55 protein-coding genes and 2 rRNA genes (1 of these 57 running past the window's edge) are annotated in these 57,671 nt (G+C 41.4%); 21 read left to right on the top strand and 36 right to left on the bottom strand.

Annotated elements, in window-relative coordinates:
* Positions 1–758: the beginning of a bifunctional isocitrate dehydrogenase kinase/phosphatase gene (gene aceK / locus NFU46_RS00285; RefSeq protein WP_251598670.1), read on the bottom strand. Its footprint begins 1,072 nt before the window's first position; 758 of the gene's 1,830 nt are visible here — the first part of the coding sequence; the start codon lies at positions 756–758; the stop codon falls past the left edge of the window.
* 105 nt (positions 759–863) lie between these two features.
* On the opposite strand from aceK, the gene NFU46_RS00280 reads away from it, so the two are divergent.
* The gene (locus NFU46_RS00280; RefSeq protein WP_251598668.1) at positions 864–1,811 is read left to right on the top strand and encodes a LysR family transcriptional regulator; all 948 of its coding nucleotides are present in this window, start codon (positions 864–866) and stop codon (positions 1,809–1,811) included.
* Positions 1,812–1,922: 111 nt separating this feature from the next.
* Positions 1,923–2,366 (top strand): hypothetical protein, encoded by a 444-nt coding sequence (locus tag NFU46_RS00275; protein ID WP_251598666.1) that lies wholly within the window; start codon positions 1,923–1,925, stop codon positions 2,364–2,366.
* Positions 2,367–2,371: 5 nt separating this feature from the next.
* On the opposite strand, the gene icd is transcribed toward NFU46_RS00275, so the two are convergent.
* From icd to NFU46_RS00245, 6 genes are all read right to left on the bottom strand, one after another.
* Complete coding sequence (gene icd / locus NFU46_RS00270) at positions 2,372–3,637, bottom strand: NADP-dependent isocitrate dehydrogenase (RefSeq protein WP_251598664.1); 1,266 nt, start codon at positions 3,635–3,637, stop codon at positions 2,372–2,374.
* 92 nt (positions 3,638–3,729) lie between these two features.
* On the bottom strand, positions 3,730–6,411 hold the full coding sequence (locus NFU46_RS00265) for a 7TM diverse intracellular signaling domain-containing protein (RefSeq protein WP_251598662.1): 2,682 nt from the start codon (positions 6,409–6,411) through the stop codon (positions 3,730–3,732).
* 37 nt (positions 6,412–6,448) lie between these two features.
* Positions 6,449–8,713 carry a TonB-dependent receptor gene (locus NFU46_RS00260; RefSeq protein WP_251598647.1) on the bottom strand — a complete coding sequence of 755 codons (2,265 nt, stop codon included), beginning with the start codon at positions 8,711–8,713 and terminating at the stop codon, positions 6,449–6,451.
* Between the two features lie 142 nt (positions 8,714–8,855).
* Complete coding sequence (locus tag NFU46_RS00255; RefSeq protein WP_251598645.1) at positions 8,856–11,087, bottom strand: NAD(P)-binding protein; 2,232 nt, start codon at positions 11,085–11,087, stop codon at positions 8,856–8,858.
* Positions 11,088–11,089: 2 nt separating this feature from the next.
* Positions 11,090–12,037, bottom strand: a complete 948-nt coding sequence (locus NFU46_RS00250; RefSeq protein WP_251598643.1) for an acetoacetate decarboxylase — start codon at positions 12,035–12,037, stop codon at positions 11,090–11,092.
* A 45-nt stretch (positions 12,038–12,082) separates the two neighbouring features.
* On the bottom strand, positions 12,083–12,658 hold the full coding sequence (locus NFU46_RS00245) for a hypothetical protein (protein ID WP_251598641.1): 576 nt from the start codon (positions 12,656–12,658) through the stop codon (positions 12,083–12,085).
* 362 nt (positions 12,659–13,020) lie between these two features.
* On the opposite strand from NFU46_RS00245, the gene NFU46_RS00240 reads away from it, so the two are divergent.
* Together NFU46_RS00240 and NFU46_RS00235 are read left to right on the top strand one after the other, a co-directional pair.
* Positions 13,021–13,188 (top strand): hypothetical protein, encoded by a 168-nt coding sequence (locus NFU46_RS00240; RefSeq protein ID WP_165381452.1) that lies wholly within the window; start codon positions 13,021–13,023, stop codon positions 13,186–13,188.
* A 113-nt stretch (positions 13,189–13,301) separates the two neighbouring features.
* Positions 13,302–14,162, top strand: coding sequence for a TIGR02285 family protein (locus NFU46_RS00235; protein WP_251598639.1), 861 nt, complete (start codon positions 13,302–13,304; stop codon positions 14,160–14,162).
* A 62-nt stretch (positions 14,163–14,224) separates the two neighbouring features.
* Here NFU46_RS00235 and NFU46_RS00230 read toward each other — a convergent pair whose 3' ends face one another.
* The 9 genes from NFU46_RS00230 to NFU46_RS00190 all read right to left on the bottom strand — a co-directional run bounded on the left by NFU46_RS00230 (position 14,225) and on the right by NFU46_RS00190 (position 20,640).
* Positions 14,225–14,803, bottom strand: coding sequence for a YceI family protein (locus NFU46_RS00230; RefSeq protein ID WP_054561236.1), 579 nt, complete (start codon positions 14,801–14,803; stop codon positions 14,225–14,227).
* Position 14,804: 1 nt separating this feature from the next.
* Positions 14,805–15,359: a cytochrome b gene (locus NFU46_RS00225; protein ID WP_054552924.1), complete on the bottom strand. Its 555-nt coding sequence runs from the start codon at positions 15,357–15,359 to the stop codon at positions 14,805–14,807.
* 384 nt (positions 15,360–15,743) lie between these two features.
* Complete coding sequence (locus NFU46_RS00220) at positions 15,744–16,595, bottom strand: GNAT family N-acetyltransferase (RefSeq protein ID WP_251598637.1); 852 nt, start codon at positions 16,593–16,595, stop codon at positions 15,744–15,746.
* 94 nt (positions 16,596–16,689) lie between these two features.
* Positions 16,690–17,190, bottom strand: coding sequence for a hypothetical protein (locus NFU46_RS00215; RefSeq protein ID WP_251598635.1), 501 nt, complete (start codon positions 17,188–17,190; stop codon positions 16,690–16,692).
* Positions 17,191–17,364: 174 nt separating this feature from the next.
* A complete protein-coding gene (locus NFU46_RS00210) occupies positions 17,365–17,727 on the bottom strand; it encodes a hypothetical protein (protein WP_251598633.1) in 363 nt (120 codons plus the stop codon).
* 135 nt (positions 17,728–17,862) lie between these two features.
* The gene (locus NFU46_RS00205) at positions 17,863–18,156 is read right to left on the bottom strand and encodes a putative quinol monooxygenase (RefSeq protein ID WP_251598631.1); all 294 of its coding nucleotides are present in this window, start codon (positions 18,154–18,156) and stop codon (positions 17,863–17,865) included.
* 169 nt (positions 18,157–18,325) lie between these two features.
* Positions 18,326–19,162: a ScpA family protein gene (locus NFU46_RS00200; protein ID WP_181447698.1), complete on the bottom strand. Its 837-nt coding sequence runs from the start codon at positions 19,160–19,162 to the stop codon at positions 18,326–18,328.
* Between the two features lie 8 nt (positions 19,163–19,170).
* Positions 19,171–19,791, bottom strand: a complete 621-nt coding sequence (locus NFU46_RS00195; protein ID WP_055021149.1) for an L-threonylcarbamoyladenylate synthase — start codon at positions 19,789–19,791, stop codon at positions 19,171–19,173.
* 9 nt (positions 19,792–19,800) lie between these two features.
* Positions 19,801–20,640, bottom strand: a complete 840-nt coding sequence (locus NFU46_RS00190; RefSeq protein ID WP_251598629.1) for an RNase RNM — start codon at positions 20,638–20,640, stop codon at positions 19,801–19,803.
* 521 nt (positions 20,641–21,161) lie between these two features.
* Between NFU46_RS00190 and NFU46_RS00185 the strand changes: the two genes are divergently transcribed.
* The 6 genes from NFU46_RS00185 to trpA are packed head-to-tail and all read left to right on the top strand — an operon-like array spanning position 21,162 to position 27,722.
* The gene (locus NFU46_RS00185; protein WP_251598627.1) at positions 21,162–22,730 is read left to right on the top strand and encodes an anthranilate synthase component 1; all 1,569 of its coding nucleotides are present in this window, start codon (positions 21,162–21,164) and stop codon (positions 22,728–22,730) included.
* Positions 22,730–23,335, top strand: coding sequence for an aminodeoxychorismate/anthranilate synthase component II (locus NFU46_RS00180; protein ID WP_175081744.1), 606 nt, complete (start codon positions 22,730–22,732; stop codon positions 23,333–23,335). Before NFU46_RS00185 ends, NFU46_RS00180 begins: the two co-directional genes overlap by 1 nt.
* Before the next feature lie 9 nt (positions 23,336–23,344).
* Positions 23,345–24,364 (top strand): anthranilate phosphoribosyltransferase, encoded by a 1,020-nt coding sequence (gene trpD, locus NFU46_RS00175; RefSeq protein WP_251598624.1) that lies wholly within the window; start codon positions 23,345–23,347, stop codon positions 24,362–24,364.
* Positions 24,357–25,721, top strand: a complete 1,365-nt coding sequence (trpCF, locus tag NFU46_RS00170) for a bifunctional indole-3-glycerol-phosphate synthase TrpC/phosphoribosylanthranilate isomerase TrpF (RefSeq protein ID WP_063529744.1) — start codon at positions 24,357–24,359, stop codon at positions 25,719–25,721. The genes trpD and trpCF overlap by 8 nt, the downstream gene beginning before the upstream one ends.
* 7 nt (positions 25,722–25,728) lie before the next feature.
* Positions 25,729–26,913, top strand: a complete 1,185-nt coding sequence (gene trpB / locus NFU46_RS00165; protein ID WP_138619900.1) for a tryptophan synthase subunit beta — start codon at positions 25,729–25,731, stop codon at positions 26,911–26,913.
* Complete coding sequence (trpA, locus tag NFU46_RS00160) at positions 26,910–27,722, top strand: tryptophan synthase subunit alpha (RefSeq protein WP_055021153.1); 813 nt, start codon at positions 26,910–26,912, stop codon at positions 27,720–27,722. Before trpB ends, trpA begins: the two co-directional genes overlap by 4 nt.
* Before the next feature lie 54 nt (positions 27,723–27,776).
* Here trpA and NFU46_RS00155 read toward each other — a convergent pair whose 3' ends face one another.
* Together NFU46_RS00155 and NFU46_RS00150 are read right to left on the bottom strand one after the other, a co-directional pair.
* A complete protein-coding gene (locus NFU46_RS00155; RefSeq protein ID WP_054561226.1) occupies positions 27,777–28,349 on the bottom strand; it encodes a type 1 glutamine amidotransferase domain-containing protein in 573 nt (190 codons plus the stop codon).
* 137 nt (positions 28,350–28,486) lie between these two features.
* Positions 28,487–28,756 (bottom strand): HU family DNA-binding protein, encoded by a 270-nt coding sequence (locus NFU46_RS00150; RefSeq protein WP_054561225.1) that lies wholly within the window; start codon positions 28,754–28,756, stop codon positions 28,487–28,489.
* 194 nt (positions 28,757–28,950) lie between these two features.
* Between NFU46_RS00150 and NFU46_RS00145 the strand changes: the two genes are divergently transcribed.
* Positions 28,951–29,538, top strand: a complete 588-nt coding sequence (locus NFU46_RS00145) for an inner membrane-spanning protein YciB (RefSeq protein WP_175080751.1) — start codon at positions 28,951–28,953, stop codon at positions 29,536–29,538.
* Between the two features lie 58 nt (positions 29,539–29,596).
* On the top strand, positions 29,597–30,235 hold the full coding sequence (locus tag NFU46_RS00140; RefSeq protein ID WP_054552911.1) for a type II CAAX prenyl endopeptidase Rce1 family protein: 639 nt from the start codon (positions 29,597–29,599) through the stop codon (positions 30,233–30,235).
* A 55-nt stretch (positions 30,236–30,290) separates the two neighbouring features.
* On the opposite strand, the gene NFU46_RS00135 is transcribed toward NFU46_RS00140, so the two are convergent.
* Positions 30,291–31,715, bottom strand: coding sequence for a sodium-dependent transporter (locus NFU46_RS00135; protein WP_175080752.1), 1,425 nt, complete (start codon positions 31,713–31,715; stop codon positions 30,291–30,293).
* 176 nt (positions 31,716–31,891) lie between these two features.
* Here NFU46_RS00135 and NFU46_RS00130 point away from each other — a divergent pair, with 176 nt between their 5' ends.
* The 5 genes from NFU46_RS00130 to NFU46_RS00110 all read left to right on the top strand — a co-directional run bounded on the left by NFU46_RS00130 (position 31,892) and on the right by NFU46_RS00110 (position 35,005).
* Entirely contained in the window at positions 31,892–32,191 is a 300-nt protein-coding gene (locus NFU46_RS00130) for a YciI family protein (RefSeq protein ID WP_063704552.1), read from the top strand.
* Positions 32,192–32,342: 151 nt separating this feature from the next.
* Entirely contained in the window at positions 32,343–32,594 is a 252-nt protein-coding gene (locus NFU46_RS00125) for a PepSY domain-containing protein (RefSeq protein WP_054552908.1), read from the top strand.
* Positions 32,595–32,596: 2 nt separating this feature from the next.
* On the top strand, positions 32,597–33,271 hold the full coding sequence (locus NFU46_RS00120; RefSeq protein WP_054552907.1) for a response regulator transcription factor: 675 nt from the start codon (positions 32,597–32,599) through the stop codon (positions 33,269–33,271).
* Positions 33,265–34,602 carry an ATP-binding protein gene (locus NFU46_RS00115; protein ID WP_058584761.1) on the top strand — a complete coding sequence of 446 codons (1,338 nt, stop codon included), beginning with the start codon at positions 33,265–33,267 and terminating at the stop codon, positions 34,600–34,602. Before NFU46_RS00120 ends, NFU46_RS00115 begins: the two co-directional genes overlap by 7 nt.
* Positions 34,589–35,005 carry a hypothetical protein gene (locus NFU46_RS00110; protein ID WP_062565116.1) on the top strand — a complete coding sequence of 139 codons (417 nt, stop codon included), beginning with the start codon at positions 34,589–34,591 and terminating at the stop codon, positions 35,003–35,005. Before NFU46_RS00115 ends, NFU46_RS00110 begins: the two co-directional genes overlap by 14 nt.
* 210 nt (positions 35,006–35,215) lie before the next feature.
* Here NFU46_RS00110 and NFU46_RS00105 read toward each other — a convergent pair whose 3' ends face one another.
* Entirely contained in the window at positions 35,216–36,253 is a 1,038-nt protein-coding gene (locus tag NFU46_RS00105; RefSeq protein ID WP_251598621.1) for an AI-2E family transporter, read from the bottom strand.
* Positions 36,254–36,405: 152 nt separating this feature from the next.
* Between NFU46_RS00105 and NFU46_RS00100 the strand changes: the two genes are divergently transcribed.
* From NFU46_RS00100 to NFU46_RS00090, 3 genes are all read left to right on the top strand, one after another.
* A complete protein-coding gene (locus NFU46_RS00100; RefSeq protein ID WP_175081737.1) occupies positions 36,406–36,996 on the top strand; it encodes a hypothetical protein in 591 nt (196 codons plus the stop codon).
* A 63-nt stretch (positions 36,997–37,059) separates the two neighbouring features.
* Entirely contained in the window at positions 37,060–37,965 is a 906-nt protein-coding gene (locus tag NFU46_RS00095; RefSeq protein ID WP_251598619.1) for a M14 family metallocarboxypeptidase, read from the top strand.
* 185 nt (positions 37,966–38,150) lie between these two features.
* Positions 38,151–38,567, top strand: a complete 417-nt coding sequence (locus NFU46_RS00090) for a hypothetical protein (protein ID WP_175080755.1) — start codon at positions 38,151–38,153, stop codon at positions 38,565–38,567.
* Positions 38,568–38,603: 36 nt separating this feature from the next.
* Here NFU46_RS00090 and ccoG read toward each other — a convergent pair whose 3' ends face one another.
* From ccoG to NFU46_RS00045, 9 genes are all read right to left on the bottom strand, one after another.
* Positions 38,604–39,986, bottom strand: a complete 1,383-nt coding sequence (gene ccoG / locus NFU46_RS00085) for a cytochrome c oxidase accessory protein CcoG (protein WP_251598616.1) — start codon at positions 39,984–39,986, stop codon at positions 38,604–38,606.
* A gap of 151 nt (positions 39,987–40,137) precedes the next feature.
* A complete protein-coding gene (locus NFU46_RS00080) occupies positions 40,138–41,544 on the bottom strand; it encodes a sigma-54-dependent Fis family transcriptional regulator (protein ID WP_062565112.1) in 1,407 nt (468 codons plus the stop codon).
* A gap of 111 nt (positions 41,545–41,655) precedes the next feature.
* The gene (locus tag NFU46_RS00075) at positions 41,656–42,213 is read right to left on the bottom strand and encodes a DUF1439 domain-containing protein (RefSeq protein WP_054561215.1); all 558 of its coding nucleotides are present in this window, start codon (positions 42,211–42,213) and stop codon (positions 41,656–41,658) included.
* Between the two features lie 54 nt (positions 42,214–42,267).
* The gene (locus NFU46_RS00070) at positions 42,268–44,949 is read right to left on the bottom strand and encodes a DUF349 domain-containing protein (RefSeq protein WP_251598614.1); all 2,682 of its coding nucleotides are present in this window, start codon (positions 44,947–44,949) and stop codon (positions 42,268–42,270) included.
* The gene (locus tag NFU46_RS00065) at positions 44,939–45,220 is read right to left on the bottom strand and encodes a YeaC family protein (protein ID WP_251598612.1); all 282 of its coding nucleotides are present in this window, start codon (positions 45,218–45,220) and stop codon (positions 44,939–44,941) included. The genes NFU46_RS00070 and NFU46_RS00065 overlap by 11 nt, the downstream gene beginning before the upstream one ends.
* A gap of 1 nt (position 45,221) precedes the next feature.
* Complete coding sequence (locus NFU46_RS00060) at positions 45,222–45,548, bottom strand: hypothetical protein (protein WP_054553080.1); 327 nt, start codon at positions 45,546–45,548, stop codon at positions 45,222–45,224.
* Between the two features lie 151 nt (positions 45,549–45,699).
* A complete protein-coding gene (locus tag NFU46_RS00055) occupies positions 45,700–47,202 on the bottom strand; it encodes a sodium:alanine symporter family protein (RefSeq protein WP_251598610.1) in 1,503 nt (500 codons plus the stop codon).
* Positions 47,203–47,488: 286 nt separating this feature from the next.
* A complete protein-coding gene (locus NFU46_RS00050; RefSeq protein WP_175080759.1) occupies positions 47,489–48,616 on the bottom strand; it encodes a carboxypeptidase family protein in 1,128 nt (375 codons plus the stop codon).
* Between the two features lie 202 nt (positions 48,617–48,818).
* Positions 48,819–50,261, bottom strand: coding sequence for a glyceraldehyde-3-phosphate dehydrogenase (locus NFU46_RS00045; protein WP_054561210.1), 1,443 nt, complete (start codon positions 50,259–50,261; stop codon positions 48,819–48,821).
* A gap of 174 nt (positions 50,262–50,435) precedes the next feature.
* Here NFU46_RS00045 and NFU46_RS00040 point away from each other — a divergent pair, with 174 nt between their 5' ends.
* The gene (locus NFU46_RS00040; RefSeq protein ID WP_055021158.1) at positions 50,436–51,242 is read left to right on the top strand and encodes a DUF2989 domain-containing protein; all 807 of its coding nucleotides are present in this window, start codon (positions 50,436–50,438) and stop codon (positions 51,240–51,242) included.
* A gap of 63 nt (positions 51,243–51,305) precedes the next feature.
* On the opposite strand, the gene ihfA is transcribed toward NFU46_RS00040, so the two are convergent.
* The 7 genes from ihfA to NFU46_RS00005 all read right to left on the bottom strand — a co-directional run.
* Positions 51,306–51,605 carry an integration host factor subunit alpha gene (gene ihfA / locus NFU46_RS00035; protein ID WP_002960690.1) on the bottom strand — a complete coding sequence of 100 codons (300 nt, stop codon included), beginning with the start codon at positions 51,603–51,605 and terminating at the stop codon, positions 51,306–51,308.
* Between the two features lie 2 nt (positions 51,606–51,607).
* The gene (gene pheT, locus NFU46_RS00030) at positions 51,608–53,995 is read right to left on the bottom strand and encodes a phenylalanine--tRNA ligase subunit beta (protein WP_251598608.1); all 2,388 of its coding nucleotides are present in this window, start codon (positions 53,993–53,995) and stop codon (positions 51,608–51,610) included.
* A gap of 15 nt (positions 53,996–54,010) precedes the next feature.
* Positions 54,011–54,991, bottom strand: a complete 981-nt coding sequence (gene pheS, locus NFU46_RS00025; protein ID WP_054552893.1) for a phenylalanine--tRNA ligase subunit alpha — start codon at positions 54,989–54,991, stop codon at positions 54,011–54,013.
* Between the two features lie 77 nt (positions 54,992–55,068).
* Complete coding sequence (hda, locus tag NFU46_RS00020; protein ID WP_171037157.1) at positions 55,069–55,779, bottom strand: DnaA regulatory inactivator Hda; 711 nt, start codon at positions 55,777–55,779, stop codon at positions 55,069–55,071.
* Positions 55,779–56,834, bottom strand: coding sequence for a DUF2066 domain-containing protein (locus NFU46_RS00015; RefSeq protein WP_062565108.1), 1,056 nt, complete (start codon positions 56,832–56,834; stop codon positions 55,779–55,781). Before NFU46_RS00015 ends, hda begins: the two co-directional genes overlap by 1 nt.
* Before the next feature lie 466 nt (positions 56,835–57,300).
* Positions 57,301–57,415, bottom strand: a 5S ribosomal RNA gene (gene rrf / locus NFU46_RS00010).
* 124 nt (positions 57,416–57,539) lie between these two features.
* A 23S ribosomal RNA gene (locus NFU46_RS00005) occupies positions 57,540–57,671 on the bottom strand; the annotation flags it as partial.

Below are 57,671 nucleotides of genomic sequence, written 5' to 3'. Positions count from 1 at the left end.
CTGTTTAATAGCGCAATCGCAAATGGCATGTTATCGCCATTTTTAGCAATACAGCGGCCTATGATGTAGCAGGCTTTATTTCTGAAAAACAATGAATTAGCGTATTCAATATAGCCATCGTTGAGAGCAAGCAGCTCATAAACTTGTGGGCATTGTTGTTTCGCTCCAGCAATCAAGGTACGCTGTAACATGGCAACATCATCAGTAAAATCAGCGTATTGTGACCGAAATACATGGCGCTTGATCAAGCTACTAATCGCACTTTCAAAGCCATTTTGCAGGGAAATGCGGCTAACCAATGAATCAAAGGGTCTTGGCCCCAGTTGATATCGTGCTTTTAGTACAAACAAGTGCACATTGCGGATTTTTCGTGAGTCCCAAATTGCACCGAAGGTTGAGTTAAAAAAGGTATGAGCAATAGGCTGGTTTTCATGGCTTTGCACCATTTCTGCGTATATTTGTTTGGCTAATAACCAAAGCGCTGGGTCGTCTACTTCGCTATAAGCAATAATTTTTACCGCTTGGCTTACCTTTTTTACTTGCCCTTCGTAAACTTGCAATCGCGATTTCATTGCCCCTTGAACTTGATGCCACTGGCGCTGTTCAAAACGACTTTGTGCGCCGAGAGTTATATTTAAAAACTCTGCAAACATAGCCTCAAAGCCAGCATACACCGCACGGGCAAGCTTAGTCGCTACGACCTGATTTAATTGTTCGCGGTGTGATTTAACAACCAAATGTGAACTCTGCTGTGGCATTATTTTTATCGCTTATGCTGATTATTTTAGTCGCCTTGTTTACACACAATAGCAAGCGCGCTTTAATTTAGGTAATTAATAAAGATAATAAATAAGATTGATCAAATGAATATTAGGCACGTCGACCTCAACCTATTGGTGTATTTAAATGTCCTCATTGACGAACAAAGTGTGTCTAAAGCCGCCAATAAACTAGCTTTGACTCAACCTGCAATGAGTAACGCCCTTAAGCGTTTACGTGATTTATTTGATGATCCATTATTAGTGAGAGCCTCTGGCACAATGACGCCAACCGCAAAAGCGCTCAGCCTTAAACCTGAAATAGAATCACTGTTAAAAATGGCTGAGGAAATTACTCAGCCAAGTGAGGTATTCGACCCGAGCACCGCGAATATTACGTTTCGGATCATGGCAAACGACTATCTTGAATCAACCCTTATTGCGCCGTTTATCACCCAGCAGCTAGCAAAGAATCCGGGGCTTAACTTTGATATTTTGAGCCCAAGCGATGTTAATCTTCAAGATATGGAAAAAGGCACCATCGACCTTGCCATTAATCGCTTTAACGGCCTGCCCCGCTCATTCCACCAAGCCAGTGTGTGGCGCGACAATTACTGCTGCTTAACACACCCAGACAACCCTTACTTACAACAGCAAAACCTTGAAGGCTACCTTGCACAAGAACACATTTGGGTGAATCGGGCTGGTTGGGGCGTAGAAGCGGCAATAACAAATAAATCAGGCAGCCAAAAACTAGGCTGGGTCGATGAGGCATTATGGCAACTAGAACAAACCCGCAATATTCGCGTATTCACCCGCCATTACATGGTGGCGAGCCTACTTTGCCAATCACCTCAACTCATAGCAACATTGCCCCGCCGCCAAGCCATGCTATTAGCAAAACACACTGATTTGGTAATAAGTCCAGTGCCATTTCAAATAGTCCCTATTGAAGTAAAAATGTTATGGAGCCCTTTGCTACATCACGCAAACCCACACCAGTGGCTGCGTAGAGAGCTACTTGCCTTTGCCAGTACCGTGGCTGATCGCTAAAAACAGTATAATATTGATAAAATCAATATCAGTTATTGAAAACAACAATTTCATTAATAATGAGTGAAGGGCTAGAGTGAAGTTAAGCACATAAACAAAGAGAAAATGATTATGAAAACTTCAGCGCAATTCACTCAACAGGACGGCCTTTACATCAATGGTCAATTACACTCATTCATCGAGCAGCAGCTTTGTAAAAAAAGCGATTTAGCTTGCGAAGAAATTTACCAAACACTGGCAACAATGGTTGATGAGTTTGGTTGCCAATGCCGTAAAACCAAACATCAAGATGATGATGTTCTACAAGCAGAGACACTGTTAAAAGCATATAGCACAGTACGTACTCACCCGCATTGTCATGTTGATGCACAAACAACAACTGCAGTGTTAGATGAATACTGCTGCCAAGTACCAGCTATTTTAGTGGTTGCGTTAATGGACACATTAACAGGCATGACAAGTAACGAACCTGGTGCAGAACACATTTATCAACGTGCAGCACAATTAACAGGCAAACCATGTGTCTACGCTGTTAAAAGCGCCAATGCCGCTTAATATGGTTAATTATTTGAGTTACTTATTCGCGCGATGATGCTTGTTGCAAAATCACTGCAACTAAGCATCGTCGCATCGGCTACTAGGTTAGCCAAATCAAACGTCATTTCATTTGCGCTAAGCGTCTGCTCTAGGGCTTTTTCTATTTTATTCGCCGCTTCGTGCCAGCCCATAAAACGTAGCATCATAACCGCACTTAAAATACTGCTTGTTGGATTTGCACTGTCTTCCCCGGCTATGCGATTAAATGTGCCATGAGTCGGTTCAAAAAAGGCCACTTCATTATTTAAGTTTGCCGCAGGCATAATACCTACCCCACCGACTTGTGCGGTTAGCATATCAGCTAAGTAATCGCCGTTTTGATTGGTTGTTACCACCACATCAAATTGCTCTGGGGTGAGCAGCGCTTGTTGTAGCATGTTATCGGCAATGACTTCTTTGATAATTAAATCATCTTGCTCGTCACGTTTGATCACTAACCAACGACCATTTTCATGCGCTACAGCGTTAAACTCTTGCTCAGCAAGGGCAAATGCCCAACGTTTAAAGGCGCCATCGGTAAATTTAAGTACATTGCCTTTGTGCACCACAGTCAGTGACTCACTGTGCTCTTTAAGGGCAAAGTTAAGGGCGTAACGCATCAGTCGCTCTGCCGCCTCTTTCGAGCTATTTTTAATGCCAATACCGCATTGGTTATCAAAGCGAAGTCGGGTGACACCCATTTCTTGGCACAGAAAATCAAGCATACGCTCGTTATCGATACTGCCAGCCTGCCACTCAATGCCTGAGTAAACGTCTTCTGAGCTGTCGCGTATTACTGTGATTTGGGTTTTTTCAGGCTCTTTTAAAGGAGATGGTAAATGCGGATAACTGCGAATGGGCCGCATGTTAACGAATAAGTCCATCTCATGACGAAGAGCCACATTTAAAGAACGGAAACCACCGCCAAGGGGGGTTGTTAATGGCCCTTTTATGGCAATTTTATACTGCCTAACGGCATGTAGGGTTTCTTGCGGGAACCAGTCGCCATCGTAAAGCGCAGCTGCTTTTTCGCCATTGAACACTTCCATCCAATGTATTTGTTTATCGCCTTGATAAGCCTGATTCACTGCAGCATCAACAATATCTCGCATCACCGGGCTGATATCTTGACCCACACCATCGCCTTCAATGTAAGCAATAACCGGGTTATCAGGAATATGCCATTGACCCTTACTATCGATAGTAATTTGCGCGCCATTCGAGGGTACTGAAATGTGTTGATACTGCATCATGCCTTCCCAGCAAGGTGTTTTAATAATATTAATATCAAGAAATAGCTAATTTGTCTGTGCTTACAAAGAAATAGCCGCTATTCAAGCAATCAATGCGTTACCTTGGTTATCTCGTCTTGCATGGCACAAAATAAGGAGGCAATAAGCTGCGTATCGAGCGTGACGGTATCTTTTTTAAGCGCAGCATCAACGGCAACCGCTTTAACATAAAGCGTTTCACATTCGAACATGTTCGCAGCACCTTTAAGCATATGAACATTTCTGCTTAAGCCATCAATGTCCATATTTTTGTATTGCTCGCGCATTTCTCGATACTGTTCTTCAAGACCTTTTATGTAGTCATCTTTAAGCGCCTGAAACTCTTTTTCAGGTAACTTGATATCGGCTAACTCATCGCAATCTAAGTAACTGGCAATTTTATGGCTAAACGCGTTTCTATCAATTGGTTTGGCGATTAAATCATTGAAGCCTTGCTTCATATAACGGGCAATTTCATGCTTCATGGTATTCGCTGTCAGTGCAATGATTGGCGCGCTTACTCCCGTTGCTTGCATCATTTTCAATGCCTCTTGACCGTCCATAATCGGCATTTGAATATCGAGTAAAATAAGGTCAAAGCTGTCTTCGAGGGTTGCTTGCACTGCGTCTTTACCATTTTCAACGGTGGTCACTGTCAGCCCCATACGCTCTAATATTCGCGCAATTAAACGTCGGTTGTCTGGGTGGTCTTCGGCAAGTAATACTCTGCCCTTTAAGTTCTCTGGTGCATCAAGCTTACTAAACGGTGAGGTTTCAACGAGCTTCACTTCGCTCATATCATTAAGCCAGCGTGTATTATCTGTAGTATAAATCGACATGGTGAAAATAAACTCACTGCCAGAGCCGACATTACTTTTAACGCTAATATCCCCATCCAATTTTTTGGCGAGGCTCTTTGAAATATTAAGGCCAAGCCCGGTACCGCCATATTGCCTAGAAATACTTGAATCCGCTTGATAAAAGGCACTAAACAAGGCTTGTTGCTCTTTGTCTGTCATGCCAATACCGGTGTCTTTTACGCTTATCGACAACTTATCGTTATGACAGCTCACCGTTAAAGTTATACGCCCCACTTGAGTAAACTTAAGGGCGTTGGTTGTTAAGTTTAATAAGATCTGCCTTAAACGACTCGGATCGGTAATTAGGTAGTCTGGCAACGGGAACTGATAATCAACACTGAACTTTAAGCCCTTATCACGGATTTGCTTGCCAATAAGTGACTCAATATTGGCAATCGTGGCAAACAAGTCTGTTTCGACTAAATCTATTTCTAGCTTGTTGGCTTCAATCTTCGACATATCGAGTATATCGTTTATTAATCCAAGAACATGGCGGCTATTTTGCAATATAACGCCAATCCCATGGTTGCGCTCATGAGGCTTAATGTCCCCGAGCATAATGCCATCTGCATAGCCAATAATTGATGTCATTGGGGTGCGAATCTCATGACTGATATTCGCTAAGAAACGGCTTTTAGCTTCATTCGCATCGCGAAGCTCAGAGGCAAGCTCTTCAAGCTCCAAGGTTCTTAAATGGACTTTTTCTTCTAGATTTTTATTGAGCTCTACGTTGTCATCGTGAAGCAGCCTAAACTTATCGGCCACAGCAAACGCCAGTAACATGGCGTCCATGGCTGTGCCTATCAACCCCAATAAATATAAATTAATGGAAGTAGCAGGCAGCAAGCCTAAATTAGTTAAATTTCCGACCATATTCGGTAGCATCATAGCAATGTAAGCAAGCACAAAATAGCGTGCTGGCTTAAAGCCAATGAGCATACAGCGAATACCTATGTATAAGCCTAAACATAAAGCAACACCCGTTACTAACGTTGACCAATAAAAACCAAAGCTTGGCCATAAAATACAAAACGGAATACCCAAAGTGGCGATTACACCCACCGTGAGTGATAATTGCGCCAGTTTCGGAAATGTTTCTTTGAGTTTAAGTAAGTTGTTGTAAAATAGAATATTGGTTAAGGGCGTGAGGGCAAAGCCGAGCCAGTGAAGATGGGGATTATAGTAACCAAACAGCTGATCAGAAATATGGAAAAAATGGCTCCAAGCAAACACCCAGGATGCAGTAAATAATGCGTAATACAGGTGTGTAACATCACGGGAAACCAAGTAAATTAATAAGTTATATAAACCAAGTGCAATGCCCACCCCAAAGCACAGCATCATGATCATATTTTCGACGGTTATGTTTTGAAAATAATCTTGATAAGGCGTTAATACCAGCTTTGCGGGAGTATAAAAGTAGTCACTCTCAAAATAAGTGATAAGCGTATAGTGCTTACCTTTTTCAAGAGATAAACGATTACCATAGTGAAAAGCAAATTGATTCGGCTCGACCCCACCGGTTACAAAGTGCTGTACCGGAGCACTTGGATCAGTTATATCGTAAATGCGGCTTTCTATTTTCGAAACCAAGGTGTTATACGGGTAGAGAACTAAATCTTCAATATCACTTAGATTTTCAATTTCAACAATTAACCAATAGCTACCGCCGACAGAGCTTATTCGAGATTGTGGTTTTTTGCTGGCTCGCCAAGCATCAATCGCAGCCACCGATTGCGGAAACATATTATCATTTGCCGTAAACACTTCACCGACATCATGAAGGTTTTGATCAGCCACAGCATCGGTGTAGACAAACGTCTCTTGTGCATTAGCCGCAACACTTAATAGCAATAAAAACAGCAGAGTGCTTAAATACAGCTTTAACCGCATTCACAAAACCCCTGTAGCATTTTGGAGATGGCAACGACTAGAATTGCAGTGAAACATCAAAGCCATAGCGACGCCCTTCCCCTTTAAAGTCTTCAAGCATGCCTAGGAACGAGCTTAAATCGAACTTTAACTGACTGTATTCAGTATCAAATAAATTTTTGCCCCATAAAGTAAATGACCAATTATCAACATCATATTTTAGATGCGCATTAACAATGCTAAAGCCGTATTGGCGGGCATATGGGTTCATGTTCTGGTCAAAATAAAACTCAGACTGATAATCGTAAATAATGTTGGCCGATAACGGATACGACGCCAAGCTGGTATCGTATTTTAATCCCGCTGATACATTCCATTTAGAGGTAAACGGCAGTTGGTTATCGGTAATACTGTTGCCAAGTGGGTCAACGTAATCTTCAAATTCAGCATGAGGGATATAGCCAACTGAAAGTAGCATGGCTAATTGTTTAGTTGCTTGGTAATTAATTTCAGTTTCAAGGCCGTAAATGATTGAATCAGCCACATTTTCAAGTAATTGCACAGGAGGCATTTGCGGTATTTCTGACGCTTGGTTCATAAACACTTGTTGGTCGTTATAGTCATAGTAAAACGCCGCCCAATTCATTCTTAGTTGCTTGCCAGGCCAGAACGACTTTAAGCCAACTTCATGGGCATTCAAGCGCTCTTTGCCATAGTTTGCTAAGATTGCTTGTTCTTCAGATGACAAAAAGCCGCCGTTGTAGCCACCACTTTTACTACCATTAGCAAAACGATAATAAAGATTGCTTGCATCTGAATAGCGATAATTAACGGCAAATTGACCAGTAAAGCCATTGTCTGATTGCTCATCGGTAACGCGATAAAATGGTACAAGCACTCCGTCTAAGTCGTTCACATCAACCACCGCATTTAACGTGGCGATTGAGTCATACTCAAGTGACTCATAGTCATATCTAAGGCCGGCTGTAATCATCCATTTATCTGCGACAGGCACTTCAATTTGGCTAAATACAGCCAAATTTTGCATCTTGATTTTGTTATCGTAAATAAAGGTCGCGGTTAAGCTTGTCGGTAAAATACCCCGGAAATCACGCAAAATATCATTTAAATTATCTTGCTCAATCGTCTCATCTGCAAAATAAACACCACTGGTGAGTGTGTAATCAGCAAGTTCGTTTAATAACCTGAATTCTTGGCTGAATAGTTGAGTATCTAGCCCTAATACTCCTTCGCACAAACGAGCTGGCGAGCCATCGCAGTTAAAAGCGTGGCTTCTTTCTAAATCGTTAAAGCTCGAAAGTGAGGTAAATGTACTTTGCTCGTTTAAATGCCAATTGACTTCGGCGATAAAACCGTAGCCATCGGATTTATGAGGTGAGTCATTATTAACGCTCACTGCAAAAAAATCATCACTGCCATCATTAAAACCAAAGTTATCAAAACAGCGTGTTGAGCCCGCATCTGCTGGTGAACACAGCTCACCCGTTAAAGGGTTTGCGACAATACCAATACTCCCAACTGGCTGGGCAATACCATCCCAATCTTCAATATGCGCTTGCAGGTAAAGATCAACATCATCCCACTCGGACAAAAAAGACACACGTGCATTTTTTTGCTCCATGCCTGCTGTTGGTGAGTCTGCATAGGTATTTTTTGTTGAATATTCATAGTCTTGATAGTTAACAGCAATACGCATTACGCTGGAATCTGAGAGTTGCTGGTTCCACATACCATCGACGCTGGTGGCGTTGTTATTGGCAACACCTAATGTTAGCGAGCCATAGCTATCAAACTCAGGGCGATTTGAGCGTATAAGTATTGCACCACCGGTAGAATTACGACCAAACAAGGTACCCTGCGGGCCGCGTAAAATATCGAGTTGTTCAATATCGTACAAGTTAACAATTTGATTATTGGCAGACCCCACCGCAACACCATCAATATACATGGCAACAGGTGAGGTATTCGCCGTATTATAATCAAGTAACCCCACCCCACGGATGCTCACAGCTGGAGGCGTCCCTTCTGCGGCGTTTTGGGTGATTTTAACGTTTGGCGCAAACAAACCAATTTCAGTTGAATCTTTAAAATGCTGAGCTTTTAAAGTTTCGCCATTCACTTGGCTTACCGCCACACTAACGTCTTCAATTGCTTGCGGACGCTTTTGTGCATAAACGCTAATAACTTCCATGTCTTTTTCAGTCTCAGCTCCTTGTGCAACAGCGCTTGCCATTACACATGCAGCCAAGCTGGTGCTCGACAACATCATAAACTTAGGATCTTTAAGAAAAGGACGCTTCATTGGCTTTTAGACCTTAAAAGAGGGAAACTTGTTAAATTGTTGTAATTTAGTGGTAAGTATAGACCAAACAATAGATTAAAGTCGCATATAAATCATGAAAATTCATGACTTATACGCATACTTATTTACAACTTTGCTCACACTAACCTTTTTCGAATGCATGCTCTCCGCTGATTTCGTTTGGCCAACCACATATTGCCCGGGCTGTTTGCATACCGGCCATCACAGCAGCCTCAACGCAGCCCGCATTAACCCCTGTTTTTATCCAATCGCCAGTGATGCGCAAATTGACAAACTGACTACCATCTGTAGCCAAACGGTATTTACTCGAATCAACCACAGATAGGACATAGCGCTCACTGGGATCGACATTAACGCGCCAATATTGCTGCTCTAGTACAGGTAAAATGCTATGCGGATCACTGTAAAAAACCTGCCAATCAAACTTGTTATCAATATAGGCTTCAGGCCAAAGTGGCCGCATTTCTGCGCTAAACAAATTATGCATATTCAATTTTACTTCGGCTTTCATTTGCTCTGGGAATTGATGTGCACTGGCAGGTGGGTAGTTTTCGCAGCTAAACGCACTGCAAAAATAGGCAACATTAACTGGAGAGTTGTCACTTGGCCAATCTTCTTTATCGAGCAAGTTGCCCATTGCAGCCCAAGTATCAAACGGCTCGACAAAGCCACTTAAAATAGGCCCTTCATGAGCAGCATTAGTTTGCGTAAAGCCAAGTTGTGGGTCGGTTTTATTCAACCATACTTGGCAAGCCTGAGTCGCCACACTTTGCACTTTTGTTGCTTGTTGAGAAAGCGCGTAATCTACAGCTAAAAGTTCAGAGGCAACGTGTTCAAGTGAGGCAACCGAGACCCCTAAAATCAGTGTATCAAAATCAATACCATGACGAAGCGTCACTGTTGGCAATGGGGTACTAAAGTGTTCTTGATACACCTCTGGCCAATTACTCCAAAAAGACTCTAAATTGATTTGATATTCTTGCAATAAGTGCGCTTGTTCTGGGCTGATTTGCTCATACAGGGGTTCACTTGGCCAGCATGGCAGCTGTTTTACATCAATGAGCGGTTGATAATCTTGGCCAACTAAACTCACCTGTTGGCAAAGCTCAATCTCACTTACCTGCGGCTCACCTTGGTCAGTTTGCCCAGCAGACAAGTTATTTAACTGATGGAAGAACTTAAACTTAACGCCGCGCTGCTTTAAAAGTTCATAAATTGGTCCGAAAATGACATCGCCCATGCCTGCTTGCATTTTCCACATCACGCCGCCTTTATAGCAAAGCCCTATACGTAACATAGCAAGGGCGGCAACGCCTGCTTCAACATTGGGTTTACTAAAGTCACCTTTAGGGTAAGCGAACACCAAATCATAAAAGCCGCGCACTGGCGCTGAATCAACGCTGTAAGTTTTATTCGCACCATTTTTTTCGAGCCACTGACGAAAATCGTAGCAATTAATGACACCAAAACCGTCGCGATATACTTTGTCTTTAATCAGTCCTGTGAGCATTGCAATCGCAAGATCGGCACAAATATAAAGTCTGCGCAGCTCCGGGTTGTCATCTAGTAGATCAATAACTTGGTCTTTAAACCAACGTTTTAACTTTCTGACGATATACCAAATCACCAGCCGATCGGCCTGCTTATCTGTATGGGTGGCCTGCTTTTCGGTGAACTGCAGCAAATGAGTTATCAATGTTCGTGGGTTCGAGGCAATTTCAGTTGCACCTGCTTCAATATCATCAATAAACTGCTTTGCGCCATTTAAATGGGTATCAATGTCTGCTTTGATTTCTTGATACATGTGTTTGAGTAACGATTGATCCCGTGACTTTTTAGTCACTAAAATGGTTTTAGCATCTTGCTGCTGACAAACATGCTCAATGCCTTCGGTCCATTTTTTTAGCCATGCTAATGTCATGGTGACAAAGTCCCACACTGTTATATCTAGACTGCCATCAGCGGGGTTGCCTTCAACGGTAGGAAAATCAATTGGCCAAGTTTGCCATTCGTTATCAATAAACTCTTGTAAAGCAATAAAACTATGTGGTTTAAATGCCTGCTGCCAAGTAGCCAATGAACAACTAGCTGGTCGATTGAGTGAGTTATACACCCCTTCTAAGGTGCGAAAGCTATTCACGTAGGCGCCAAACCAAACATGTAAACCATGCTCTTCGATTCGCTGTCCAAAATGGGCGTTTCGGCCACTCGCCCCTTTACCGCCAAGGCGCCAACCCTGTTGATAAACGGTAATTTCGCGCTGGCTTTGCCAATTAGCTTGCTCGGTTAAATACACTGCCGCAGTCATCGCTGCAACACCGCCACCGACAATGGTGATTTTTTCTTTTTCCATGGTTACCCCTGTGCTGGTAACAGTTGTGTTGCGCCAAGCTGGTCAAAGTCCATATTGACGTAAAAAGGTAAATGAACCGCTTGTTTGCCAAGTGCGATGCCAAACATGTCATGCAAAGGAAAGCTCGCAAGAGCTTTTACATCCAAGCTAAAATCATTGTGTAAAAGTTTTAATTGATGAATTTTTTTGATTAGCGATGGTGAGTGAACCACGCATTGATAAACGGCTTTATCTCCTTGTCCATCGGGAAATTGTTTAAACAAAATTTGATCCATCTGCGGATGAATAAACCCGTCTAACAATTGTTTAAGAAGCGATAAATCAATGCCTTTAATTTGCGCATCAAACAAATCTGTAACGTGTTTAGAAAAATGCGATAAGTTATCGAGTAAGTTTTCCTTGGTACTTGCCTGTGTTTGCTCAATGGTTAATAGCTCATGCATCGCTAATTTAGAGTCAGGGTTAAACACATCAAAACATTCTAAAGAAATACTAAAGGCGCCCGCATCACTCACAGTCGCAGGCATTTGATATTCACAGAGGTATTTATTGTAGCCCCAGGCTTCCCGGCCATTAATCAAAGCATAAATGTTATTGACGCTAATAAATGCCGGATACCAATATAAATGACTAATATCTCCATCGAGCATTTTTGCTACTGGGAGCCAAATAATAATATCGGTTTCTTGCATCCAGCCATGCTCTGAAAACGGTGGCGTTAACGAAGAAATTTTTTCGATATCAGTGAAGGTAAGTAAACACGTGCTCCCTAACACATTAAACGAGGTTGATTCGGTTGCTAGTAGGTTTAAAGTTGCATCAACATACTTCTGCATTTTTTGCTCACAGCCAGACACAAAAAATCCGTACATTTGCGCATTGATCATTCGACAAGGTGGTTTAGCAACCGGGTTAGATAAGAAGTGGCTGTAATTTGCTTGGTCCGTCATAGTCATTACTTATATTATTGTTTAGTAATGACTATAGACTAGTTTTTAATGGTTGGTGGCAACTTCTAGATGACAACTTTCTTTTAACAGTTGCTCTGTAAATTGCTGATAGCCAAGCTGATTAAAATTCTCAGATAACGGATTCATAAAACCATGACCAAAGTCGGCTATTTCACAGCCCACCTTCGCTTTACTTTTCAATGTTGCAATCACAGGCTTTATATCAAAATGTTCTTCACTGTGAGGAAAAATAAATCGGCAAGGAACTTTGGCTTCAAGCTCAAGGTGGTGCCTGACTTGGGATGGATAAAAGGCAATAATTTTTTTAATGAATGAATTTTTTAACTCTGCTTGAGCTCGCCAAACAGCCGCTGCGCCTGCACTAAATGCAATAATCGTGGTTGGCTGACGAATAGCGGCCATTTTGACATGTACCCGTTCAAAATAACTATCATGCCCGCAATGAGTTATAAAATGCTGGTATTGAAACTGCTCGTTTATAGGGAGCTGAATTTCTCCTAGATAAGGATCGCAAAGACTCACTTTACCGCGAAGCTGCTGAGCAAGCAGCGATAAATGCGCTGTTTTACCGAATATATCTGATACCAAAAGGTAATTCATAAGCATACTTCTTATTGTTATTTTGTGCCTAATCACAATACGCCTGTTTCTGTTAAACATCCAGAGATTATTTTTGATGTTTAAAAAATAAACCTTGCGCTTAGTTAATTCTTACAGTAATCTACTTGTCTGGTTTTTAGAAACCACGCGGTTAACCCCTTACCTTGATCCAGTAATTCCCGCATATTCGTATAAATACTTGCAACTTGTTTGCTAAATGACATTTTGATGAATTTTCAAATCATCACCAAACTGTCACAAACTTAGTCAACACTGTTAGCAAGACAACAAATGTCGGTCTGTATTTTTAAATGCCTTTTAAAGCTCTACAGACACTGACAAAAGAAAGAGTGAGTTTTATTATGTCATATAAATACAACGGATCTTTGATCCAGATCGCACATCCAGTGCAATCAATCTCGGTAAATAAACAGCGTGTAATTTTTAGTGACACGCAGGGCTTAAAAAATGCCATCTTCCAAAAGGCCAGTGATGCACGCCAATTTGTGAAGTGGTTAAAAGCCAACTAAACCCTACCGATAAACGCCAGCCAACAAGCTGGCGTTTTAGTTTTCACCACCAGCCTGCATATAGCTAAATTCCTGCTACACTTATATTTTTAGTCCATAAATAGGTAGTAAAAATGCGTTTTGTGTGGTCTATTTTACTATTACTTTTTTGCCTGCCAGTTGCTGCAACCAAGCAACCGAAGGCTATTGAGTGGATCATGGTCGATTTTGCCCCCTACTACATCATGCATGATAAATATGAAGGCACAGGTCGTGATGAAAGTGTGATCAAATTATTAGAAAAAGCACTGCCTGAGGTTTCATTTAAACGCACTTTATTGCCAGCCAGTCGTGCCGTGCATGAACTATCAAACCCACAAAATAATTACTGTATGCTGTCGTTATATCAAAGCGAGCACCGCAAACAGCATATTCAGTTTACTGAACATTCATCCACTGTTGGTTTGTCGCCGTCTATTGCAATACGTAAAGAGTTAGCAACAAAACTTAAGCTAGACTCAACAAAACCTGTGTCACTTAAATCATTACTAGCCGAAAACCTTGCTTTAGGGGTCTCTATGAGTCGCTCTTTTGGAGCAAATATCGACAAAGTGATTAACGAAAGTCATGACGCTAATATTATCTCTCGCCCCGGCAGAGACACCCTCGCAAGCCTAACTTATATGCTGAAAAAAAAACGTATTGATATATTACTTGGCTACCCAAGCGAGCATTATTACTTGGCTCATTCCATGGGCTTTGAAGGTGACTTAACTCAACTATCACTTACTGAAGCTCCGGCGTTAAGCATTGGCTATATAGGCTGCACTAAAAACAAGCAAGGTGAAGTAACGGTAAAATTATTAGATGAAGCTCTTGAGAAAATCGCTCATACAGATGCTTTTCATGATGTTTTAGTTCGCTGGCTACCGGATAATTTGCAGCCCATTCTAGAAAAAAGATTAAAAGATAGAAACGAAAGTGCCGCTCATTAAGCGGCACTTTTAATTTTACCAACCCACATAGTTATGCGAACTGGCGGTCGTATTAACGGTGCTTACTTACGTACACCTTCAATGAATAAACCAATATCAACATGCGTTGAAGCCGGACCAAGGTTGTAGTCAATACCGTAGTCAGTTAATTTAAGACTTGTTTCGCCTTCAAAACCAACACGGTAACCGCCCCACGGATCTTTACCTTCACCAATTTTGTCAATTTCAAAAGTAATGGTTTTGGTTACACCATTCAAGGTAAATTCACCAGTAACATCTGCTTCGTCACCGTCTTCATCAAACTTGATTGAGGTACTTTTAAATGTTGCAGTTGGGTATTTATCAACATTTAAGAAGTCTTTACCGCGTAAGTGCTTGTCACGCTCAGCATGGTTTGAGTCGATGCTTTTAGTATCAATCGTTACATTGATTTTAGATGCATTAGGCGCTTTATCGTCATAGCTAAAATCACCTGAGAAAGTATTAAAGCGACCATGTAACCAGCTGTAACCTAAGTGCTTAATTTTAAAAGTTACAAATGCGTGTGCACCGTCTGTATCAATAACGTAGTCAGCTGCATTTGCGTTTGCTGTTGAGAAAAGTGCAGCACTTAGTGCTGTGCCTAATAGTAATTTTTTCATATTAATCATCCTTCAATGGTTTGATCATTCTAATTAAGGTTTTATCTTTATCGATAAAATGATGTTTTAGTGCCCCTAAAGCATGTAAAACAACCACAGCTATTAGCCCATACGCGGCATAAAAGTGAATTTTACCTGCAATATCTTCTTGGTTTGCGACCGACTCTGGTAATGCCGGTACAGCAAATAAATTAAATACTTCAATTGCACGGCCATCAGCCGTAGAAATTAAATAGCCAGATGTCACAATGACGATTAATGCTAAATAAATTAGCTTATGGACTGAGTGTGCAACTCGATTCATTGCTTTTGAACTACCTGCAACAGGCTCAGGTTGGGTGCCTAATAAGCGCCAACCAAATCGAAACAACAACAATGCCGCTAAGGTAATGCCTACGCTTTTATGTAAGTCCAAAGAGCCTTTGTACCAAGCGTCGTAATAGGTTAGCTCAACCATATACACGCCTAAGCCAAACAAACCAAACACCCCAAGTGCCATTAACCAGTGCACTAAGATGGCAACCCAGCCATAACTTGACTTTGAATTCTTTAACATACTCATTTCCCATGAGAATCGTGAAACTAAATATAGATTAACCGATGGGTTATATAATGAAAATAGCGTAAAACGAACAGCTTCTGTGCGTATATGCACATCTTAGGGGAAAGGGTAAAGTTGTAAGGGGAAAGGGGAAAGGGGAAAGACAGAAGGTGCTAGGTGCTAGGTGCTAGGTGCTAGGTGCTAAGTGCTAAGTGCTAAGTGCTAAGTGCTAAGTGCTAAGTGCTAAGTGCTAAGTGCTAAGTGCTAAGTGCTAAGTGCTAAGTGCTAAGTGCTAAGTGCTAGCAATATTATGAATGCTCGTTGATAAAAGCGTTTAATTCTTAACGTGATAAATTTTTAGTTTTACTCACAACCGTTTAATCACTCAACCCAATAAACTCAGCCGATTTCAAAAGAAGTCACACCGAAAATACGGTTTAATGGCAAGCTAGGACATTCGCCGGTATACATCCTGGCGGTTTCGAACGACACTTGCATGTTGTACTTCTGCGCTAAAGCGACAGCAGCTTGATTTATTTCTGGCGTATCAAGGAAAATAGCGTCAGAGGCACTCACTTTAGATTTTAAAGCAAGGAACAAAGATTCGGCCAATTGTGGTGAGTCGGCAAATAAAGGGCCAATCTTAAAGCCATTCTGACATTTGCGAATTACCCCGTATCCAGCCAATTTCCCATTGTGCATTACGCCAAACGCATCGCACTGGGGTTGGTTTAACCAGGCTTTAGTAAAGTTTGCTCTATTCGCAGGGAAAAAAGCCTGTTCGTATGCGTCAATAATTTCGAATGGCACAGCATTAAGATCAACAATATCTGCACTTTTTGGTGAATTACCAGCGCCGACTCCTGCAAAACGAATATTGCGATAGGCCAGATTAAAACCAGACTTTTTGTAGTTCTCTTGCTGCTCCACCACACCATCAAGGCCAATATTCAACCCTTTAAGGCGCTTTAACGCGGCATTCCAAATTTGTATTCCGTAACCTTTGCCACGGTAATCAGGTTTAACAATGTAGAAGCCAATAAAGCCAAATACATCGTGATAATTAATGGCAGAAATTGTAGCGATAGGCTCATCGTCAAGAAAACCAACCAGAAATCCTTCAGGATCAGCAGCAAAATAACACTCTGCATCATTAAGGCCAGGATTCCAGCCTTCTGCTGCTGCCCAATCAATCATGAGTTCGACTTCCTTCTTGGTCATGGTTTTGATTGTAAAGTGTTTACTTTGCATCTGCTTTCCTTAAAATTTCCGTTTGCTAATCAGTGAATTAAATAATACTAAAATCGCACTATCTAAGTAGATTGATTCAAATCTGAATCGCAAATTATGCGCATTCACAATTAATAATAGGCTCTAGCTTATTATGGTTATAAATATACAAACCAAAAGTATCAAACATATCTCTACCAAATTCCGAGGAAATATCCACGTAATTTTCTAGACCTTGATAGCTGTATAAAATAGCAACCTTGCCTTCGAAACCAAGAGGGACAGGCTTTCCTTTACCGACAACATTTGCGTTATCGCCATTGATACCATCCCACCCATATTTTTCTGGGTCAAAAATTAATTGCACAGAACCACAATTTAAACATTCAAGGTATATCGGAGGTAGAATGTTCACATTTTCTCGTTTGCGAAAGAAACCCTTAACTTCAACTTCTTTGTGACCTAAAACAGAATAAGCATCGTGCCCGCATTTACAATGAACAGCTTTGCTCACAAATAGCTCATCAAGTTGAAGTTGTGGTAGCTGTAAATTCTTTAATACGAAATTCGAAAAACAATTTGGTGAGTGAGCTTTCAATTCTTCTAGTGTATTCATTTTCTCCCCTAGGAGCTAATGCCCTTAAAATACTCAAATCAAGCATTTTAGGTACTTTTTATCTTGTTTATTGAAATCTATTTTTTATTAGTTCACTACTTAGTCATTTTAATGATTTCTTGCACTACTCGGTGTTTAGTATTTTCAATAAACACCTGAGTAGATAGTTAGCAATTATATTTTACTTGCTGTTATTTCAATCCTATACACTTCAACACCCTCCGTTCCAACCTCAATCGTTGCAGGTTCGTTAAGGTTTACCATTAACTTAGGTTCTTGAAATTTATTGTAAGAGCCATTTTCAAATTTATAGAGTGCTGATGTTAGTGTCACAATTTGCTCGTTCAACGTAGGGGTTACATCAAATTTAAGAATATCATCTGCAGTGACTGTTTGAGTTTTGTCTTCTTCAGTTTTAACAACGTGCGTTTTTACAAGTTGATTATTCAAATAAAGGTTAAGGTCTAATTGCAAACTTTCTGCAGCTGAGGCACCAAATGCAGCGAGAGATAACAGTACCATTCCTAACTTTTTCATTATATTTTCCTTAATAGTAGGCTTACCCCAAAATGGGGAATGCCAACTTATCAGGTACTGAGACTTGGTGCAATTGTTTAACACTCTGTAAGTTAAGTGTTTTTATTCGCATATGAAGCAAACTTTCGTTACTAGCTACTTCTTGACTGGTGATGACTCAAAGATCTCGTAATGTCGCTCAACACAAGTTGTTACTTTACCCCATAAAGAGTTTTTAACTCTTTGCTGATGATATTCAAATGCCAATTTATCTATAAACTCTTCGTATACATCAAAGCGAAGTGGGTTTTCTGTATGTTCAGTAACACTGAAAGTAATACAACCAGGCTCTTCTAGGGTAAGACGCCTATGAGTCACCAACTGAGATTTAACGTTCTCTAAGTCAGACTCAGGAACTAAAATAAACCCTTTCAACGTTACTTTTGACATAAATATCCTTATAGAATGAGTCGGAACATAACGACAAGAACTGGGTAGTCGCAAATTGCTGGCGTCCTGATATATTTATCAGGCCCTCAACTAGTAATGACCCAGTTTTAATAATTGATCTACTGCCTTTAAAACTTACCGCTTAAAGCTTAAAACTATTAACTTTCAGCTATTCGCCTTCTTCCACCAAACCAACATAAATCTGGCTATTGGCATCTACCTGAAAGCAGCTGATCAGGTTTTCTTTCACCAACTCTAACATGGCGATAAAACTAACGACAACACCACTTCTGCCCTCTTCTACCGTAAAAAGAGTACTAAAAGGCAACTGTGATTGCGCTTCTGAGAGTTTATCTAAGATTAAGCTCATGCGTTCACGGGTCGATAAGGCTTCTGCGGTAATATGATGATGTTCAAATGTTTTAGCTCGGGCCATAACGTCGCTTAGTGCAACTAACAAGTCTTTCATGTCAACGTCAGGTAACAGTACCTCACGCTCACTCAATTCTGGCACCAGTGCTTCGGCTACAAATATATCGCGGCCTTCGCGAGGGATCTCATCAAGGTTTTCTGCGGCTTTTTTAAATTGTTCGTATTCTTGTAAACGTCTTACAAGCTCAGCTCGTGGGTCTTCTTCCTCTTCAAGCTCTTCATGTTTTGGTAATAATAATCGTGATTTAATTTGTGCTAATAACGCCGCCATCACAAGGTATTCACCAGCCAGTTCAAGCTGAAACTCGCTCATCATTTCAACATAACTAACGTATTGCTCTGTAATACTAAAAATAGAGAGTTCTAGTACATCGAGTTTATGTTTTTTAATTAAATACAAAAGTAAATCGAGAGGACCTTCAAAGGTTTCTAAAATGATCTCTAACGCATCGGGTGGAATATATAAGTCTTCAGGTTTATCGACCACCGCTTTGCCATGCAAAAAAGCCAGTGGCAGCTTTTGCTGTACTGGCTCTTGTATATTATCTGGCGCGTCAAGCTCTGGGCTAGTCAATGAAGTCTCTACTCAAATGGTTTAGTATCACCGCAACCCACACGTAAGATTTCGATATCATCATCCGACAAGTCAATTACTGTGGTTGCCTGTTCAGGAAGATAACCACCATGAATAATTAAATCAACTTGCTTTTCAATGCGATCGCGAATTTCATCAGGATCAGCCTCGGTATATTGCTCACCCGGTAAAATTAAAGAACACGACATTAACGGCTCACCTAATTCAGCCAATAAAGCACAGGTGATTGGGTGTTCGATAACACGAATACCAATGGTTTTTTTCTTTTCGTTTAATAAACGCTTTGGTACTTCTTTAGTGCCTTTAAAGATGAACGTATATGGCCCAGGGGTGTTATTTTTAATCAATCTGAATAACTGATTATCAACGCGAGCATAAGTAGATAGCTCTGATAAGTCACGGCAGACCAAAGTAAAGTTATGGTGTTTTTCAATACCACGAATACGTTCGATGCGCTCTTTTGCTTGCTTATTACCAATGTTACAGCCAAGTGCATAACCCGAATCGGTTGGGTAAACAATAACACCGCCCTGCTTGATAATATCAACCGCTTGGCTGATTAAGCGTGGTTGCGGATTATCTGGATGAATATGAAAAAACTGACTCATTACACGCTCCTATTGCCCTTCCCATGCTTGCCAAACCCCTTGGCAATCTTTTGGTAAGTATAAATTTTTACCTAACTCCAACCAACTGGTCGGAAAATGAAAATCTGACCCTTGTGACGCAAGTAAGCCATATTCACGACTCAGTTCACCTAAAAACTGGCGCTCACTGGGTGCTTGCTGTGGTTGTGCAACTTCCATCGCATCGCCACCTGCGCCTTTAAATTCAATAATTAACTTACGTAGCCATTTGTTAGACATTTGATAACGCCCAGGATGAGCAAGAACGGCAACCCCACCGGCTTGGTGAATGGCAGCAATTGCGGTTTGCATATCACACCAACTACTTGGTACATAGCCTGTTTTTCCTCGCCCTAAGTACTTTTTAAATACCCCAGGAAAGTTTTTAGCAACACCACGCTCAATCAGCGCTCGGGCAAAATGCGCCCGTGTGATCTGGGCGTTTTCAGCAAATGTTTTTGCTTGGTCGTAAATGCCTTCAAAACCATTTTTAGCAAGGCGACGACCGATCTCTAAAGCGCGATCTTCACGCTTGCCTTGTTGCGCTTGTAATAGTGACAACAGTGCGTCATTTTCATCATCAACATTTAAGCCAACAATATGAATTTCAAAGCTTTCCCATTTTGTTGATACTTCAACGCCAGCAATTAATTTAAGCGGTAAATTATCATCTGCAATGACTTGGCGAGCTGGTTTTATCGCATTTAATGTGTCGTGATCGGTAATTGCAAACACATCTATGTTTTTCTCAACCGCGCGGTGTAACAATTGCTCGACTGATAGCTGACCATCTGAGTATGTGGTGTGGCTATGTAAATCGTATTTTATCAAAGGGAAAGACTGCTTTACGTAAGTTCTTGAATCAATGATGTGAGTATAACAAAAATTTAGTGCCAGGGCGTGATTATCTTTTTAGGTTAGACATATATACCCACATAAATGGGTAATTGCGATGGGTAAAAGCTAAACACGTATTAATATGTAAATTAATGCTTGACAGTATCGGCTTAGGTACGCTTTACTGTATGCACTTTCAGACACGTTAAATAAGCAATAACAATGAACAAAACAATTCAAATCACAATTTGGTGGTGGCACTCGTAACTAGCGGGTGACGAATTGTCGTGTCTAACGATTTCAAAACCCGCTCATGTAGCGGGTTTTTTTATATCTAAATTTTAAGGTTTTATAATGAATTACATAGCAACTCTTACACATCATTGGTGGCGCCTGGCTTAGCGGGACGGTAAGGGTCTATCTAATTTATAGGCATCTTTATACGAACCCCGCCAAGCATAGCTTCGCGGGGTTTTGTTTTTTAAAGAGTTTTTGGGAATGAGGGAGAATGAGGTTTGATTTTTAGTCATATAACAACGACACCGGGTGAAGTAACCAGTATCACTCAAGTGCGCGACTACATCAGTAGCCCACTTGCGTTATACAGTTTACTCGATAAGCCTAATTCACTGCTGTTAGAGTCTGCTGAAATTGATTCTAAAGACAGTGTAAAAAGTCTAATTTTGGTTGACTCAGCGCTACGTATTGTTTGCCAAGGCAAACAGGTCACACTCACTGCACAGTCAAATAACGGCAAACAATTACTGCCTTATTTACAAACTCATGTGCAAAACTGCTCTGCTGAGCTTGTAGAAGACACATTAACGTTAACCTACAACGAGGTAGCAAGCGACATTGATGAAGCCAGTAAATTAGTAGCAGATAACGCTTTTAGTGCGCTACGTAGCTGTATTAATAGTATTAAAAGCACCACAGACAACCCATTTTCTGTGTTCTTAGGCGGTGTATTTGCCTACGATATGGTTGCTAATTTCGAAACTCTTTCTGATGTGCCTGACGGCGAAAACAGCTGCCCAGATTATGTTTTCTACCTAGCCGAAACGTTAGTTGTCATCGACCATCAAGCAAAAACAACCGAGCTAATTGGCAATGTATTTAACGGCCCTGAAGTTCATGCTAATTGCTTTGAGGTTGGTCAACAGTTAGAGCGTTTAAATGCCGTATGTGACAATGCACAAAGCTACCAAGGGCAAAAGCAAACCGGCTCAAACCCAATTTCTGTTGATGTTAGCGACGAGCAATACTGCGAACATGTCATCAAGTTAAAAAACAACATCGTTGATGGCGATATTTTCCAAGTTGTTCCATCACGTACTTTTTCTCTCGCCTGCCCTGACTCACTTCATGCTTACAGCCAACTAAAACAACAAAACCCAAGCCCATATATGTTTTACATGCGCGATGAAGAATTTGTGTTATTCGGCGCATCACCCGAGTCAGCCCTCAAATATTGCGCAGAGAGTAAACAAGTTGAGGTATACCCAATTGCTGGTACTCGCCCTCGCGGCAAGTTTGCTAACGGGCAAATTAATCCAGACCTAGACAGCCGCATTGAGCTTGAACTTCGCAACGACCAAAAGGAACGTGCCGAGCACCTGATGTTAGTTGATTTAGCGCGAAATGATGTAGCCCGTATTAGCGTACCAGGTACACGTCACGCGAAAGAATTATTAAAAGTAGACCGCTACTCACAAGTGATGCATTTAGTTTCACGCGTTGTGGGTACTTTAAAACCTGAACTCGATGCGCTACATGCTTACCAAGCTTGTATGAACATGGGCACCTTAGTGGGTGCACCTAAAGTGCGCGCTGCTGAGTTAGTTCGTCAAACCGAACAAAAACGCCGCGGCAGCTATGGCGGTGCAGTGGGTTATTTAACGGGTGATGGCGCCATGGATAGCTGTATTGTTATTCGCTCTGCGTTTGTTAAAAACGGCACGGCCTACGTACAAGCAGGTGCAGGTGTGGTGTTTGATTCAGATCCACAATCAGAAGCCAATGAAACCCGCGCTAAAGCACAAGCTGTGATCACTGCGATTCAATCGACTTACGAGGCACTATAATGACGACAACATCAGCCTATAAAATCTACTTTTTAGATAACTTTGATTCATTTAGTTATAACTTAGTCGATGAACTTTCTATGTTAGGGTGCCAGTTAGTGGTATACCGTAATAACATCAGTGCACAAAGCATCTTCGACAAAATGTGCCAAGAAACCGTACCTGTGTTACTAGTGCTATCACCTGGCCCCGGCGCACCATCTGATGCAGGTTGTTTAATGGAACTCATTGAACTGTGTAAAGGCCGCTTCCCTATGCTGGGCATCTGTTTAGGCCAGCAAGCACTAACACAAAGCTACGGTGGGGTTATTGGTCATGCAGGCGAAACTGTGCATGGCAAGTCATCAATTATTGCGTTGACTGAGCACCCAGTATTCGCGGGTATGGGCGATAAAATGCCAGTTGCTCGTTATCATTCATTAATGGCAACCAAAGTCCCTGATGATGTTGAAGTAATTGCTTGTTATGAAAATATTCCAATGGCAATTTACCATCAACAAGATAATGCCCTTGGCTATCAGTTTCATCCTGAGTCAATTTTAACGCCGAATGGCGCATTGCTATTACAGCAAAGCATTGAATTTTTAACCGCACGCGTGCAGTAGAGGAATAACATGGAAGCAACAACTCAAACCCAGTTAAACCAATTATTAGCAAAGCAAGATTTATCGTTTTCGCAAGCAACTGAATTGTTTGATGCCATCATGAATGGCAAGCTTAATGATATTGAATTAACTGCAGCACTTATCGCCCTAAAACTAAAAGGCGAAACAAGTGATGAAATCGCCGGTGCTGCGGCATCAATGCGCGCCAATGCAGTGCCATTTCAAACCAGCAAAACCTTGCTTGCCGATAGCTGTGGTACCGGTGGCGATGGCTCAAACACAATTAATATTAGTACCACGGCTGCTATTGTTGCCGCCGCTGCGGGCATCAATATGGTCAAACATGGTAATCGCAGTGTGTCGAGTAATTCGGGCTCTGCGGATTTACTTAAAGCCTTGGGTATCAATATAGATATGAGCCCTGAGCAAGCGGCCCATTGTTTAGAAAATACCGGCTTTACATTTTTATTTGCGCCGCATTATCACAGTGGTGTACGCCATGCGATGGGTGTGCGTACGGCCCTTAAAAGCCGCACAATTTTTAATATTTTAGGGCCACTGGCCAACCCTGCTGCCCCTGAGGTGCAATTGCTTGGTGTTTATGACCCTTCGCTGTGTTTACCCATGGCCGAAACCTTAAAAACCCTTGGCACAAAACGCGCTATGGTGGTTCACGGTGCAGGCACTGACGAAATTGCCTTACACGGGACAACCAAAGTGGTTGAACTTAATAACGGTGAACTGAGCGAATACACGCTAACAGCGAGCGATTTTGGTCTTGCAAACTATTCACTTGAACAACTAGCAGGCCAAGGCCCAGAATATAACGCAAAAGCAAGCTTAGCGATTTTACAAGGTCAAGGTGAAATGGCGCATAACGCAGCCATTATAGCCAACGTTGCCGCCCTTCTTTATTTAACCGATAAAGCAAGCGATTTAAAAGCAGCCGCAGATCAAGTAAGCGAATTATTAGCATCAGGCAAAGCGATGGACACATTGAACGCAATTATTGAGGTAAGTCATGGCTAACGTGTTAGACAAAATTGTTGCCGACAAACGTATTGAATTAGAACAAAGAAAAGCACAGCGCCCGCTTGAGTCATTCATTAGCGAGGTTGTGCCAACCAAGCGAGACTTTGAAGGCGCATTAGCAGCAACCGGTACGCAGTTTATTTTAGAATGTAAAAAGGCCTCACCGTCAAAAGGGCTTATTCGCGAACCATTCAATTTAGAGGAAATTACATCGGTTTATAAAAAGTACGCAACCTGTATGAGCGTACTAACGGATGAAAAATATTTCCAAGGCAGCTATGAGTACCTTGAGTATGTGCGCAGCCAAGTGGAACAGCCGCTTATTTGTAAAGATTTCTTTATTGATGAGTACCAAGTTTATTTAGCACGCTTATCTGGTGGTGATGCCATTTTATTAATGCTCTCAGTTCTTGATGACGAGCAATATTTAGCGCTTCACAAGGTGGCTGATTCTTTAAATATGTCAGTACTCACTGAAGTCAGTAATGAGCAAGAAGTTAGTCGTGCACTTGCACTTAATGCCAGCCTAATTGGTATCAATAACCGCGACCTTCGTGATTTAAGTACTGATCTTGCAACAACTGAGCGTTTACGTCAGCTTATCCCAAATGACAAAGTAGTGATTTCAGAATCGGGCATTTATACCCATAAAGATGTAAAACGTCTTGCACCATTATGCGATGGCTTTTTAATTGGCAGCTCACTGATGGCTGAACGCGACTTAGAAGCCGCGTGTCGTAAAGTGATTTTAGGTGAGAACAAAGTGTGCGGTTTAACCCGTTCACAAGATGCGATGGCAGCCTACGCCAGTGGTGCTGTGTATGGTGGCTTAATTTTTTATCCTAAGTCACCGCGCTATGTCGATATAGACTGTGCCAAGCAAGTTACGCAAAGTGCCCCACTCGCGTATGTAGGTGTGTTTGTCAATGCACCTCTAGAACAAGTGGTCGATTATGCACAAAGCTTAAAATTAGCGGCCGTGCAATTACATGGCGATGAGAATAGCGAGTATATTCAAAGCCTCAGAAAGCAATTACCGCTTGGCTGTGAAATTTGGAAAGCCCAAGCCGTTAAAGGTGAATTACCTAAACCGCTTGAAGGGGTTGATCGCCATTTATACGATACTTACAGCAAAAGCCAAAAAGGCGGCACAGGCGAAGCATTTGATTGGTCAGTGCTAGAGACGGCAACCGTGCCGTTTATGTTAGCCGGGGGTTTAAACCCAGAAAATATCCATGCAGCGCTTTATCGCGGTGCTAACGGCCTTGACCTAAATTCTGGCGTTGAAGCGTCAGCGGGTAAAAAGTGCCAAACAAAATTACAAAATGCGTTTTCGCATATCAGAAATTATTGAGGTTAGAATGCAAAATCCAGCTTATTTCGGTGAATTCGGTGGTATGTTTGTACCACAGCTGCTTGTACCAGCACTCAAGCAACTAGAAGCAGAGTTTAATAAATCACAAAACGATCCTGCTTTTCAGGCTGAGTTTGAAAAACTATTAAATGAGTACGCAGGTCGCCCTACACCATTAACACTGACACGTAACTTAGTTAAAAACCCTAAGGTAAAACTGTATTTAAAGCGTGAAGATTTACTCCATGGTGGTGCGCACAAAACCAATCAAGTACTTGGTCAAGCACTCCTTACCAAACGTATGGGTAAAAAAGAAGTCATTGCAGAAACAGGTGCCGGCCAACACGGTGTTGCAACGGCCCTAGCCTGTGCCCTACTAGGCTTAAAATGCCGTATTTACATGGGTGCAAAAGACGTTGAACGTCAGCAACCAAACGTATTTCGTATGAAACTAATGGGCGCAGAGGTTATTCCTGTCACAGCGGGCTCTGGTACCTTAAAAGATGCCGTAAACGAAGCCCTGCGTGACTGGTCAGCAAATTACAAAGATGCTCACTATTTACTAGGCACTGCAGCAGGCCCTCACCCATTCCCAACCATGGTGCGTGAGTTCCAAAAAATGATTGGTGAAGAAGCAAAACAACAAGTGCTTAAAGCAGAAGGTCGCTTACCAGATGCTGTGCTTGCTTGTGTAGGTGGTGGTTCTAACGCCATTGGAATGTTTACAGACTTTATTGATGAGCCAAGCGTTAAACTAATTGGTGTAGAGCCCGCAGGTAAAGGCTTAGATACCCACCAGCATGGTGCCACCTTATGTAAAGGCACCAAAGGCATTTTACACGGTACCTATACCTACATTATGCAAGATGATGATGGTCAAATTGAAGAGTCTTACTCTGTATCAGCAGGTCTTGATTACCCAGCTGTTGGCCCACAGCATGCTCACTTGCATGAAACTGGCCGTGCTGAGTACGTAGGTATTACCGATACTGAAGCGCTTGAAGCATTCCAACTACTGGCTAAGAACGAAGGGATCATTCCTGCACTTGAATCAAGCCATGCCCTAGCATATGCCCTTAAATATGCCGAGCAACAAACCGAAGACACCATTTTAGTGGTTAACCTAAGCGGCCGAGGCGATAAAGATTTGGCTCACGTACACAGTGTTTTATCAGAAGGAGGCGCACTATGAGCCAGACTAACCGTTACGGACAACTGTTCGCCACATTAAATGAAACCAACCAAGGTGCTTTTGTACCCTTCGTTACGATTGGCGATCCTAATAAAGCACTGAGTGTAGAAATCATCAAAAGCTTAATTGATGGCGGCGCTGATGCCCTTGAGCTAGGTATTCCATTTTCTGATCCGATTGCTGATGGCCCAGTGATCCAAGCTGCTAACATTCGCGCACTTGATGAAAACATTAATACCCAAGATTGCTTTGATATCATCAAACAAGTGCGCCAGTACAATGCCGATATTCCAATTGGCCTGTTATTGTATTCAAACTTAGTGTTTAAACGTGGCATTGAGAAGTTTTATCAAGATGCTAAAGAAGCCGGTGTCGATTCAATTTTAGTGGCTGACGTGCCGCTACATGAATCAAAGCTATTTCGCCAAACAGCAATGAAAAATGGCATTGACCCAATTTTTATTGCTACACCGAATGCTGATGATGACACTTTACGAGAGTGTGCGTCATATGGCCGTGGTTACACATACCTTCTTTCACGCGCAGGTGTGACAGGCACAGAAACCAAGGCACAAATGCCAGCAGATTCATTAGTTAAAAAACTAAAAGATTACCATGCTGCACCGGCATTATTAGGCTTTGGTGTATCAACACCGGAAGATGTTAAATCAGCACTTGAGTCAGGAGCCGCTGGTGCGATTTCAGGCTCTGCGGTTGTTAAAATCATCGAGGCAAACCTTGATGATCAAGCAGCAATGCTAACTGGTTTAAAAGAGTTTGTAGCCAGTATGAAAGCAGCTACAAAGTAAGTTTGTTTTATTACTTCAAAAAGGGCCATAAAGGCCCTTTTTTGTGCTTAACAATTAATGATGGCGGTGCACACCCTCTTTAATCTCTTCGATAAACTTACGATTAAAGGCCTCTAAGTCGGCTGGGCTTCGGCTTGTGACTATGCCCTCATCTACACACACCTCTTGATCAACCCAATTAGCTCCTGCATTGATCAAATCTGTTTTGATACTTGGGTATGAGGTTACTTTGCGCTCCCGTAGTTTGTTAATTTCGGCTAATAGCCATGGACCGTGGCAAATCGCGGCGATAGGTTTGTTTTTACCGGCACTGAAAAAACCATCAACAAAGGCTTTTGCTTCGCTATCTTGACGTAACGTATCTGGGTTGAATAAGCCACCAGGCAGAAGTAACGCGTCATACTCTGCAGAGTCTGCTTCGCTGACTACACGGTCAACACTGACTCGCTCACCCCATTGGTTTTCATCCCATGCTGTGATATCGCCACGCTCAAGTGACACAACTTCGACAAGTGCACCAGCTTCTAATAATGCGCTTCGTGGTGACAATAGCTCGCTTTGCTCAAAACCATTGGTTGCAAGAATGGCAATCTTTTTACCATTCAGTTGGCTATTTAAATTTGACATGTTATCTCCTTATTTTGGTAAACCTAAACAATTAATAGCAGACAACATGCCAAACTTAATAGATTGAAAATATTGAATAAATTTTCAAGTGTTCTATTTATGCTCTGTAAATACTACACCCGCTTTGCAAATCCTGCTTATAAACCGTCTTTGAGTGCTTTAGCAGGTTTAAAAACTGGCTTGTTAGCGCCTTCTATTTCAATTTCTTCACCGGTTTGTGGGTTGCGTCCTTTGCGTGCTGGGTAATAACTTAGAGCAAACGTACCAAAGCCATTAATTTGCACTTGGTCACCCTCAGAAAGAGACTTTTCGATAGCATTTAACATGCTGGTTAAGGCAGCTTGAGTGTCTTTTTTTGTTAATTCACTGTGGGCAGCCATTTGCGATACTAACGCGGCTTTATTCATAAAAAGTGCTCCAAAATACGCCGCTTAATCATCTGAGGTTAAGCGGAAAAAGATAAGGTAAAACAACCTAAACGCAGGTTTAGGCCAGATTGGCTCGGGAGGCTAAGCTTTCAGGGCTGTTAAGTCAACCTTGTATCTTGCGTGATAACTTGATACAACCCAGTATCTTTTTAAATTAGAGCATTTATAAATTTATGCATGCGATTATTGAATACATCCCGCTGATTTTATTTTTTGCGGTTTTCAAGTTAGTTGATATTTATTGGGCAACAGCCTTGCTGATGCTAACCACCTTAATTCAGGTTGCTTACTGTTATTTTAAAGATGGTAAAGTGCCAACCCGTCACTGGGTGTTTTTTGCTATAGCGGTGGTGTTAGGTACCCTCACCTTAGTGTTCCACGATGAGCAGTTTGTGAAATGGAAAGCCACCATTGTGTATGCCATTTTCAGTGTTACTTTGTTAGTAAGCCGCTATGTACTTGGCAAAAACCTAGTGAAAAAAGCGCTTAGCTCGATTTTAGAAAATGCCTCTGAGAGTAAACAAGAAATCAACGTACCTGAAGCGCTCTGGAACAAACTTAACCTATTTTGGGTTGCGGTGACTGCAGGTATCTCGGCGCTGAATATCTACATTGCCTATAACTTCTCGCTCGATTTTTGGGTTAACTTTAAAGTGTTTGGCTTAATGGGCATTACCTTTGTTTGCGTGTTAGCAACGATCATCACCCTATTCAAATACTTACCTGAAGATGACGAAGAGAAAGATCAAAAGCAATCTTAATGTCATAAATCTGTCGTCTTAGCTTGTTAGCGTAAACAAAAAACACGCTGAGACGACATTGAACGCTAACCAATACCGCTGGCTTGAATTTACCCTCATATTTGTTTCTTTGCCGCTATTAGGCTTCTTTCTTCGTGCCTACCTCGCTAACTGGCTTATTCCTGCCCTTATTATTTTAATGGCCGTGTGCGGCATGTTGCTTTTATCTGATCCCCATTTTAAACGCTTTCGTTTAACTAGCCTTGGGCAATTTAGTGCGGTAAAACGTCGCTTATTTAGTTTCTTCTTTTTAGGGGCGTTATTCTCCGGAATGTTTTACGGCATCATGAACCAAGAAAACTGGTTTTCACTGCCACGAAACTCATTTAACGATTGGCTAATGTTGTTATTGCTCTACCCCATTTTATCGGTGATGCCGCAAGAACTTATTTTTAGAACCTATTTTTTCCATCGTTATAAACGCATTATGCCAAGTAAAACAGTGCGTATTATTGTCAGCGCATCAGTGTTTGCGTTAGCTCACATTGTCTATGCGAATGTATTGGCCGTACTGTTGGCATTTTTAGGGGGGCTGTTGTTTTCTTATACGTACGCGCAAAGCCGCTCAACCTTCGTGTGTGTGATTGAACATAGCTTATGGGGACTTTGGATGTTTACCCTTGGCTTGGGTGATGTGCTTGATGCGGGGGCCTTTTAATGTAATAGGTATAAAAAAGCCGCGCAAAGTGCGCGGCTAAGTATTGAACTGGTTTTTAAAATCCGAAAATACTAAATGCAAAAAACTTAGTCGCCACCGTATTTACAAAGATTAGTAATAAAATGGCAGGGATAAACGTTGATAGCGAGAAGTTCACATACTTCTCTGTAAAGCTACCAACATAGCCTTCACAGCCTTGGCTTAGCTCTGCCGATAAGTTTGCTTTTTTCCAACGATACATAACGAATAAACACACCATTAAACCATTAAGCGGTAAAATTGTGTCGTAAAACACATCATAAACGATATCAAATAAGCTCTTATCTGCACCGCCATAGCTAACAAACTTTGTAAGCGAGTCAACCATACCAAATGACATGGTACACAGCACAGTCAATACACCTGTAGATAAGGTTAAGATAGCCAGTGCTTTTTTACGGCTGATACCTTTGCGGTCACTTAATGTTGCAGTTGGCACCTCTACAATTGATACAAGTGACGTAATTGCAGCAAAAAAGACAAGTAAGAAGAATACAAACGCAACAATTGATGCACCCACGTAGCCAATATCAGCTTGTAACGCTAATAAAATTTTTGGTAGGTAGACAAAAATCATCGATACTGACGAGTCAGATAAAGTACTTGGGTCAGTATCTGGGTTAAAACTGAAAATAGCTGGAAGCACCATTAGACCAGCAATAAATGCCACCATCGAATCAGTAACTGCAACCATTTTTGCACTACCAACAATATCGTCTTTCTTAGAGATATACGATGCATAGGTCATTAAGATACCCATACCTAGTGACAACGAGAAAAACGCTTGAGCTAATGCACCATTTAATACGCTGGCATCCATTTTTGAAAAGTCAGGCACAACATAGTACTTAACACCGGCCATTGCGTTATCAAGAGTTAGTACGTATACAACCAATGCGGTGAGTAGTACAAATAAAGCTGGCATCATAAACTTAGCCGCTTTTTCAATACCTTCTTTAACACCGCCCACTAAAATCAAGTTAACGATGATGGCAACCACGGCCATGTAACCAAACACGGTGTAGCTATTGATAAAAGTGCCAAAGTTATCTGGCTGGGCCAAGGCATCTAGATTACCAAATGCGGTTTGCGATAAATAACCGAAAATCCATACCGTGATCACCATATAAAAAACAGCAATCATAAATGGCGTTAATACGGCTAAAAAGCCAGCAAAGTTCCATTTAGGATCATTGCCCGCTAAAAATTTGTATGAACCAAGTGGATCTTTTTGCGCTTTACGACCCATGGCCATTTCAGCCATCATCACTGGCAAACAGATAAAAATGACAAACAATGCATAGACTAAAAGGAAAGCACCACCGCCGTTTTTTGTAGCTGAAACCGGAAAACCCACTAAGTTTCCGATACCTACAGCAGAACCGGCTGCCGCTAAAATAAAACCGAGGCGGGAGCTAAAATGCTCGCGTTTTTCGCTCATTTAAAAACCTTATTATTATTTTCTCAACCCAGCGACTCTACCAGTGTTACACCGCGTATTTCAAGCTTTATAAGTTAAAGTTATATGGGTTTGTGTAAAGATTATTACGCGAATAATCTCTCGTCTATTGCTAAGAATATGCTACTATTTTTTAAAAATAACATTGAGAACACACCATGCTGTATATGATTTATTCAACTGATGTTGAAAATAGTTTAGAGGCTCGCAAATCTGCACGCCCTGCTCACTTAGCACGCCTTCAAGAATTAGACGATCAAAACCGTTTATTTACGGCAGGCCCATTGCCAGCCATTGATAGTGAAGATCCGGCTGACGCTGGTTTTACTGGTTCATTAGTGGTAGCAGAATTTGACTCATTAGAAGCTGCACGCGAATGGGCTGCAAACGATCCGTATATTGCGGCGGGTGTTTACGACAACTCAGTCGTAAAACCATTTAAAAAAGTATTTGGTTAACCTCTGAACTTAACTGAATCAATAATTCAGTGTTTGTTCACGGCTTATTAACTAAGATTTGGCTATTGAATTACAGAATTTAACGTAATTACTTGAATTTTAGTTAATTGGTTAATTAAACTAAATGGGTCTGGTTTAGGAGTTCCCCGTCATGCGCATATTATTAGCCTTCAGTTTTAGTCTTTTATTTGCATTATCAAGCTTTCATGCTGATGCCAATAAGAAACAAGCCCAAGAGGTGACTAAAAAGCAGGCTGTGACGATCGCCAAAAAATCTGAAGACGGCCGAACCCTAAAAATCACAGAGCAAGATAAAGTATTTACCGTAAGAATTTTAAAAACGAACGGCCACGTGGTTGATGTCCATGTGAACAAAAAGACTGGCGAAGTGAAAAAGGATTAAGAATGCGAATTTTAGTTATTGAAGATGATTTACACTTAGCAGATAACCTTCGTAATGCCCTAGAAAAAGAGCGTTACAGCGTTGACCTTTGTCACGATGGTGAAGCTGGTTTATTCCATATTACCGAATACCCGCTAGATATGGCGGTAGTCGATTTAGGCTTACCTAAAGTAGATGGTATTGAATTAATTACCAAAGCTCGTGCACAAGGTATTACTATTCCTATTTTGATTTTAACGGCACGTGACCGTTGGCAAGATAAAGTAGAAGGCTTAGATGCTGGTGCAGATGACTACCTAACTAAACCTTTCCACGTTGAAGAGCTAATTGCCCGCTGTAATGCACTTATCCGCCGCAGCGCAGGTAAAGCAAACCCAGAAATGACAGCTGGCCCTATTAAAATTCATACTCGCTCACAGCAAGTATGGGTAAACGATAAAGAACTTAGCTTAACAGCATACGAATACAAAGTTTTAGAATACCTAATGGTTAACCCGCAAAAGGTAATTTCTAAATCTGAACTAACAGAGCACATTTACGACCAAGACTTCGACCTTGATTCAAACGTAATTGAAGTTTTCGTATTGCGTTTACGTAAGAAGCTTGACCCTGATGGTACCCTTAACCCAGTTGAAACATTACGCGGCCGTGGTTATAGGCTAAAAAGTCAGTGGTAGCATCGCAAATACCGCTTAAAGTAAGGCAAGGATTTATCCTTGTCTTTGTTTTATTAGTCGCCCTACCAATTCTGTTTTTCTCAATTGGTAAGGCTTACTACGCCTCTTTGGTCGAAGCGACCGAAAAAACCCTCGAAGCTCACTTATATTCATTAATCTCTGAAGTCGATTTCACTGAACGCGGCATCGTTATGCCAAGTACTATCTTAACGCCAGAGCTAAACAGATTAAACTCAGACACCTATGCGATGGTTTATCGCGGTGACTTGCCGGTTTGGTACTCCGAATCGGCGACCAATATCAACTTTATTCCTGATAACTTTGAAGCCCCTGCAGGCTCTGCTGATTTTCGCCGTGTTGAATACAACAATACCGTGTACTGGCAGTTAACGCTTACCGTTATTTTAGAAAACATTGACCAATCAGAGCATGCACGTTTTATTCTATTAAAGCGTAATGATGCCCTACTGAGGCTGATGGATGGCTTTAAGCAAACACTCGTAAATTGGATGTATGTCATGGGTGTGGCCATTGCTGCGCTAATGGCAATCGGTTTTGTTTGGAGTGCAAGGCCACTGCAACGACTCGACAAAGAAATAAAAGCCATTGAGTCGGGTGATAACCAACAAATAAAAGGTCTTTACCCGGTTGAACTACAAACCATTAAAGCCGATTTAAACTTATTGCTTGAATCGCAGCAGCGCCAAAAAGAGCGTTATCGTGCATCGTTAAGCGACCTTGCTCATGCATTAAAAACGCCATTGGCAGTGCTTAAATCAAGCCCATTAGCCAATGATGCGGATGCACAAGAGCAGCTAGACCGAATTAATGTGATGATCGAACACCAGTTAAAGCGCGCTGCAACAGGTGCGTCTGACACCTGGAAGAAACAAACCCATATCAAGCCTGTTATTGATTCAATCTTAAGCGCGATGAGCAAGGTTTATCGCGACAAAGATATTATTTTTACCTCAGAGGTCAGCGAAAAAGACTATTTCTTGGGTGATAAAACAGATTTGATGGAACTACTTGGTAATTTAATCGATAATGCCTGTAAAGCTTGCCGTTCACAGGTCGATATAAAGGTTAAGCAGAACAAAAAGTTAACACTCAGTATAAGTGATGATGGCCCAGGTGTTCCTGAGCACAAGCGTGAATCATTACTAACTCGCGGTACCAGACTCGATACCTACGAAAGCGGCCATGGTGTCGGCATGGCTATCGTGTCGGATTTAGTCAACTCGTATAATGGCACATTAACCATTAAAGATGCAGAGAAACTAGCCGGTGCTGAGTTTATATTAGAGTTTAATTACCATGATAAAAAATAAAACATCAATACTCGTTAAGGGCAGCTTTTTAGCTTTAATTGCAAGTGCATCGCATGCTCAAGCAGAGCAAACGTGTGAGCTTGCGAGCAACAATACCGATGACACAAAACGCTATATTCAATGTCTAGATCAAGTTATCGCCGATATTCAGCGTGATCAAAAGATGTGGATTAATAAGCTCACTATGGATCTTGAGAAAATTAAAGAAGATACTGGTAACAGCCAATTGCTACCAATTTTTAATCGCAGCATCAAGAACCAAGAGCGTTATTTAGAAGACAGCTGTCGTTGGCGTTATTTACAAAAAATGCCAAATGGTACGAAAGCCGCTATTGCTTACAAGCAATGTGAAATTGAGATCCTAAAAAACCACGTGCAGGTTTTACAGCGACCTCTAAAGTAATAGCAACTCACACAGTTTGAGAAGTAAAAAGGCGCTTAAGCGCCTTTTTATACCAATTCGCTTAATTAAGTGGTCTATTTTGAGGCAAGAAAACCTCGTTGATAGCAAGGCAAAAATTTCGTTATTTAGTTGTTCTAAATCAGAAATTTTTAACGCAGATAGCGACAGGTTTAATCCCTCAAAATGATTAAGTATTATTGCGGATTGGTATTACTCTTCAAGTTTTAGCTCTTCGCCATTGCCAAGCAAGGTAGCAAGCCATCGCCCTTCTTGACTAGTCTCTAAGGCTATTTTAACTATCATGGTCAATGGAACTGATAACAGCATACCCACGGTCCCCATCAGCCAGCCCCAAAAAATCAAGGATAAAAACACCACTAGCGTCGATAAACCCAGCCCTTTACCCATAAAACGCGGCTCGACGATATTACCCATCACCGTGTTTATAACTAAATAGCCACCAGCAATAAACCCTGCAACCAGTGGGCCTTGAGTGATCAAAGCGAGTAACACTGGAGGCACAGCGGCAATGATAGAGCCAATATTAGGAATGTAGTTAAGCATAAAGGCCACTACAGCCCAAAGTATAAAATAATCAACATCAAGTGCCCAAAGCATAAAGCCTGCAAGCATACCTGTGCCTAAACTAACCAGCGTTTTAATAGCCAGATAAGAGTTAATTGAATCTAAAAAGCGATCAACCTGCTGCATTTTCATTTCAGGATCGTCCAGTGCTAAATGCACTTTTTTACTCAGCATAGGTCCTTCAAACAACATGAACACCACGGTTAGGATAATCAAAAACAAATTCGCCATCACGCCACCAAGGCCTGTGAGCATGTTGGTTGCAACATCAATCATTTTGCCCGGATCGAATAAAGAGATGATCTGCTCTTTATCAATCAGGATGTTATAACTCGCTGCAACATTAACCACCCAGACAAACTCTTCTTTTAGTTGTGCTTTGTACTCAGGCAGCTTTTCAGAGAAATCGGTCATCGATTGCCCAACCAACCCGGCAAGGCTTATCCCTACACCAACAATCATCAACATCACAAACACAACGGCAATCCCTTTGGGGATACCGTATTTAGCAAAGAAACGAATTAAGGGATTACAAATAATGGCAATAAAGGCTGCCAACACAAATGGGATAACAATCACACTTGCAGCTTTAATACCCGCTAAAACAACGACTAAAGCAGCAAATATCACTAAACTTTTATTTACACCAGTCAGGCTCGACAAAATAAAATCCTTGTTAGTTTTTTTATCAGTGTAAGTGAAATACGCCGCAAAAGAAATCACAAAGCAGCTGGCACAATTAATGCTCATTATACGTGCATAATTTGAACAATTTATGATACATATAAGTAAGCGTGCTTTAAAAGGAGCTTTATATGGCACATTTATCCGAACAAGAACTCTCTTTTTTCAACCGTTTATTCGAGGCTGAACGGACTGATAGCGATCCAACCGATACAAAAATGTCTGTTAGGCTTAATTTGCCTGATAAATTAAATGGTTTACTTACCAATGCCAAACTGACACTACTGGCTGAAGTAGGGATTTATCAGTTGTGGTTTCCGCTTGAATTTAGCAAGGACGAGAATGGCCAACTGATCCCTGTACTTAGCGCACCAGAAGTAATAGATACCAAAGGTATCGAACGCAGCTGGCGTACGCCTGATCTCGAAATACACACAGAACAATTTCAAATATTGTCTTTATCAAGTACGGGCGTGTTACTCAAGCCAAAGCGTCAATCACCCGATCTTAATAAAGAGATACTGTTGGCATTTAATTTACCTTCTGAAGATCACATTATTCTTAGTGTGAAGCCAATACGAACGACCAGCAAAGGAATTGCCGGAAAAATAATGCAAGTGTGTCAGGGTGAAGATGCACTGCGTAAATACTTATTTGAGACCCATAAGCATCATCATGCAAAGCTGTACGAGCAAGGTAACTTTACTACTGAGCTTATCTAGTTGCAGCAGCTTAACAGCTTAGATAAGCTTGGCGTTTTGTAGCAAGTCACAACAAGGTATTTTATGAGTTACCCTATTGGAACCCCAGGTAAGCCGTGGAACGAAGAAGATAAGAAAGCATGGTTTGAATTACAGTCAGTAAAGCGTAGCTATTTAGATGATGTTGTATCGCAACTAGACTCTTTAGCAAGCGATTTCAATATTGAGCAATATGGCGCATTAAGTTACGACAGCGACAAATACCCACTTTACATTTTAAAGAGCAAGCAGTGGCAAGCTGATAAACCTGTTGTGCTGGTTACCGGTGGTGTTCATGGTTACGAAACAAGTGGTGTGCATGGTGCTTTAGCGTTTGCTAAGAGAAGTGCCAAAGACTACTTTGCTGATTTTAATATTTTAGTGGCTCCGTGTATCAGCCCATGGGGTTATGAAACGATTAACCGCTGGAATCCAAATGCCACTGATCCAAATCGCTCTTTCTATGCAGATAGCCCGGCTGAAGAGTCTGCAGCAATCATGCAGTATTTAGCCGACAACGCTATTGCACCTTATGTGCATATTGACCTACACGAAACGACAGACACTGATAATAGTGAGTTTCGCCCTGCGCTAGCAGCACGTGATGCAACGACCCACGATAACTGGAACATCCCGGATGGCTTTTATCTTGTCGCTGATAGTGAGCGCCCGCATGAAGCATTTCAAACAGCGATTATAAAATCAGTTGAGAAAGTAACCCACATCGCACCAAGTGATGAGAATAACCAGTTGATTGGTGTACCACAAACTCAATTTGGTGTGATTAATTACCAAGCGAAAAAGCTGGGGTTATGTATGGGCTTAACCGATGCAGAATATGTTACAACAACAGAGGTTTACCCTGATAGCCCACAGGCCAATGACGCAATTTGTATTGATGCACAAGTAGCCTCAATTACCGGTGCATTGAACTATATTGTTAACGAATAGTTAGTTGCATTTTAAATATGAGGTGAATAATTTATTCACCTCAAACCTAAATAGCTAGATAAAATCTACATATGTACAAATTTAATGAAAAAGTTATGTTTTTTGAAATTTGTATACTAAATAACTAGACACATACATAGAATTGTATAAAATTCGCGCTCTTTTTAATTCAAAAGGGAAGCAAATTGGAATTTAAGAATCACTATGGCAGTGTCAGTATCATCACCGATGGTCCAATTATTATTGGACAATTTTCTGGTAATATTAACGCACGTTTAGTCAATGACTTTGCAGTCGATTTAAAAAAGCATATTTCTGCTTTAGCTGGAAAGCCGTGGGCGTATATTAGTCATTCTACCCAATTACTTGCTACCACCCCTGATGCAGAACGTGGTTTTACCCAATTATTTCGTGCCCTGCAAGGCACTAACTGTATAGCCACCGCTTATATGTTTAGCTCGTCTATTGTGCTTAATCAGATGAAACGCATTATTGCGCAAGCGCAATCACCGATTCAAATAATGGACTGTTTATTTGATGATTTAGACAGCGCTAAGGCTTATGTGCTTAAGCAGCTCGAATTTGCAGAAATGGCTTGTTAAAACAAGCCATTTTCGTTTCTGGAGCCGTGATTGAGGTTAATCTCGGTAAAACTTAGTGTCTTTAGTTATTGCGATATCAGCATCTTCTAATGCTTGAATATGAAAACTGATAGGCGTTACTTTTGTTTTCAGTTCGTAGCCATCTGCAACCACAGTGACAGGCACACGTTTCATTTGACCAGCCTCAACTGTAATACTCTCAGGCACCTGTAAGCTTGCTTCTTCAATACCACTGATGCCGATTGAATAGCTCAAGCTATGCTGTGTTTTGTTGATAATTGATAAGGTATATGGGTTTTCTACTAAGCCTTCAAAATTTACACGGTACAGGGCATTACGGTCACGAATGACAGAAGCCTCAATAGGTGTACGCATTGCCATCCACACAACCATGCCCACGACAAACAGCGCTGTTAAACCACCATAGCCAAGCAGTTTTAACCTAAATAGATTGGTCGTTTTGCCTTCCATTTGTTTTTCAGAGGCGTACCTGATCAGGCCTTTTTGATAGTTGAATTTTTCCATAGTGCTATCGCACGCATCAATACATAAGCCACAGTTTATGCATTCATACTGCAAGCCATTACGAATATCGATACCGGCTGGGCATACTTCAACACATAGGTTACAGTCTACGCAGTCACCTAAGCCTAACTCTTTAGGATCGGCTTTACGTTTACGCGCACCACGAGACTCCCCTCGCGCTTGATCGTAGGTAACAACTAACGTGTCTTTATCAAACATCACTGATTGAAAACGTGAATAAGGGCATGCGACAGTACACATTTTTTCACGTAAGAATCCCGCATTGCCATAGGTACAAAATGCAAACAGGAATACCCAAAAACTGACGATCCCAGACATTTCTAAAGTAAATAAGCTCATGTATAAAGACTTAGCGGGGATGAAATAAGCCATAAATGACATAGATGTAAGCAAAGAGATCAGCAGCCAAGCTGCATGCTTAGTGATTTTCTTCTGCCACTTACTCACTGACCAATCTGCTTTATCAAGTTTAATACGTTGATTACGGTTACCTTCTACTTTGTGTTCGACCCAAGTAAACATCAGCATCCAAATTGTTTGTGGGCAAGTGTAACCACACCAGACACGACCTAACCAGTTAGTGACGAAAAACAAAGCAAATGCCCCTGTCATAAATAACATGGCTAAGATCATAAAATCTTGTGGTAATAGCGTTAAGCCAAACAAAGTAAATTTTTGGCTGGCTACGTCGAGTAATACAGCTTGACGGCCATCATAGGGGATCCACGGAATGGCGATGAACGTCAGCATTAGCACCCAGCCTAAGTAACGGCGGATACGTTGGAAATATCCCTTTTGCTCACGAATATAAATTGGCCCTTCTTGGTTGTAGGGCTTGATGATTAAGTCTTGCTCTTTAATATCAAATTTCATTTTGCTACTTACTTTTGTGTCGGTAATAGCCTGATAGAGCAACAATCAGGCCAACACAAATTAAAATTAAGTTATTGATATTAAATGATTAAATTTATATCTGAACGTTCAAAAGCACGATATATCGCGAACACTCGTGATATATCGCGAATCAGCGCTTTATTGACAGCTTTTTCATCTTTGATCTAAGGGTACTTTCTGGCAGGCCCAGCAAGGTTGCAGCACCATTTTCACCTGATATTTGCCCGTTACAGCGTTTTAGCACCTCACAAATATGCTGCTTTTGTACAGCATCAAGGGAAACCACCTGCTCATTTGATTGCTCGTTACTCAAAGGTGCAGACAGCTGTAATACAGCTTGCTTAGACAGAATAGCTTCACGTTCTAGAATATTTTGTAGCTCACGAATATTACCTGGCCAATCATAATTAGCCAATTTAGTGAGTGTTGCTTTGCTTAGCCCTTTTAACTGTTTACCTAAGCGCTTGTTTAACTGCGTAATAATATTTGCTGCGAGTAGTGGAATATCTTCCTTGCGTTCACGAAGCGCAGGCACACGAATGGGAAAGACATTTAGGCGATAATACAAGTCCATTCGAAAGCTGCCCTGCTCAACCATTTGCCACAAGTTACGATTTGTTGCAGCTAACACTCGGATATCGACTTTTAAAGTTTGACTACCACCGACACGCTCAAACTCTTGCTCTTGTAGTACCCGCAGTAATTTACTTTGCGCCTCTAATGGCAGCTCTGCCACTTCATCTAAAAATAAAGTGCCTTTATCAGCCAGTTCAAAACGCCCTTTTCTGCGTTCATTAGCGCCGGTAAACGCCCCTTTCTCATGACCAAATAACTCAGACTCAATTAAGTTGGCGGAAAACGCCGCGCAGTTTACTTTTATGAAAGGTTGCTCAGCACGATTGCTCAAACGATGAAGGTTTCGAGCCACCAGCTCTTTACCCGTGCCGTTTTCACCTAAAATCAAAACCGTACTATTGGTTTGGCTTACCAAGGTAATTTGCTCGAGCATACTTTGAAATGAATGACTTTGCCCAACTAAGCCAGAGTCTTGCCAATCTTCGTTTAACTCTGAAATAAGGTAAGCATTTTCAGCTTGTAGCTGCTCAGATAAGTGCTGAACTTGTGCTAAGGCATCACGTAACGCCACTTCTGTTTGCTGTTGTTTGGATACATCGCGAAAAATCGCGACTGCCCCAATCAAGGCACCATTTTTATAAACTGGCGTTGAAGTATACTCAACAGCAAAATAGCTTCCATCTTTACGCCAGAATACTTCATCGTTTACATGACGGTGCTTGCCATCGAACATAGTGCAATATATTTGGCATTCATCAGCAGGATATGGTGAGCCATCTTTACGAGTATGGTGATGATATTGGTGTATTTTTTTACCAAGGAGTTCGTCTGCTTTCCAGCCTGTCATGCGCTCCGCAGCAGGGTTTACAAAAACTGCATTACCCGATAAATCGAAGCCATAAATACCTTCACCTACGGCATTTAGCAGTAATGTGGGGTCGTTTAAAAATTCCTTGATCATAGCCATCACTCAATTCGCGAAATATCACGAGCAATTATGACAAGGTTGAACATGCTTAACAAGCAATTACAAAAAAAGCGGCTAGAAGCCGCTTTAAAATATCAAATAGTTTTACAGTGTGGGCACTAAAATAATTTCACCCTGAGATACTTTCATATCTAATGGTAGTTTGCTCAACAATGCGACTTTAGGGTCGTTCATATTTAGCTTATAGACAGGGTTAACCGCTAAAAAGCCGTTAATCACTTGCATTGCTTGGTCATCTAATAAGTTTAAACTGCCCTTGAAACCCGCGGTGTCGATTGTTGTATCAACCAGTTTTACATTACGTAAAAAGACCGCTTTTTTCTCGCTGTCATAAAATGGGCTACCTTCAATTTGTAGCTTTAAACGTACTGGATACTTAAGCGCAAATGCTTTGATGACAGCACTAGAATCGGCTCCTAAAACCACCACATCACGCTTATCTGGGCCAACATTGACACTCAGGTCGTTTACTGCAAAATCAACTGGTAAGCCCATCAGCTTAATCTGTTCACTTAGTTTTGGTAATTGATTAGCAAGGGCTGCTTCAATTTCAGAATTGGTAAACGAGTAAACAGACATCCCTTGATCTGTACTTTTACATGCCCCTAAAAATAAACAGGTAAGTAGTAATAAAATTCTCATTGTTTTCCTCAAAAACACACGGAAAAAAACCGCTTAAAAAAGCGGTTTTATTCGTTAAATTGCAAATATTGCTTTAAGCCTTGCTAGTGTGTCAGCTGAAACTGAACCCTCACTGACTGCAAGTAATTGCTTTAAGTAATAATAAACATCTGCGTGCTCGCCACGGTGTTTATCATCTAACATCGCAACTTGCTCTGTCATACGCAACTGACTATCAGCCGATTCAACGCCCGCTAGAATTTCGATACGAGTTAACAGCTGCGCAGCGTTTAGATTAGTTATTAATGAAGCTTGGAACTGCGAAGGCAGTTCACTGTGGCTCTCAAGAGCTGCAAATAAAGCCGTTAATTTAGACTGCTCTGCTTGCTTGCTGATCAGCGCTGTTTTTGCGCTAATCGCGGTCTCTAACTGAGTCACGCGTGCCGATAATGCTTTTGAGTACTCAATCTCTGCAAGCTTCACTGTTAAATCTTTAAGCTGTGCAAGGTGCACCACGGTCTCAAGTGCAGACTCAAGCTCACTTAATTGCTCTGCGGCAACTTCGTCATTTTGTTGCTGAACTTGCTTTTGCTGTTCAAACTCGGCACTGCGCTTAGCAAAGGTGTCGTCATTAACTCGTCTGAATTGCTGCCATAAAGTGTTTTCAGCTTTCATTCCAGCAAAACCAATAGTCTGCCATGTTTGTTGAAGTGCTTTTAGCTCCTGGCACGCAGCAGCTAAATCATCGCTTTGCGATAACTGTGTTGCTTGCTCAACAAGTGCCGCTTTTTGCTCAGCGTTTGCTTTATGAAATGCAGCAAGTTGACCTTGAACTTGTGATTGCGCAGCTTTAAGTTGCGCTTGTAGTTCACGGTATGTTTTAGGATCGACGTTACCTGCAGAACGCCACGCTTTTGCGGTACGGTTGAACTTGCTTTCAAACTGCTTCCAATCAAACTCATCAGAAGAGGTATCAAGCTCTGTTAACTGCTGCATTTGCGAGATTATTTCAACGCGCTGTGCTTTAGCTTGTTCACGTTGCTGCTCCTGCTCTGCAAAATACTCACGACACGGCGCAAACAGTAATTCAATTTGTTGATCGAATAACTCGCCTTGTTGCTTTTCTGCATCAGTATCTAAACGCCCTAACTCATTCCAACGACGACGTAACTGTTTAACTTGCTCTGCGCGTTGTTTAGGGTCAGTGCACTCGGTTGCAACAAGTTCATTTACTTCAACAAGTAATGCATCACGCTTTGGCGCTGATGCGTATTTTTGCCAATCTTTTGCTTCTGCTAATTGCGCTTCTAAATCAGCTTTCAAGCTATTTAATGGCTGCTTATAATAGTCTGTAAGTGTTGCGTATAGCTCTTCAAAGCCTTTAAACACACCAAAGGCAACATTAAAGCGACCTTGGTCAATTAAGCGTTTTACATCGCGAGCTTTACGCTTCGCTGTTTGTTGATTTTTCTCAAACTTATTCGTCAGCGGTGACATCGCTTGCTGCCAACTGTTTACTGTTTCAGCTAAATTGGCTTTAAAGCGACCTTGTAAACGACTAGGAATACTTGCCAGCTTTTTGCGCGCTAATTTTTGCTGTTGCTCAAACTGCTGTTTTAGCCCGTCAAACTCGCTTTCGTCTTCGGTTGTCGCAACTGAGTTTAATTGATCAAATGCCTCTTTAAACTCAGCAATAGCACTAACCAGTTGCGGTAACTGTTCGACTTGGTTAAATAAATTTGTTAAATGTTGTTTTACATCACTAACATGTTTGTTCTCAGATAAGTTCGCCTTTGCTAACGCATCTTTTGCCTCTGCAACTTTTGCCTCTAACCAATCTTGCTGAATTTGCTCTGGCGTTTCTAAGCCTAATTGCAATGCATTTTCAATTTCTTCGCCAATTGCTTCAAGGCTTGCCAGGGCTAATACCTGACGTTGTTGTTCAGCTAACGCTTGCTGCGCTGCTTCATGCTCTTTACTTAAAAGTGCAATATGAGACTCAAGCTTTTGCGTAATCGCTGAATATTTCTTATCTAACGTGCTTACTTGCTCATCGCTCAGCCATTTTAGTTCGATAGCCTGCCACTGCTGTAATAACTCAGCATGTTGCATCGACACTAACTGAAAGTCATTTTTATCACGAAGCGCATTAAGCTTTGCTAATACCACACGTGTATCAGCTTCTACTTTGGCTGGCATTTCTATCGCTAAGCGTTCATTGTCAAGATGAGTCGCCAGTTGTGTGTGTGCCTCACCTTTTGCATGCTTTAATAGTGATTTAGCAAGTTGATGATTAATCACAAGCTCAACAAGTTGCAATTGCAGCTCTTCACGGCCTTCTTTAAAAGCTTTATCAATTAAGCTTGGGTTTGCTAAACGCTTTAATAACTTAACACGAACTTGAAGTTCTTTTTCTGCAAAGGCGAGTTTCTCAAGAGTTTTGACAGGTGCATAACGCTCAATAAACTCATTTTTGATATTTGCATCTAGCTGGCTATCGGTATTTAAAACCGCTTGGTTAATATGCTGTTCTGCAACGTCTTTAAGTGCTTGGTCTTGCTTGTATGCTTGCCACCACAAAACAATATCGTTCACTTTGTTTAATGCTTTTTTGCGGATCTCAGCTGAGCTGTCTTCAAGGGCAATGCTATTTAAGATGCTAAGGTCACGCTCTGTATCAAGACGTTCAACCGCAGCTAAACGCACTTGGTTTTTAGGATGCTTCCACTTTGGAGTAAACAGGTGTTTAAAGATCATTTTCACTAAACCTAGCTATTTCATTTTCTGATGCGAATTCTTTTTGCAATTGAGCTTTGCTCTTTTGCACCATTTCACCATTTGCGCCAATGGTAAACTGCTCATTGCTTTGCGAAACTTTAGCTTGATAAAGCATCACGAGTTGAACGGTTTGTTGTTTTTGTTCTTCAGACAAAGGAGTGCCGTCAGGCCACTTACCCGTTGAGGCACCATACTGAAGACGTTCAAATACTTCTGGGGTGATATTTTTAACGATGTTATCAATATTCATGTTACTTTTTCTTTTTTAAAACAACTAAATAGATGCGGCTTACAAGATACCACACAAAACCTACTGCCATTGCCGATGTATAGGCATACCACTCAAGAGACTTTGCTTCGGGGTGCATAAAGTAATAACAGAAAAAGCCCCCTAAAAATAAAATCAGTGCGAGGAAAGACTGATTCATAAACTTTTGTTGTCTACGAATGCGCGTTTCTTTTTGCATTTGCTGCAATTGCTCATTGCTTAGATCGGTGACTTGGCATTCACAATGCGGGCATTGCTTATGTTTGTCAGATATTGATTTTGCACACTGCGGGCAACTAATAATCGCCATATCTTTCTCCATACTACGCATAAAAAAGGCGCCTTTAGGCGCCCTTTATTGTACTTGTTTTATGAGTCGATGTCTTATTTGAATTTCATTCATTTGTGAAGATTCGAAAACCTGCACAACTAAATTCACTACAAAAACTCAAAAACCTGATTTATTGTTTCTGTTTCGCCTTTTCAGCTAAACGCTTTTCCCAGAAAGTCGCATTTTTAATGCCTAATTTAACTGGATCAAAAGTGATTTCGCCACCGGCTTTCTTTTGATCTTCGTAATCACGTAAGCAGTTAAGAGCAGGTTTTGCGACAAAGAAAATAGCCAAAATACCGACAATGTTGATCCAGGCCATTAAGCCAACGCCAATATCACCAATATTCCAGATGTAACCAGAGCTATTTACCATACCGTAAGCCACCATAAACATGATGACAACCTTTACAATAACCAGTGGAATATTGCCTTTGAAATAACGGTTTAAGTAAGCAACGTTCGTTTCAGCAATATAGTAATAAGCAAGAATTGTGGTAAATGCGAAGAAGAATAAAGCAATACCAACGAATGCTTCACCAAAGCCACCAAATACGCTAAATAATGCCATTTGTGTGAAAGCTGCAGAGCCTACTTCTGTTGCCGCATCAACGTTTTGCACAATGAATTGACCTGCAGGTAACTCCCCCACAATGTTGTATTGTTTAGTGATTAGAATCATTAGCGCCGTTGCTGTACAAACAAAAATGGTATCAACATAAACAGAAAATGCTTGCACTAAGCCTTGTTGAGCTGGGTGATCAACTTCAGCAGCTGATGCTGCATGTGGACCCGTACCTTGACCTGCTTCGTTTGAGTAAATACCACGTTTAACACCCCAACCAATAGCAGCACCAAAGCCTGCTTGCGCGGTAAATGCATCAGATAAGATCATTGAGAAGATACCTGGCACTTTATCTAGGTTTAAGAACACCACGATTAAAGCTAACACGATGTAACCTAGCGCCATAAATGGCACCACGATTTGTGTGAAGTTTGCAATACGTTTAATGCCACCAAAGATGATAAATGCAAGCACAATTAAGATGATTGCAAGCGCAACTAGCTTAAAGCTACCTACTTCACCAAAGCTGGTGCTAACCAATGTGCCTTCACCAAAAACTTGTGTGAATGCATTACCTACCGCATTCGCTTGAACGCCCGGAAGGAACACACCACAAGCAATAATCGCCGATACTGCAAATAATACGGCTAACCACTTTTGCTGTAAGCAGCGGTCGAAGTAATATGCTGGGCCACCGCGATATTGGCCGTCTTCTTCTGATTTATAAATTTGACCAAGTGTTGACTCTGCATACGCAGTACTTGCGCCAAGGAACGCAACTATCCACATCCAGAAAATCGCACCTGGGCCACCAAAGCCGATTGCAGCAGCAACACCGGCAATATTACCGACACCTACACGCCCTGATAACGATACAGCAAGTGCTTGGAACGAAGAAATACCCGTATCTGAATTATTAGAGCTAAGCAATAACTTACACATTTCTTTAAAATGTCTGACTTGTGCGAACCGGGTTAAAATAGAATAAAACAGACCTGCACCTAGACATAAATAAATGAGCGCACTACTCCAAATTATGTCGTTAACGGCGCTTACTAAAGCTTCCATGGATATATCCTCTATATTTATATTTTTTATTTTCGCTACGATACTCAGCGTAAGCTTGTGAGAATGCGTCACGATGACTGTGAGAAATAAAAGTGAGATTTTGTTACTTCACAGCTGAACACACTGGATATTAACTTAAACCAACCAAGTTTGTTAACAGTTAATTTTCAATATGACAAATGTCCCTACAAAATTACCACGTTATAAATCCTGCACTCCACCGATTGGTTTATTTACTCCCAGATACAATTACGGGCATCAGTTTTGCTGATGCCCGTAAGGTGAGTTATCTTAATTTATCAACTACGTTAACGATAGCCGCTAACGTATCTTGACCAAATTGATACGAGCGACGATCTGACCAACCGTAATCTGGATCTGGTAAGTCATCGTTATCTTTAAATGGCATCTCTACCGTATACGCTAATGCATTAAATTCATGCGCTACAGCAGAAGAACCGACAGTTAGATTAGCCTGGCCCGGCTCATCTTTTGGATAGCCATGTTCGTCTTGGAACTCAGGCGTCACAGTTAAAAGCGCAGCTTTAAAGCTATCTTCTAACTCTTTTAAGCGATCATCGTAGCCAGGGATACCTTCACTACCCGCAACAAAGTTATAAGGAATTGCTTCGTCACCATGAATATCTAAATGCATATCAAGGCCCGTTTCGCGCATTTTGTTAAGCACTAAGAAAACTTCAGGGCTATTTTCCATGCTAGGTGTTTGCCATTCACGGTTCAAGTTAACGCCTTTTGCGTTAGTACGTAGGTGACCACGCACACTGCCATCTGGGTTCATATTTGGCACGATGTAGAATACCGCTTTAGATAATAGTGCCGCTGCATGCGGGTCTTCATCATCAAGTAATTTATGAAGTAAACCTTCAACGTACCACTCAGCCATAGTTTCGCCTGGGTGCTGGCGCGCCGTGATCCAGATTTTTTTCTTCTCACTGCTAGGAATACCCACACGTAAAACACTCATGTCACGGCCATCAAGGGTTTCGCCTAATGTTTCTATTTCACAAGCATGCTGGCTTTGTGCCCATGCTAGTAAATCTAAGTGGCGGTCATAGCTGTATGGCGCAAAGTAAGCAAAGTACATGCTGCTACACTCAGGCTCAACTTCGAATGATAGCGTGCCGTTTGCGTACTCAGATGGTACACGGAACCAAGTTTGACGGTCGTATGATGCAACCGCATGATAACCTTCCCAGCCATCAGGGTATGCTGAGTTCTCTAGGTTATTAATGTGTAATTTATGGTTTTGAAACGCAGTTGTTTCAAGACGAAAGTGAAACCACTGGAAAAAATCAGACTGATTGTCTTTATTGATTTCTAATTGAATATTCAGTGGATCAACGGCTTCAATAACCTTGATATTACCACTGTCAAAATTGCTGGTGATTTTCATTCTATAAACCTATTGGTTAAAAATAATTCTTAGCTATTCGCTTGTTAGTTAAGAATTAAGTCAACGCTCTGTAGTTAGAACGTTTTGTTAGTAATATGGTGTAGACCCTTAACAGCCTATCACATGCTGAAAATTTGCAAAAACTTTCACGACTAAAAAAGCCAGCATAATGCTGGCTTCTAGATTCTTTGTAACTTAGGTATTAGCGAGGTAAGCTTGGGAAAGTTACTTCAGCCATATCACGCATACAGCGTACTACCTGACAGCTATAACCAAACTCATTATCGTACCAAACGTAAAGTACAACGCGGTTGTCATCTACGATTGTCGCTTGTGAATCAACAACACCTGCGTAACGGCTACCTACTAAGTCAGTCGATACGATTTCAGTAGACGCAGTGTAATCGATTTGATCACGAAGGTCTGAATGAAGTGCTGTTTCACGTAAGAACGCATTTAGTTCTTCAACAGTTGTACCTTTTTCAAGATTTAAGTTCAAGATAGCCATTGATACGTTTGGCGTAGGAACACGGATAGCGTTACCAGTTAGTTTACCTTCAAGCTCAGGTAAAGCTTTAGAAACCGCTTTTGCAGCACCTGTTGAAGTGATAACCATGTTAAGTGCAGCAGCACGGCCACGACGCTCAGCTTTGTGGTAGTTATCAATTAAGTTTTGGTCATTTGTGTACGAGTGAACTGTTTCAACGTGACCGTTTTTGATACCAAACTTATCGTTAAGTGCTTTTAACGTAGGGGTAATAGCATTGGTTGTACAGCTTGCTGCACACACAATCTTATCTTCAGATTTGATATCTTGGTTGTTTACACCGTATACGATGTTTTTGATGTTGCCTTTAGCTGGTGCAGTTAATAATACTTTTGCTGCGCCTTTTGCTTCTAAGTGCTGGCCAAGGCCTGCTTCGTCTTTCCAGATACCTGTGTTATCAACAACAAGTGCATTCTCGATGCCGTAAGCTGTGTAATCAACTTCGCTAGGAGAGTTAGCATAGATAACTTGAATGTAGCTACCGTTAGCTTTAATTGCATTGCGCTCTTTATCAATTGTGATTGAGCCATTGAATGGGCCGTGGATAGAGTCACGGCGAAGTAAGCTTGCACGCTTTTCTAAGTCGCCGTCTTTACCGCCACGTACAACGATTGCACGTAAACGTAGGTCTGCATAAGGACCTGACTTTTCGATTAATAGACGAGCTAATAAACGACCGATACGACCGAAACCGTATAACACAACATCACGTGGCTCTTTGCGCTCTGAGTTTGCGATTTCTGCTAGTTCGTCAGTTAAGTATTCTTCAACTGAGCGACCTTTCGCAGCATCGTTAAATAAATAACCATACGCTAGTTTACCAATATCGATACGTGCTGAGTTTAAGTCCATTTTGCTAATTGCTTCTAAGAAAGGGAAGCTTTCACGTAAACGTAGTTTTGTACCTTCAAACTGAGCAACTGTTTTGTGTGCTTTGATGATATCGATTGTACTGGCATTAACGAGAGGACGGCCATATACAGCGATTTCGATACCACGATTACGGTAAAGTCTACCAATAATAGGTTGCATACTTTCTGCGTAATCTTGACGTTCTTGCCAGCTGCTTGTGTATTCTAACTCGTGAGATGAGGTCATTTTTTTTACCTAATTAAACAATTTTGAACGGATAGCCTTAAAAAATGTGTTGTGATTTGAGAGCAACACATCTCAGGCAGGGGTATTCTAATTTAAACTCGAACGATTCTCCACTGTTACAGAACAAATCATTGCGCTAGAATAAAGTAGTACAAATTAAGTAGAGGTTAAGGAATGTTATTAAGAGCAAGCGTGTTGCTTGGTTTATTGGCATTAGCAGGCTGTGAAGATCCGCTTACACTAGCGAAAGTGTGCGACGAAACACCTGGCTTCTGCAGTGATTTAAATAAAGATAGTCACTGCAAAGAGCAACGTGCCGAGGTCATCATTCAACGTTATGTTGAATATAAGTCACCAACAGACGAAAACAAATACCAATTATTAAAGGATTTTGAGAAATACGATCAATGTGTGTCGCTTGCCGCCAAGATTGAGCACATAAAACTAAAAGAAAAAACCACGTCTCGTGTTGAAGGTCATTTAACAAGCATCAAAGAAATGACTCGAATTTTTCAAGATACCAAAAATACTGACCACCCAGGTTTATTGTATTACCATTGGTCGCGTAATAACGACCAATCTGCGTTAACTAAATTGCTCGCCCTGGAAGAAAAGCAAGATAAACGGGTGACTGAAGATGCCGAAATGCAGTTTTTCTTGGCAAGCTACTACGTGAAGTTTGATGATGAAAAAACCATTGATTTGCTCTACAAAACGCTAGAGCTAAATAAAGCAGGTGAAGCACCCAACCCTGAGATCTACCCTACTCTTGTGAGCTTATTCTACAAACATGAAAAGTATAAGCATGCCTACACCTTTGCACGTGTAGCACAATTATCAGGGTATGAAGATGTCGATATTTTACCTATTGAGCATCAACTCGCTGCCGCAGGCAAAAGCCTAGACAGCTTAGATGATTTAGCACAAAAAACCTACGACAGTATCCAAGAAGGAAGCTTCGTATCACCACGCGGGTTTTAGGTTTTAATAACTCGCAAGTAAAATGCTTAAACAAATAAAAAAGGCAGCTAACGCTGCCTTTTCTTATTTTGCTTTGCTTGTACCAACTTCTACACGAGTTTTTAGCTTTTGACCTGGTCTAAAAGTCACAACTCGGCGCGCCGAAATAGGAATATCTTCACCTGTTTTCGGATTGCGGCCTGGACGTTCTTTCTTATCTCGAAGATCAAAGTTACCAAATCCAGAGAGCTTAACCTGCTCGCCTTTTTCTAGCGCTGAGCGGATTTCTTCAAAAAACGCTTCAACTAAATCTTTGGCATCTTTTTTATTGATCCCGAGTTTTTCAAATAGGTGTTCAGCTATGTCGGCTTTAGTAAGCGCCATATCTAGTCCCTCAACGATGCGTTAAATTGTTCGGCCAGTGCGGCCACCACATTATCAACTACTTGATTGATATCTTTCTCTTCGAGCGTTCTATCAACCGCTTGCAGTGTTAGAGCAATCGCCAAACTCTTATAATTTGGCTCAATACCTTTGCCCTTATACACATCGAATAAGTTTAGGTCAACCAATTGATTTCCGCCAACTTTTTCTATGACATTTAAAATATCGCCAGATTTTACGTGATCTTCCACTAAAATCGCGATATCACGGCGGTTTGACGGGAATTTCGACACTGCCACTGCTTCTGGTAATTTTCTTTTTTCTAGTGCAGACATTTCGATTTCAAACACAAATGCTGTGTTGTTGATATCTAGTGACTTTTGCACTTGTGGGTGCACTGCACCAAAGAAACCTACTTTTTTACCATCAACATAAATAACGGCTGATTGGCCTGGATGTAAGCCATCAGACTGCTCTGCTTTTATCTCAAAACGTGATGAATCGTTACTAATTGCTAAAAGTGCTTCAACATCACCTTTTAAGTCATAGAAATCAACGCTACGCTTTTCTTGAACCCAATGTTCACCGTGTGCAAGACCAGAGGTTACACCACCAATGACAGCCACTTGGTTTACACCGTTTTCAGCATTTTCGTCACGTAAGAATTTTAAGCCGTGCTCAAATAAACGTACACGTGGTTGCTGACGGTTTTGATTATAAACTAATGACGCTAATAAACCCGGCATTAAGCTAACACGCATTGCTGACATTTCAGTAGAAATTGGGTGTGGTAATACAAGCGCATCACTTTGCGGGTGTAAAATTGCTTGTGCTTTTGGATCAACAAAGCTGTACGTAATTGCTTCTTGGTAACCACGAGTTACAAGCGTATTGCGGAATTTAGTGACCGCAACATGAGACTCGTCATGGTTAGTCATTTTTAATTTAGCAGTTGGTGCAACGTTAGGAATACTGTTATAGCCGTAAACACGCGCAACTTCTTCAATTAAATCTTCTTCGATACGAATATCAAAGCGATAGCTTGGTACGTCAGCACTCCATACACCATCAACAATTTTCACGTCTAAGCCTAAACGCGTTAGGATGTCAGTTACTTTTGCATCATCAATGTGGTGGCCAATTACACGGTCTAAACGCTCTCGACGTAAACGTACTTCTGTTACTTTTGGTAATTTGTCATTTGCGACAGCTTCAACAACAGGGCCTGCTTCACCGCCAACAATCTCAAGAAGTAATGCTGTCGCACGTTCCATTGCATCTTTTTGCAGTGCAAAATCGACACCACGCTCGTAACGGTGTGACGCATCAGTGTGTAAACCGTAGCTACGTGCTTGACCAGCAATAGCGACAGGGTTAAAGAACGCACTTTCTAATAAAATATCTGATGTTGCTTCAGTTACACCTGATTTTTCACCACCAAAAATACCTGCAATAGCAAGCGCTTTATTGTGATCAGCAATAACAAGCGTAGATTCGTTTAGTTTAGCTGTGTTGCCATCTAACAGAACTAACTCTTCACCCGCATTTGCGCTACGTACTTTAATACCACCTTCAATCGCGTTTAGATCAAATGCGTGCATTGGGTGACCTAGCTCTAATAACACGTAGTTTGTTACATCAACAACAGGGTCAATTGAGCGAATACCACTGCGACGCAGTTTTTCTACCATCCAAAGTGGTGTTTCTGCATCAAGGTTAATACCTTTAATTACACGACCTAAATAACGAGGACACGCTTCATCATTCACAAGCTCAATAGATACTTTATCATCAATCGTTGCAGCAACTGGTGCGATTTCAAGTGTGTTTACATCAACACTGTTAAGTACGCCTACTTCACGCGCTAGACCTTTAATACCTAGGCAATCACCACGGTTAGGTGTTAAGTCAACATCAATAATGTTGTCGTCTAGGCTTAAGTACTCACGTAAATCAGTACCGATTGGTGCATCACTTGGTAATTCCATGATGCCATCACCTTCTTCGCTGATACCTAACTCAACGAATGCGCACAGCATACCGTGTGAAGGTTGACCACGAAGTTTGGCTTTTTTAATTTTGAAGTCGCCAGGTAATACAGCGCCAACTGTCGCAACAGCTACTTTTAAACCTTGACGACAGTTAGGTGCACCACACACGATATCAAGTAGCTCATCACCACCTACGTTTACTTTAGTTACACGTAATTTATCAGCATCAGGGTGTTGACCACACTCAACCACTTCACCAACAACAACGCCTGTGAACTCTGCTGCTGCAGGCTCAACACCGTCAACTTCTAGACCAGCCATTGATAACTGTTCCGAAAGAGCCTGTGTGTCGATTGCTGGGTTAACCCACTCTCTTAACCACTTTTCACTAAATTTCATTTTATATCTTCACTCTTAACGGAACTGGTTTAGGAATTTTAAATCGTTTTCGAAAAATGCACGTAAGTCGTTTACGCCGTAACGCAACATAGTCAAGCGCTCTACACCCATACCGAATGCGAAGCCTGTGTATTTTTCTGGATCAATACCCACTGATTTAAGAACGTTAGGGTGAACCATGCCACAGCCTAATACCTCTAACCACTTGCCGTTTTTACCCATAACATCAACCTCAGCTGATGGTTCAGTAAATGGGAAGTAAGAAGGACGGAAACGAATTTCCATATCTTCTTCAAAGAAGTTACGTAAGAAGTCGTGCAGAATACCTTTTAACTCAGTGAAGCTTACATCTGTATCAACCATTAAGCCTTCCACTTGGTGGAACATTGGCGTGTGTGTTTGGTCATAATCGTTACGATAAACACGACCTGGTGAAATGATACGTAGTGGTGGCTGCTCAGTTTCCATAGTACGGATTTGTACGCCACTAGTTTGTGTACGTAACACAAGCTTAGGGTTGAAATAGAAAGTATCGTGATCAGCTCGCGCTGGGTGGTGCTCAGGAATATTTAGCGCATCGAAGTTATGAAAATCATCTTCAACTTCAGGACCTGATTTAACCGCAAAACCTAACTCACCAAAAAAGCTTTCAATACGTTCAATAGTACGAGTTACTGGGTGTAAGCCACCTGTTGGCATAACACGACCCGGTAAAGTTACGTCGATCGTTTCTGCAGCTAGTTTCTCTTCAAGAGCCTTACTTGCTAGTAACTCACGCTTTTCGTTAATGGCTGTTTGTACTTCTTGTTTTGCTTGGTTAATCACTTGACCCGCTTCTTTACGCTCTTCAGGGGCAATCTTGCCTAGCGTTTTAAGTAAGCTGGTGATTTCACCTTTTTTACCAAGGTAATTAACCCTGATATCTTCTAGTTGCGCGATTTCATTCGCACTGGCAACTGCCTCAAGTGCTTGCGCTAAAATATTTTCTAAGTTCATTGAGTACCTGGTCTTTCACAGAAGGATTTTTGTAATAGCTAATGATAACTGAAAGCAAGGACTAGATTCTAGCCCTACTAAAGCTTTAACGTTGATTTTATAAAAGGAATTGTTAATTTTCTTTGTGCAGCCATTGAGGCATGGTCAAGTTTGTCTAAAACGTCTAATAATGCACGCATATCGCGGCTTAATCGCGTTAATAAAAAGCGCGCACATTCATCAGTTAGTTCAAGGCCGCGCATATGAGCACGGCGTACGAGGGCTTCCGCTTTATCATCATCGCTCATTGAGCGAATTTGTAATGTTGTGCCCCATTTCAAACGCGATACTAAATCAGGAAGATTGATATGCAGCATGTCAGGTAATAAATCAGCTGTGACCACAAGGTATTTACCCGGCTCATTAAAGCGATTAAAAAAGTTAAATAATCCTTTCTCCCATGCATCGTTGCCTGCCACTAAGTGCACGTCATCGATACATAACACATCAAGATTTTCCAGACCTTCAAGCACAACAGGACCATAATCAATCACTTCACGCATTGAAAGTAACATGGTTGATAAACCGCGCTCTTGGGCATGAATACAGGTCGCGTACAATAGGTGGGATTTACCTGAATCACCTAAACCGCATAAGTAGGTATATTGAAATTTATTACTGAGCTTTGTGAACGCATCTTTAAGGTGACTCACTTCAAGCGAGTTCTCGCCACCAAAATAAGAAGTAAATGTTTCATCATCAGGCAAAGTAACTGGCAATGCCATTTGCATTGGTTCTTGCACTTCGATTAAAGCCCCTGCCACTGATATTCAAGCTCATCTTTATTGACCACTTGATAAAAATCACGCGGGTCCTGATACGCTTTAAAGGCACTATCAAGTTCTAACGCTTTTCTAAAATCATTCATGCTGCCAGTGTGATTAACTATAAATTGTACGGTATCAGGCGTACGTACAGATATCACAGCGCGAGTAACAACACTTAAGCTCTCTAAACGGCGTTTAGCAAATTCAATATCAACAAAGTTATTAATACCTTTAAGATAGAAGGTTGCTGTCGCAAGTTGGCCAATCATTGTTGGATCAATGGCATATTCTGCTGCTAAACCACCCGCTAAACTGTCAATCATATCTGCAACAATTTGCTGCTTATCACCCATCAAACGATTGGTATCAAATAATTCTGCATTAGTAAAACGCCAATCTAGGATCCAGGTTTCTGAATCAGCTTGTTGGTACATTCTTGCAGTAATACTGCGCTCTGCACTATAACGACTCGATGCACGCTCTACTGGCTCAGAGAAATTACCCCACACTTCTGGGATACCAACAATAGCGCGGTCTTGTAAATCAAGTAATGGCACAACCACAGGTAAACCACGACGACCTGCTTTGTCGTATATAAGCTGCTCAAGCTGCGGATAAGACTCTTGGGTAACCAGTTCACGGCGCCAGTTATCTTCAATGCCTAACCAGATAGCCACTAAAGGACGACGCGTGCCCCACAATGGCAAGCCTAGATCTTTGATTAATGCATTAATCTTATTGGCTTCAAATTTAACAACCAGATTTAAACTGCCATCAGCTTTTTCGTCATATTCGAATTTGAGCATGTAATCTGAAATGTCGCGCGTGCGCTGTTTAGCAACAGGGTTTTGATCTGCGCTTGTATCACCACTCACTTTCACCAGCACATTTAGCAGCGCCTCACGGCTTGCAGCCAAACGAGCATCACGTGATTTGTCTGCAACTTTAAGAGTATCTTGATATAAATTAGTCACCTCAACAGCGAAAGTTGAAGCACTCGAAAATAATAATAATAAACAAATAAGTAATCTAGACACAGGCCATTAGTTCTTGCTTTTAAACTGATTTGATCCTAAATCAAAGCCATAAACAAAGCAAAGTTAATTTAATGAACGGTAGCTGAGCGAGTTCGTGAGTTACAAGTTGGGAGTTAGCAAAGGGAAAGTTGCAAGAGTAAAGTTTGAGGGTCTGGCGTAGGTTGGGTAGAGCGGAGCGAAACCCAACAGTGTGGTAATTCGTCATGCACAATGAAGAGGTAAAGCTCATTAATAAAAGACGAATTAGCGCAAGGTGAAATAAGCCGTTTTAGAGATCGCTAACCTGTTAGACTAGTGGACATTTTTAAGAAGTTTTAATCATGGGTTATGAAGAGGGTCACATGGATTATGTTGGGTTTCGCTTCGCTCTACCCAACCTACCTCAAGAATAAATAGGGCACGTTGTGTGGATAGCTCAAAACGCAAAAAGCCCGACTCTTTCGAATCGGGCTTTCTTTAATTTGGAGCCTGGCGATGACCTACTTTCACATAGCAGCTGCTACACTATCATCGGCGCTGTTTCGTTTCACTACTGAGTTCGGCATGGGGTCAGGTGGGTCCAAAACGCTATTGTCACCAAGCAAATTTGGTTCGTTAATCGCTTTTGCAATTAACTAAAATTCGGAATTCTGATATCAAGTAAATGTCTACTTTAGTATCTTAACTTCTGTTCGTTACGCTGTCATAAAACGCGTTTGGCGTTGTATGGTTAAGCCTCACGGGTAATTAGTACAGGTTAGCTTAATGGCTCACACCACTTCCACATCCTGCCTATCAACGTTGTAGTCTTCAACGGCCCTTCAGAGACTTTAAAAGTCTAGTGAGAACTCATCTCGA

Origin of the sequence: Pseudoalteromonas sp. NCCP-2140 (genome assembly GCF_023708065.1) — a bacterium.
In the GTDB taxonomy this organism is placed as follows: domain Bacteria; phylum Pseudomonadota; class Gammaproteobacteria; order Enterobacterales; family Alteromonadaceae; genus Pseudoalteromonas.
The sequence above is the reverse complement of the archived record's forward strand: the minus strand, read 5'-3'. Positions and strand labels throughout refer to the sequence as shown.

Bases quoted from the DNA above. Each gene is read 5' to 3' on its own strand.
- NFU46_RS00280 (WP_251598668.1), top strand. From the start codon at position 864: ATGAATATTAGGCACGTCGACCTCAACCTATTGGTGTATTTAAATGTC.
- NFU46_RS00275 (WP_251598666.1), top strand. From the start codon at position 1,923: ATGAAAACTTCAGCGCAATTCACTCAACAGGACGGCCTTTACATCAAT.
- icd (WP_251598664.1), bottom strand. From the start codon at position 3,637: ATGCAGTATCAACACATTTCAGTACCCTCGAATGGCGCGCAAATTACT.
- NFU46_RS00265 (WP_251598662.1), bottom strand. From the start codon at position 6,411: ATGCGGTTAAAGCTGTATTTAAGCACTCTGCTGTTTTTATTGCTATTA.
- NFU46_RS00260 (WP_251598647.1), bottom strand. From the start codon at position 8,713: ATGAAGCGTCCTTTTCTTAAAGATCCTAAGTTTATGATGTTGTCGAGC.
- NFU46_RS00255 (WP_251598645.1), bottom strand. From the start codon at position 11,087: ATGGAAAAAGAAAAAATCACCATTGTCGGTGGCGGTGTTGCAGCGATG.
- NFU46_RS00250 (WP_251598643.1), bottom strand. From the start codon at position 12,037: ATGACGGACCAAGCAAATTACAGCCACTTCTTATCTAACCCGGTTGCT.
- NFU46_RS00245 (WP_251598641.1), bottom strand. From the start codon at position 12,658: ATGAATTACCTTTTGGTATCAGATATATTCGGTAAAACAGCGCATTTA.
- NFU46_RS00240 (WP_165381452.1), top strand. From the start codon at position 13,021: ATGTCATATAAATACAACGGATCTTTGATCCAGATCGCACATCCAGTG.
- NFU46_RS00235 (WP_251598639.1), top strand. From the start codon at position 13,302: ATGCGTTTTGTGTGGTCTATTTTACTATTACTTTTTTGCCTGCCAGTT.
- NFU46_RS00230 (WP_054561236.1), bottom strand. From the start codon at position 14,803: ATGAAAAAATTACTATTAGGCACAGCACTAAGTGCTGCACTTTTCTCA.
- NFU46_RS00225 (WP_054552924.1), bottom strand. From the start codon at position 15,359: ATGTTAAAGAATTCAAAGTCAAGTTATGGCTGGGTTGCCATCTTAGTG.
- NFU46_RS00220 (WP_251598637.1), bottom strand. From the start codon at position 16,595: ATGCAAAGTAAACACTTTACAATCAAAACCATGACCAAGAAGGAAGTC.
- NFU46_RS00215 (WP_251598635.1), bottom strand. From the start codon at position 17,190: ATGAATACACTAGAAGAATTGAAAGCTCACTCACCAAATTGTTTTTCG.
- NFU46_RS00210 (WP_251598633.1), bottom strand. From the start codon at position 17,727: ATGAAAAAGTTAGGAATGGTACTGTTATCTCTCGCTGCATTTGGTGCC.
- NFU46_RS00205 (WP_251598631.1), bottom strand. From the start codon at position 18,156: ATGTCAAAAGTAACGTTGAAAGGGTTTATTTTAGTTCCTGAGTCTGAC.
- NFU46_RS00195 (WP_055021149.1), bottom strand. From the start codon at position 19,791: ATGAGTCAGTTTTTTCATATTCATCCAGATAATCCGCAACCACGCTTA.
- NFU46_RS00180 (WP_175081744.1), top strand. From the start codon at position 22,730: ATGACGACAACATCAGCCTATAAAATCTACTTTTTAGATAACTTTGAT.
- trpD (WP_251598624.1), top strand. From the start codon at position 23,345: ATGGAAGCAACAACTCAAACCCAGTTAAACCAATTATTAGCAAAGCAA.
- trpCF (WP_063529744.1), top strand. From the start codon at position 24,357: ATGGCTAACGTGTTAGACAAAATTGTTGCCGACAAACGTATTGAATTA.
- trpB (WP_138619900.1), top strand. From the start codon at position 25,729: ATGCAAAATCCAGCTTATTTCGGTGAATTCGGTGGTATGTTTGTACCA.
- trpA (WP_055021153.1), top strand. From the start codon at position 26,910: ATGAGCCAGACTAACCGTTACGGACAACTGTTCGCCACATTAAATGAA.
- NFU46_RS00155 (WP_054561226.1), bottom strand. From the start codon at position 28,349: ATGTCAAATTTAAATAGCCAACTGAATGGTAAAAAGATTGCCATTCTT.
- NFU46_RS00150 (WP_054561225.1), bottom strand. From the start codon at position 28,756: ATGAATAAAGCCGCGTTAGTATCGCAAATGGCTGCCCACAGTGAATTA.
- NFU46_RS00145 (WP_175080751.1), top strand. From the start codon at position 28,951: ATGCATGCGATTATTGAATACATCCCGCTGATTTTATTTTTTGCGGTT.
- NFU46_RS00135 (WP_175080752.1), bottom strand. From the start codon at position 31,715: ATGAGCGAAAAACGCGAGCATTTTAGCTCCCGCCTCGGTTTTATTTTA.
- NFU46_RS00130 (WP_063704552.1), top strand. From the start codon at position 31,892: ATGCTGTATATGATTTATTCAACTGATGTTGAAAATAGTTTAGAGGCT.
- NFU46_RS00125 (WP_054552908.1), top strand. From the start codon at position 32,343: ATGCGCATATTATTAGCCTTCAGTTTTAGTCTTTTATTTGCATTATCA.
- NFU46_RS00120 (WP_054552907.1), top strand. From the start codon at position 32,597: ATGCGAATTTTAGTTATTGAAGATGATTTACACTTAGCAGATAACCTT.
- NFU46_RS00110 (WP_062565116.1), top strand. From the start codon at position 34,589: ATGATAAAAAATAAAACATCAATACTCGTTAAGGGCAGCTTTTTAGCT.
- NFU46_RS00100 (WP_175081737.1), top strand. From the start codon at position 36,406: ATGGCACATTTATCCGAACAAGAACTCTCTTTTTTCAACCGTTTATTC.
- NFU46_RS00095 (WP_251598619.1), top strand. From the start codon at position 37,060: ATGAGTTACCCTATTGGAACCCCAGGTAAGCCGTGGAACGAAGAAGAT.
- ccoG (WP_251598616.1), bottom strand. From the start codon at position 39,986: ATGAAATTTGATATTAAAGAGCAAGACTTAATCATCAAGCCCTACAAC.
- NFU46_RS00080 (WP_062565112.1), bottom strand. From the start codon at position 41,544: ATGATCAAGGAATTTTTAAACGACCCCACATTACTGCTAAATGCCGTA.
- NFU46_RS00075 (WP_054561215.1), bottom strand. From the start codon at position 42,213: ATGAGAATTTTATTACTACTTACCTGTTTATTTTTAGGGGCATGTAAA.
- NFU46_RS00070 (WP_251598614.1), bottom strand. From the start codon at position 44,949: ATGATCTTTAAACACCTGTTTACTCCAAAGTGGAAGCATCCTAAAAAC.
- NFU46_RS00065 (WP_251598612.1), bottom strand. From the start codon at position 45,220: ATGAATATTGATAACATCGTTAAAAATATCACCCCAGAAGTATTTGAA.
- NFU46_RS00060 (WP_054553080.1), bottom strand. From the start codon at position 45,548: ATGGCGATTATTAGTTGCCCGCAGTGTGCAAAATCAATATCTGACAAA.
- NFU46_RS00055 (WP_251598610.1), bottom strand. From the start codon at position 47,202: ATGGAAGCTTTAGTAAGCGCCGTTAACGACATAATTTGGAGTAGTGCG.
- NFU46_RS00050 (WP_175080759.1), bottom strand. From the start codon at position 48,616: ATGAAAATCACCAGCAATTTTGACAGTGGTAATATCAAGGTTATTGAA.
- NFU46_RS00045 (WP_054561210.1), bottom strand. From the start codon at position 50,261: ATGACCTCATCTCACGAGTTAGAATACACAAGCAGCTGGCAAGAACGT.
- NFU46_RS00040 (WP_055021158.1), top strand. From the start codon at position 50,436: ATGTTATTAAGAGCAAGCGTGTTGCTTGGTTTATTGGCATTAGCAGGC.
- ihfA (WP_002960690.1), bottom strand. From the start codon at position 51,605: ATGGCGCTTACTAAAGCCGACATAGCTGAACACCTATTTGAAAAACTC.
- pheT (WP_251598608.1), bottom strand. From the start codon at position 53,995: ATGAAATTTAGTGAAAAGTGGTTAAGAGAGTGGGTTAACCCAGCAATC.
- pheS (WP_054552893.1), bottom strand. From the start codon at position 54,991: ATGAACTTAGAAAATATTTTAGCGCAAGCACTTGAGGCAGTTGCCAGT.